General features: G+C 69.8%; 56 protein-coding genes, 1 tRNA gene and 1 other RNA gene (1 of these 58 cut by a window edge). 36 read left to right on the top strand and 22 right to left on the bottom strand.

Annotated features, from left to right (window positions below; all coding sequences use genetic code 11):
* The 3 genes from O7601_RS28320 to aceE all read right to left on the bottom strand — a co-directional run.
* On the bottom strand, positions 1-512 hold the 5' portion of the coding sequence (locus O7601_RS28320) for a hypothetical protein (RefSeq protein ID WP_281564090.1). It extends 415 nt beyond the left edge of the window; 512 of the gene's 927 nt are visible here — the first part of the coding sequence; the start codon lies at positions 510-512; the stop codon falls past the left edge of the window.
* Complete coding sequence (locus O7601_RS28315; RefSeq protein ID WP_281564089.1) at positions 509-1,798, bottom strand: choice-of-anchor B family protein; 1,290 nt, start codon at positions 1,796-1,798, stop codon at positions 509-511. The genes O7601_RS28320 and O7601_RS28315 overlap by 4 nt, the downstream gene beginning before the upstream one ends.
* A 353-nt stretch (positions 1,799-2,151) precedes the next feature.
* On the bottom strand, positions 2,152-4,896 hold the full coding sequence (aceE, locus tag O7601_RS28310; protein WP_348650223.1) for a pyruvate dehydrogenase (acetyl-transferring), homodimeric type: 2,745 nt from the start codon (positions 4,894-4,896) through the stop codon (positions 2,152-2,154).
* 197 nt (positions 4,897-5,093) lie between these two features.
* Between aceE and O7601_RS28305 the strand changes: the two genes are divergently transcribed.
* From O7601_RS28305 to O7601_RS28275, 7 genes are all read left to right on the top strand, one after another.
* The gene (locus O7601_RS28305; RefSeq protein WP_281564088.1) at positions 5,094-5,498 is read left to right on the top strand and encodes a secondary thiamine-phosphate synthase enzyme YjbQ; all 405 of its coding nucleotides are present in this window, start codon (positions 5,094-5,096) and stop codon (positions 5,496-5,498) included.
* A 125-nt stretch (positions 5,499-5,623) separates the two neighbouring features.
* Complete coding sequence (locus O7601_RS28300; protein ID WP_281564087.1) at positions 5,624-6,115, top strand: MarR family winged helix-turn-helix transcriptional regulator; 492 nt, start codon at positions 5,624-5,626, stop codon at positions 6,113-6,115.
* A gap of 139 nt (positions 6,116-6,254) precedes the next feature.
* Positions 6,255-8,927, top strand: a complete 2,673-nt coding sequence (locus tag O7601_RS28295; protein WP_348650278.1) for a transketolase C-terminal domain-containing protein — start codon at positions 6,255-6,257, stop codon at positions 8,925-8,927.
* Positions 8,928-9,036: 109 nt separating this feature from the next.
* Positions 9,037-9,474, top strand: coding sequence for a DUF3052 domain-containing protein (locus O7601_RS28290; protein ID WP_281564086.1), 438 nt, complete (start codon positions 9,037-9,039; stop codon positions 9,472-9,474).
* Positions 9,475-9,526: 52 nt separating this feature from the next.
* Positions 9,527-9,991 (top strand): peroxiredoxin, encoded by a 465-nt coding sequence (locus tag O7601_RS28285; RefSeq protein WP_281564085.1) that lies wholly within the window; start codon positions 9,527-9,529, stop codon positions 9,989-9,991.
* Between the two features lie 86 nt (positions 9,992-10,077).
* Positions 10,078-10,152 (top strand) — tRNA-Val (locus O7601_RS28280).
* 278 nt (positions 10,153-10,430) lie between these two features.
* Positions 10,431-11,228, top strand: a complete 798-nt coding sequence (locus O7601_RS28275) for an alpha/beta hydrolase (RefSeq protein ID WP_281564084.1) — start codon at positions 10,431-10,433, stop codon at positions 11,226-11,228.
* Here O7601_RS28275 and O7601_RS28270 read toward each other — a convergent pair.
* From O7601_RS28270 to O7601_RS28260, 3 genes are all read right to left on the bottom strand, one after another.
* On the bottom strand, positions 11,225-11,905 hold the full coding sequence (locus O7601_RS28270; RefSeq protein WP_281564083.1) for a hypothetical protein: 681 nt from the start codon (positions 11,903-11,905) through the stop codon (positions 11,225-11,227). The two genes, O7601_RS28275 and O7601_RS28270, sit on opposite strands and share 4 nt — an antisense overlap.
* Before the next feature lie 125 nt (positions 11,906-12,030).
* Positions 12,031-13,377 carry a glycosyltransferase gene (locus O7601_RS28265; protein ID WP_281564082.1) on the bottom strand — a complete coding sequence of 449 codons (1,347 nt, stop codon included), beginning with the start codon at positions 13,375-13,377 and terminating at the stop codon, positions 12,031-12,033.
* Positions 13,374-13,559: a hypothetical protein gene (locus O7601_RS28260; RefSeq protein ID WP_281564081.1), complete on the bottom strand. Its 186-nt coding sequence runs from the start codon at positions 13,557-13,559 to the stop codon at positions 13,374-13,376. The genes O7601_RS28265 and O7601_RS28260 overlap by 4 nt, the downstream gene beginning before the upstream one ends.
* A gap of 392 nt (positions 13,560-13,951) precedes the next feature.
* Here O7601_RS28260 and O7601_RS28255 point away from each other — a divergent pair, with 392 nt between their 5' ends.
* A complete protein-coding gene (locus O7601_RS28255; protein ID WP_281564080.1) occupies positions 13,952-15,097 on the top strand; it encodes a polysaccharide pyruvyl transferase family protein in 1,146 nt (381 codons plus the stop codon).
* 18 nt (positions 15,098-15,115) lie between these two features.
* Here the strand turns inward: O7601_RS28255 and O7601_RS28250 are convergent, their stop codons facing one another.
* Positions 15,116-15,322 (bottom strand): hypothetical protein, encoded by a 207-nt coding sequence (locus tag O7601_RS28250; protein WP_281564079.1) that lies wholly within the window; start codon positions 15,320-15,322, stop codon positions 15,116-15,118.
* Between the two features lie 132 nt (positions 15,323-15,454).
* Complete coding sequence (locus O7601_RS28245; RefSeq protein WP_281564078.1) at positions 15,455-16,324, bottom strand: carbohydrate kinase family protein; 870 nt, start codon at positions 16,322-16,324, stop codon at positions 15,455-15,457.
* 88 nt (positions 16,325-16,412) lie between these two features.
* Between O7601_RS28245 and O7601_RS28240 the strand changes: the two genes are divergently transcribed.
* On the top strand, positions 16,413-19,640 hold the full coding sequence (locus tag O7601_RS28240; RefSeq protein WP_281567077.1) for a DEAD/DEAH box helicase: 3,228 nt from the start codon (positions 16,413-16,415) through the stop codon (positions 19,638-19,640).
* Complete coding sequence (locus O7601_RS28235) at positions 19,637-20,674, top strand: SWIM zinc finger family protein (protein ID WP_281564077.1); 1,038 nt, start codon at positions 19,637-19,639, stop codon at positions 20,672-20,674. Before O7601_RS28240 ends, O7601_RS28235 begins: the two co-directional genes overlap by 4 nt.
* Before the next feature lie 19 nt (positions 20,675-20,693).
* Here the strand turns inward: O7601_RS28235 and O7601_RS28230 are convergent, their stop codons facing one another.
* On the bottom strand, positions 20,694-20,951 hold the full coding sequence (locus O7601_RS28230) for a DUF3040 domain-containing protein (RefSeq protein WP_093401288.1): 258 nt from the start codon (positions 20,949-20,951) through the stop codon (positions 20,694-20,696).
* A gap of 479 nt (positions 20,952-21,430) precedes the next feature.
* On the opposite strand from O7601_RS28230, the gene O7601_RS28225 reads away from it, so the two are divergent.
* Genes O7601_RS28225 through O7601_RS28215 form a run of 3 tightly spaced genes read left to right on the top strand, consistent with a single transcriptional unit; the run spans position 21,431 to position 24,171 of the window.
* Complete coding sequence (locus O7601_RS28225) at positions 21,431-22,834, top strand: ferredoxin reductase family protein (protein ID WP_281564076.1); 1,404 nt, start codon at positions 21,431-21,433, stop codon at positions 22,832-22,834.
* A gap of 12 nt (positions 22,835-22,846) precedes the next feature.
* Complete coding sequence (locus O7601_RS28220; RefSeq protein WP_281564075.1) at positions 22,847-23,401, top strand: FMN-binding protein; 555 nt, start codon at positions 22,847-22,849, stop codon at positions 23,399-23,401.
* Positions 23,402-23,448: 47 nt separating this feature from the next.
* Complete coding sequence (locus O7601_RS28215; RefSeq protein WP_281567076.1) at positions 23,449-24,171, top strand: FAD:protein FMN transferase; 723 nt, start codon at positions 23,449-23,451, stop codon at positions 24,169-24,171.
* 456 nt (positions 24,172-24,627) lie between these two features.
* On the opposite strand, the gene O7601_RS28210 is transcribed toward O7601_RS28215, so the two are convergent.
* Entirely contained in the window at positions 24,628-25,308 is a 681-nt protein-coding gene (locus O7601_RS28210; protein WP_281564074.1) for a bifunctional DNA primase/polymerase, read from the bottom strand.
* 240 nt (positions 25,309-25,548) lie between these two features.
* Between O7601_RS28210 and O7601_RS28205 the strand changes: the two genes are divergently transcribed.
* The 5 genes from O7601_RS28205 to O7601_RS28185 all read left to right on the top strand — a co-directional run bounded on the left by O7601_RS28205 (position 25,549) and on the right by O7601_RS28185 (position 30,348).
* Entirely contained in the window at positions 25,549-26,778 is a 1,230-nt protein-coding gene (locus O7601_RS28205; RefSeq protein WP_281564073.1) for a helix-turn-helix domain-containing protein, read from the top strand.
* Positions 26,779-26,791: 13 nt separating this feature from the next.
* On the top strand, positions 26,792-27,364 hold the full coding sequence (locus O7601_RS28200; RefSeq protein WP_281564072.1) for a flavoprotein: 573 nt from the start codon (positions 26,792-26,794) through the stop codon (positions 27,362-27,364).
* 142 nt (positions 27,365-27,506) lie between these two features.
* A complete protein-coding gene (locus tag O7601_RS28195) occupies positions 27,507-28,409 on the top strand; it encodes a Nif3-like dinuclear metal center hexameric protein (protein WP_281564071.1) in 903 nt (300 codons plus the stop codon).
* Positions 28,399-29,136: a C4-type zinc ribbon domain-containing protein gene (locus O7601_RS28190; RefSeq protein ID WP_281564070.1), complete on the top strand. Its 738-nt coding sequence runs from the start codon at positions 28,399-28,401 to the stop codon at positions 29,134-29,136. The genes O7601_RS28195 and O7601_RS28190 overlap by 11 nt, the downstream gene beginning before the upstream one ends.
* Before the next feature lie 3 nt (positions 29,137-29,139).
* Positions 29,140-30,348 (top strand): bifunctional RNase H/acid phosphatase, encoded by a 1,209-nt coding sequence (locus O7601_RS28185; RefSeq protein WP_281564069.1) that lies wholly within the window; start codon positions 29,140-29,142, stop codon positions 30,346-30,348.
* Between the two features lie 94 nt (positions 30,349-30,442).
* Here the strand turns inward: O7601_RS28185 and O7601_RS28180 are convergent, their stop codons facing one another.
* Both O7601_RS28180 and O7601_RS28175 read right to left on the bottom strand, forming a co-directional pair.
* Positions 30,443-31,204 (bottom strand): sulfite exporter TauE/SafE family protein, encoded by a 762-nt coding sequence (locus O7601_RS28180; protein WP_281564068.1) that lies wholly within the window; start codon positions 31,202-31,204, stop codon positions 30,443-30,445.
* Between the two features lie 47 nt (positions 31,205-31,251).
* Positions 31,252-31,758, bottom strand: coding sequence for a DinB family protein (locus tag O7601_RS28175; protein ID WP_281564067.1), 507 nt, complete (start codon positions 31,756-31,758; stop codon positions 31,252-31,254).
* A gap of 220 nt (positions 31,759-31,978) precedes the next feature.
* Between O7601_RS28175 and rnpB the strand changes: the two genes are divergently transcribed.
* Together rnpB and O7601_RS28165 are read left to right on the top strand one after the other, a co-directional pair.
* Positions 31,979-32,388, top strand: an RNA gene (gene rnpB / locus O7601_RS28170) — RNase P RNA component class A.
* A gap of 396 nt (positions 32,389-32,784) precedes the next feature.
* On the top strand, positions 32,785-33,018 hold the full coding sequence (locus O7601_RS28165; RefSeq protein WP_281564066.1) for a hypothetical protein: 234 nt from the start codon (positions 32,785-32,787) through the stop codon (positions 33,016-33,018).
* A 294-nt stretch (positions 33,019-33,312) separates the two neighbouring features.
* Here the strand turns inward: O7601_RS28165 and O7601_RS28160 are convergent, their stop codons facing one another.
* Both O7601_RS28160 and O7601_RS28155 read right to left on the bottom strand, forming a co-directional pair.
* Complete coding sequence (locus tag O7601_RS28160) at positions 33,313-34,920, bottom strand: DUF262 domain-containing protein (protein ID WP_281564065.1); 1,608 nt, start codon at positions 34,918-34,920, stop codon at positions 33,313-33,315.
* A 92-nt stretch (positions 34,921-35,012) separates the two neighbouring features.
* The gene (locus tag O7601_RS28155; protein ID WP_281564064.1) at positions 35,013-35,435 is read right to left on the bottom strand and encodes a GntR family transcriptional regulator; all 423 of its coding nucleotides are present in this window, start codon (positions 35,433-35,435) and stop codon (positions 35,013-35,015) included.
* Positions 35,436-35,982: 547 nt separating this feature from the next.
* Here O7601_RS28155 and O7601_RS28150 point away from each other — a divergent pair.
* The 4 genes from O7601_RS28150 to O7601_RS28135 all read left to right on the top strand — a co-directional run bounded on the left by O7601_RS28150 (position 35,983) and on the right by O7601_RS28135 (position 38,365).
* Positions 35,983-36,321, top strand: coding sequence for a hypothetical protein (locus O7601_RS28150; RefSeq protein WP_281564063.1), 339 nt, complete (start codon positions 35,983-35,985; stop codon positions 36,319-36,321).
* Entirely contained in the window at positions 36,308-36,652 is a 345-nt protein-coding gene (locus tag O7601_RS28145) for a hypothetical protein (RefSeq protein ID WP_281564062.1), read from the top strand. The genes O7601_RS28150 and O7601_RS28145 overlap by 14 nt, the downstream gene beginning before the upstream one ends.
* Before the next feature lie 127 nt (positions 36,653-36,779).
* Complete coding sequence (locus O7601_RS28140; RefSeq protein ID WP_281564061.1) at positions 36,780-37,601, top strand: GntR family transcriptional regulator; 822 nt, start codon at positions 36,780-36,782, stop codon at positions 37,599-37,601.
* Complete coding sequence (locus O7601_RS28135; protein ID WP_281564060.1) at positions 37,589-38,365, top strand: glycosyltransferase; 777 nt, start codon at positions 37,589-37,591, stop codon at positions 38,363-38,365. Before O7601_RS28140 ends, O7601_RS28135 begins: the two co-directional genes overlap by 13 nt.
* On the opposite strand, the gene O7601_RS28130 is transcribed toward O7601_RS28135, so the two are convergent.
* Positions 38,349-38,792 (bottom strand): hypothetical protein, encoded by a 444-nt coding sequence (locus O7601_RS28130; protein ID WP_281564059.1) that lies wholly within the window; start codon positions 38,790-38,792, stop codon positions 38,349-38,351. The two genes, O7601_RS28135 and O7601_RS28130, sit on opposite strands and share 17 nt — an antisense overlap.
* 68 nt (positions 38,793-38,860) lie before the next feature.
* Positions 38,861-40,828, bottom strand: a complete 1,968-nt coding sequence (locus O7601_RS28125; RefSeq protein WP_281564058.1) for a hypothetical protein — start codon at positions 40,826-40,828, stop codon at positions 38,861-38,863.
* Between the two features lie 1,411 nt (positions 40,829-42,239).
* Here O7601_RS28125 and O7601_RS28120 point away from each other — a divergent pair.
* The 5 genes from O7601_RS28120 to O7601_RS28100 all read left to right on the top strand — a co-directional run bounded on the left by O7601_RS28120 (position 42,240) and on the right by O7601_RS28100 (position 45,393).
* The gene (locus O7601_RS28120) at positions 42,240-42,635 is read left to right on the top strand and encodes a transcriptional regulator (RefSeq protein ID WP_126711252.1); all 396 of its coding nucleotides are present in this window, start codon (positions 42,240-42,242) and stop codon (positions 42,633-42,635) included.
* 183 nt (positions 42,636-42,818) lie between these two features.
* Positions 42,819-44,411, top strand: a complete 1,593-nt coding sequence (locus O7601_RS28115; protein ID WP_281567075.1) for an FtsK/SpoIIIE domain-containing protein — start codon at positions 42,819-42,821, stop codon at positions 44,409-44,411.
* The gene (locus O7601_RS28110; RefSeq protein WP_281564057.1) at positions 44,408-44,662 is read left to right on the top strand and encodes a hypothetical protein; all 255 of its coding nucleotides are present in this window, start codon (positions 44,408-44,410) and stop codon (positions 44,660-44,662) included. Before O7601_RS28115 ends, O7601_RS28110 begins: the two co-directional genes overlap by 4 nt.
* Before the next feature lie 3 nt (positions 44,663-44,665).
* The gene (locus O7601_RS28105) at positions 44,666-44,854 is read left to right on the top strand and encodes a hypothetical protein (RefSeq protein ID WP_281564056.1); all 189 of its coding nucleotides are present in this window, start codon (positions 44,666-44,668) and stop codon (positions 44,852-44,854) included.
* Positions 44,851-45,393, top strand: coding sequence for a DUF2637 domain-containing protein (locus tag O7601_RS28100; protein ID WP_281564055.1), 543 nt, complete (start codon positions 44,851-44,853; stop codon positions 45,391-45,393). Before O7601_RS28105 ends, O7601_RS28100 begins: the two co-directional genes overlap by 4 nt.
* Before the next feature lie 26 nt (positions 45,394-45,419).
* On the opposite strand, the gene O7601_RS28095 is transcribed toward O7601_RS28100, so the two are convergent.
* Positions 45,420-45,812 (bottom strand): hypothetical protein, encoded by a 393-nt coding sequence (locus O7601_RS28095; RefSeq protein ID WP_281564054.1) that lies wholly within the window; start codon positions 45,810-45,812, stop codon positions 45,420-45,422.
* Between the two features lie 47 nt (positions 45,813-45,859).
* Here O7601_RS28095 and O7601_RS28090 point away from each other — a divergent pair, with 47 nt between their 5' ends.
* The 6 genes from O7601_RS28090 to O7601_RS28065 all read left to right on the top strand — a co-directional run bounded on the left by O7601_RS28090 (position 45,860) and on the right by O7601_RS28065 (position 50,748).
* Positions 45,860-47,626: a replication initiator gene (locus O7601_RS28090; protein ID WP_281564053.1), complete on the top strand. Its 1,767-nt coding sequence runs from the start codon at positions 45,860-45,862 to the stop codon at positions 47,624-47,626.
* The gene (locus O7601_RS28085; protein ID WP_281564052.1) at positions 47,626-47,808 is read left to right on the top strand and encodes a helix-turn-helix domain-containing protein; all 183 of its coding nucleotides are present in this window, start codon (positions 47,626-47,628) and stop codon (positions 47,806-47,808) included. The genes O7601_RS28090 and O7601_RS28085 overlap by 1 nt, the downstream gene beginning before the upstream one ends.
* A complete protein-coding gene (locus O7601_RS28080; protein WP_281564051.1) occupies positions 47,808-49,001 on the top strand; it encodes a tyrosine-type recombinase/integrase in 1,194 nt (397 codons plus the stop codon). The genes O7601_RS28085 and O7601_RS28080 overlap by 1 nt, the downstream gene beginning before the upstream one ends.
* Before the next feature lie 149 nt (positions 49,002-49,150).
* Positions 49,151-49,408 carry a hypothetical protein gene (locus O7601_RS28075; protein ID WP_281564050.1) on the top strand — a complete coding sequence of 86 codons (258 nt, stop codon included), beginning with the start codon at positions 49,151-49,153 and terminating at the stop codon, positions 49,406-49,408.
* A gap of 301 nt (positions 49,409-49,709) precedes the next feature.
* On the top strand, positions 49,710-49,985 hold the full coding sequence (locus tag O7601_RS28070) for a hypothetical protein (protein ID WP_281564049.1): 276 nt from the start codon (positions 49,710-49,712) through the stop codon (positions 49,983-49,985).
* 277 nt (positions 49,986-50,262) lie between these two features.
* Positions 50,263-50,748 carry a DinB family protein gene (locus tag O7601_RS28065; protein WP_281567074.1) on the top strand — a complete coding sequence of 162 codons (486 nt, stop codon included), beginning with the start codon at positions 50,263-50,265 and terminating at the stop codon, positions 50,746-50,748.
* A gap of 7 nt (positions 50,749-50,755) precedes the next feature.
* On the opposite strand, the gene O7601_RS28060 is transcribed toward O7601_RS28065, so the two are convergent.
* From O7601_RS28060 to O7601_RS28040, 5 genes are all read right to left on the bottom strand, one after another.
* Positions 50,756-51,244, bottom strand: a complete 489-nt coding sequence (locus O7601_RS28060; protein WP_281564048.1) for a roadblock/LC7 domain-containing protein — start codon at positions 51,242-51,244, stop codon at positions 50,756-50,758.
* Positions 51,241-51,612 (bottom strand): hypothetical protein, encoded by a 372-nt coding sequence (locus tag O7601_RS28055; RefSeq protein WP_281564047.1) that lies wholly within the window; start codon positions 51,610-51,612, stop codon positions 51,241-51,243. The genes O7601_RS28060 and O7601_RS28055 overlap by 4 nt, the downstream gene beginning before the upstream one ends.
* A gap of 276 nt (positions 51,613-51,888) precedes the next feature.
* Positions 51,889-52,695, bottom strand: a complete 807-nt coding sequence (locus O7601_RS28050; RefSeq protein WP_281564046.1) for a nucleotidyltransferase domain-containing protein — start codon at positions 52,693-52,695, stop codon at positions 51,889-51,891.
* Positions 52,676-53,185, bottom strand: a complete 510-nt coding sequence (locus O7601_RS28045; RefSeq protein WP_281564045.1) for an NUDIX domain-containing protein — start codon at positions 53,183-53,185, stop codon at positions 52,676-52,678. The genes O7601_RS28050 and O7601_RS28045 overlap by 20 nt, the downstream gene beginning before the upstream one ends.
* A 190-nt stretch (positions 53,186-53,375) precedes the next feature.
* A complete protein-coding gene (locus tag O7601_RS28040) occupies positions 53,376-54,518 on the bottom strand; it encodes a hypothetical protein (protein WP_281564044.1) in 1,143 nt (380 codons plus the stop codon).
* 91 nt (positions 54,519-54,609) lie between these two features.
* On the opposite strand from O7601_RS28040, the gene O7601_RS28035 reads away from it, so the two are divergent.
* Complete coding sequence (locus tag O7601_RS28035; protein ID WP_281564043.1) at positions 54,610-56,043, top strand: RNB domain-containing ribonuclease; 1,434 nt, start codon at positions 54,610-54,612, stop codon at positions 56,041-56,043.
* Positions 56,044-56,045 lie beyond the last annotated feature (2 nt).

Here is a 56,045-nt window from a genome sequence, read left to right as displayed (position 1 = left end):
TCCGCGATGGCCCGCAGCGGGCCGGGCGCGGTCGGGGTGACCGTGACCCGCCAGGTGCCGTCGGCCGACATCTCCGGGTGTACGTGCTGGTAGCCGGAGAGGTCCCGACCGACCAGGATCAGGTGCATGCGGCGCTCGTGGTTCTCCTGAAAGGCAGTGAGCGCCGCGCTGGCCGCATCGGTGATCCGAAAGGCCAGCTCGCCCGGCCGGCCGGCGGTCAGGCTCGGCGTGTCCAGGGTCAGGGTCCAGCCGTCGCGGGACACCTCCAGCCCGCCCGGGCCGTGACCGAGGTGCGCGGTGGACGCTGTCTGCGGTGCCGGACCGGTGGCCGGCGCACCGGCGCGACCGGCGAAGAATCCGACGGCCAGAGTCAGGCTGAGCACCAGCGCGGCGGCGGCGTACCGCCACGCCGTGCCGCCCGGCGGCACCGGGTCGGGGCGGGGGCGCCCCGGCTGGGACGCCCCCTCGACCTGGCCGGCGGCCGTCGCCGGCCGATGGTCGGTGGTGGTCATGACAAGCGGGGCCGGAGCACGAACAGCCCCTGCTCGATGCCGCTGACCACCACGATGCCGCTCGGGTAGTACGGATAGGTGCTCCACGCCCCGTTCATCGAGGCGCTGTTGCTCGACGGGTAGATGTCGAAGAATCCCGCCTCGGTGGCCGAGCCGCTGGCTACGTTACGCAGGTCCAGGATGCGCAACCCGGCCCGGTAGTTGGCCTGGTAGCTGTAGCTGCCCTTGACGTACTGGTTGTGATCGGTGGCCTGCACCCCGGACGGGGCGCTGTAGGTGCCGATGTGCCGAGGTGCGTCCAGGTCGGCCAGGTCCCAGATGTAGGTCTGCGTCCGCACCCCCCGCCGGGTCTCGTCCAACTCGTCGTCGAGCAGGAAGTACCGCTGGTTGTCGGTGAACCAGCCCTGGTGGGTGTACGCCCGACCGGTGTAGCCGATGCGGGACAGCTGACGGGGCGCGGACTTGGTGGTCACGTCGACCACGGTCACCGTGTCCTCGTTGGAGCTGACGCAGATCTCCCGTCCGGTGTAGGTGGTGTCCGGACCCCGGTAGACCACGCACTGGGTGTCGTGGGTGTAGCCGTCGTTGCTGACGCAGCCGGCGTACACCGGTGACTTCGGGGTGCGGATGTCGACCATGTGCAGGCCGCCGCTGCAGGTGTTCGTGCCGACCGCGTACGCGTACCCGGTCTGCTCGTTGATGGCGATGTTGTGCGAGTTGCCGAACTGGCTGTAGTGCGTGTTGGCCGTCCAGGTCTGCGGCGTGGTGACGCCACGGAGCCGGGTCAGGTCGAACACCTGCATGCCGTGCCCGGAGACGTCCGCCACCACGTACGCGTGGTCCCGGTAGACCTTGATGTCCCGCCAGATCGCGGTGCGGTTCTGGTACGCGGGCAGGTTGCCCAGGTAGACCGGGGCGGTCGGGTTGGACACGTCCACGAACGAGGTGCCGTTGCGGCGACCGACCAGGGCGTACTCCTTGCCGGTCTGCGGGTCGGTCCAGCCCCAGATGTCGTTGGCCTGGCTGCCGCCGATGCTGGACAGTGGCATGAACGACAGCAGGTCCACGTTGCGGCAGGGGTAGCCCGCCGCCTGGCCGTTGGTGCAGGTCGCGGCAGCGGCCGCGACGAGTTGCTGAGTGGGTTCGCGCTGGGCCATGAACTCCTGGGCCGACGCGCGCCCGGCCGGGGTGGCCGGGTCGTGGGCCACCGAGGGTGAGCTCCCCGGGAGCATCGACACCACCAGGGCGCCGACGGCCAGGGCCAGACCGATCCGAACAGGTCGCATGTGCACTCCCTCCCGTCGCGCCGAAGCGTCGATAGCGTCCGGGCCGGCGGTGGGACGGCGCGACGGGATGGTCCACCGATTCGACCCAGTGCCCGCAAGGGCCGAACGCCTATCGACCATTCTGGATTAATACTGTTACAGGCGATAGCGCCATCCAATACCACCTGCGTCATACCACCCCCCACCCTGACCCCCACCCCAGCCCCTGTTGATCATGAGGTTGACGGTAGATGTTGATCTTCAAAGCGCCGCTAACCTCATGATCAACGAGGCTGGGGGGGAGGGGGTGGGAGGGGAAGGGAAGGGAAGGGCCCGGCGTGGGGTGCGCGCCGGGCCCTTCGGGATGGAACTGTTTAGCTGTCGCCGCCGGTCTCGCCGACCGGGGCGGCGTTGACGTCGTCGATCGCGTACTTCTTGGCCGCCTCGGCCGGCACGTGGGCCGGCACCGCCCCGCGCAGCGCGAGCTGCCGCAGCGTCGCGACCGCCACCGACTCGGCGTCGACGTGGAAGTGCCGCCGCAGCGCGTGCCGGGTGTCGGACAGCCCGAAGCCGTCGGTGCCCAGCGAGGTCCAGTCGCCCGGCACCCACCGGGAGATCAGGTCCGGCACCGCGCGCATCCAGTCGCTGACCGCGACCTTCGGGCCGTCGGCGTCGGCCAGCTTGCGCTGGATGTACGGCACCCGCTGTTCGGCGCCCGGGTGCAGGAGGTTGTACTCCTCGCACTCCACCGCGTCGCGGCGCAGCTCGGTCCACGAGGTGACCGACCAGACGTCGGCGGCCACCCCCCAGTCCTGCGCCAGCAACTGCTGCGCCTTGAGCGCCCACTGCATGCCGGTGCCGGAGGCCAGCAGGTTCGCCCGGGGGCCGTCCCCGTCCAGCGACGGGGCGGGGGAGTAGCGGTGGATGCCCTTGACGATGCCCTCGACGTCCACGCCGTCGGGTTCCGCCGGCTGGTGGATCGGCTCGTTGTAGACGGTGAGGTAGTAGAAGACGTTCTCCGGCTCCGCGCCGTACATCCGGTGCAGGCCGTTCTCCATGATGTGCGCGATCTCGAACGCGAACGCCGGATCGTACGCGACCACCGCCGGGTTGGTGGCGGCCAGCAGCAGGGAGTGCCCGTCCTCGTGTTGGAGCCCTTCACCGTTGAGCGTGGTGCGTCCGGCGGTGGCGCCGAGCACGAAGCCCCGGGCCATCTGGTCGGCGGCGGCCCAGAAGCCGTCACCGGTGCGCTGGAACCCGAACATCGAGTAGAAGATGTACATCGGGATCATCGGCTCGTCGTGGGTGGCGTACGACGTGCCGGCCGCGGTGAACGAGGCGACCGAGCCGGCCTCGTTGATCCCCTCGTGCAGAATCTGCCCGGCGGTCGACTCCTTGTACGACAGGAACAGCTCCCGGTCGACCGAGGTGTACCGCTGGCCGTGCGGCGAGTAGATCTTGGCGGTCGGGAAGATCGAGTCCAGGCCGAAGGTGCGTGCCTCGTCCGGGATGATCGGCACCCAGCGCCTGCCGAACTCCTTGTCCTTCATCAGGTCCTTGAGCAGGCGTACGAAGGCCATCGTGGTGGCCACCTTCTGCTTGCCCGAGCCGCGCTTGACGTCGGCGAAGCGTTCTGCGGCGGGAATGCCCAGCTTCTTGGTGCTGGTCCGCCGGGTGGGCAGGTAACCGCCGAGTTGCTTGCGCCGCTCGTGCAGGTACTGCATCTCGTCGGACTTGTCGTCTGGCCGCAGGTACGGCGGCAGGTAGGGGTTCTCCTCCAGCGCCGAGTCCGGGATGTCGAGATAGAGCCGGTCGCGGAAGGTCTTCAGGTCCTCCAGCGTCAGCTTCTTCATCTGGTGGGTGGCGTTGCGGCCCTCGAAGTGCGAGCCGAGCGTCCAGCCCTTGATCGTCTTGGCCAGGATCACGGTCGGCTGGCCGGTGTGCTCGGTCGCCGCCTTGTAGGCCGCGTAGAGCTTGCGGTAGTCGTGCCCGCCCCGTTTGAGGTTCCAGATCTCGTCGTCGGTCAGCCCCTCGACCATCTTGCGGGTGCGCGGGTCACGGCCGAAGAAGTGCTCCCGCACGTACGCCCCGGACTCCGCCTTGTAGGTCTGGTAGTCACCGTCGGGCGTGGTGTTCATCAGGTTGACCAGCGCGCCGTCGGTGTCGGCGGCGAGCAGCGGATCCCACTCCCGCCCCCAGACGACCTTGATCACGTTCCAGCCGGCGCCCCGGAAGAACGCCTCCAGCTCCTGCATGACCTTGCCGTTGCCGCGTACCGGCCCGTCCAGGCGTTGCAGGTTGCAGTTGATCACGAAGGTGAGGTTGTCCAGCTCCTCGCGGGCGGCCACCCCGATCGCGCCCAGGGTCTCCGGCTCGTCCATCTCGCCGTCGCCGAGGAAGGCCCAGACGTGCTGGTCGGAGGTGTCCTTGATGCCCCGGTGGTGCAGGTAGCGGTTGAACCGGGCCTGGTAGATGGCGTTCAGACCGCCCAGACCCATGGAGACCGTGGGGAACTCCCAGAAGTCCGGCATCAGCCGGGGGTGCGGGTACGAGGGCAGGCCGCCACCGGGGTGGGACAGCTCCTGCCGGAAGCCGTCCAGCTGGTTCTCGCTGAGCCGGCCCTCCAGGTACGCCCGCGCGTACATGCCGGGGGAGGCGTGCCCCTGGTAGAAGATGTGGTCGCCGCCACCCGGGTGGTCCTTGCCCCGGAAGAAGTGGTTGAAGCCGACCTCGTAGAGCGAGGCCGAGCTGGCGTAGGTCGAGATGTGGCCACCGACGCCGATCTCCGGTCGCTGCGCGCGGTGCACCAGCATCGCCGCGTTCCACCGCACGTACGCCCGGATCCGGCGCTCGACGTGCTCGTCGCCGGGGAACCACGGTTCGCGCTCCGGCGGAATGGTGTTGAGGTAGTCGGTGGTGGTCAGCGACGGCACGCCGACCTGACGCTCCCGGGCGCGCTCCAGCAGCCGCAGCATCACGTAGCGGGCTCGCTTGGTGCCACGGTCGTCGATGACACCGTCGAGCGACTCGACCCACTCGCTGGTTTCTTCGGGGTCGATGTCCGGAAGCTGGCTCGGCAGGCCGGCCGTGATCACCGGGCGCTTGCGTTCCGTAGCCACAGGCGTTCCCTCGGTTGTGTGTGGGATAGGTCTCTAGCGCCATCCTGCCCCGTCGTGGCACTCGGCGTCACGTCCACCCGGCCTAAGGGCGACGCTCGACACAGGTACCCACCAGTAACTTTGGCCGTCGACGGCGGTCCCGGCAGGCGCGCCGGTGGGTACCGGCGGGCCGCGGCCGGGTGAGGGAGAATGCGGGTGTGCGCAGTGAGCTGATCACCGTCCGGACCGGTTCCCGGCCGACCGTCCGGGACATCACGGCCGAGGCCGAACAGTTCGTCGCCGGCTCGGGCGACGGCCTGTTACACGTCTTCGTGCCGCACGCCACCGCCGGCCTGGCCATCATCGAGACCGGAGCGGGCTCGGACGACGACCTGCTCACCGCGTTGGATGCCGTGCTGCCCACCGACGGGCGCTGGCGACACCGGCACGGCTCACCGGGACACGGCCGCGATCACGTGCTGCCCGCCCTCGTCGCCCCGTACGCGACGCTGCCCGTGGTCGGTGGGCGGCTGGCCCTCGGCACCTGGCAGTCGATCTGCCTGGTCGACACCAACGGCGACAACCCCACCCGGCAGGTCCGGTTCTCCTTCCTGTCCGGCTGATCCCGTTCCCCTCGTCGCCGCACGATCGCCTCCCCAGGCGGAGCGGACCCGACGAACCTCTCCGCAGCTCGACACCCGTCCTCAGCTCGACGAGGTCACCGGGGCCCGCCACCTAGAATGTGACCATGTCACGGCCGATCATCGCCCCGGCCGGCCCCGAACCGGCCGACCGCGCCCGGCTGGCCGGCGACGCGGTACGCCGGATCATGCACGTCGCCGCCGCCCTGCGGCACCACCAGGATCTCGACATCGCCGCGCTGGGCCTGACCCCGGCCGTGGCCCGCGCGCTGTACCAGCTCGACCCGGACCGTCCGTTGCCCGCCCGCGAACTCGCCGACCAGCTGCGCTGCGACAGGTCCAACGTCACCGCTCTGGTCGACAAGCTGGAGCAGGCCGGGCTGGTCGAGCGCCGGGTCGACCCGACAGACCGGCGGCAGAAGACGTTGGTGGTGACCGACGCCGGCCGGCGGATGCGCCACCGGGTCCATCTCGTACTCTCCGACTCCCGGCTGCTGACCCCGCTCGACAACGAGGAACTCGCCGCCCTGCGTGATCTGGTGTGGAAGGTTTCCGACGGCGGCTGCCCGGAGGACTGCGTCGAAACCGGGCAGGCGTGAGAGACACTCGACTGTGCGAGGCGTGCCCCGGTCGGTAATGCTGTCGGACGTGACCACCCCGCAGGATCTCGACGACCGGTTCCGGGAGTCCCTGGCCGCCCTCGCCGCCCCGCCGCGCCGCGGCGACCCGACGCGGCCGGTGGCCCAGGACAGCACCCTGACCGGTGCCCAACTGCTGGACCTCTTCGACGCCCAGGTCACCAGCCGGCAACTCGATCTGGCCGGTCGCTGGCTGCGCAGCTTCGGCGAGGGCTACTACACGATCGGCTCCGCGGGGCACGAGGGCAATGCCGCGGTGGCGGCGGCCCTTCGGCCCACGGACCCCGCCCTGCTGCACTACCGCTCCGGCGCTTTCTACTGCGTCCGCGCCGCCCAGGCCGACCCGTCCACACCGACGCCGCCGCCGTCCGCGCCGCCTGTACCGTCCGCGCCGCCTGTGTCGGCTGTGCCGTCGTCCGCGCCGGCTGGGCCGTCGGGGCAGCCGTCCGCCCGGACCGCTGCGGAGGCGCGGGCCGGCCAGGCTACGGACGCCGCGGGTACCGGCGATTCCGCCGAGGCCGGCCCTGCCGACAGGTCCGGCGAGCCGCCCGCCTCGGACCTGCCGGCGACCGGCGGACGGGAAGCTGCCCCCGGAACGCCGGACGAGCCGGCGAGCGATCCGGTCGCGGGGGAGACCGATTCGTCGAGCGGGGCGGACCCGTCCGGCGGCGCGGGTCTGCCCACCGGCGCGGGCCCGTCCGGCGGTGGCTCCGACCCGACGGTGATCGACCAGAGCGACGGTGACCCCGCCGACCTGCTCCGGGCTGCCGACTCCGAGGGGATCCGGACGACGGGGGTCAAGCGGCCGGTGCCCCAGGTGTACGCCGAGGCGGCCCGGGACGTCCTGCGCGGCATGGTGGCCTCCAGCCAGGAGCCGATCGCCGGTGGCCGGCACAAGGTGTTCGGCCGCGCCGACCTCGCGGTGGTCCCGACGACCTCGACCATCGCCTCCCACCTGCCCCGCGCGGTCGGGATGGGTCTCGCTGTGGAACGGCTGCGTCGGCTGGACTCCCGAGGAGAAGCGAACCAACCCGGCGCGGAACCCGAGCCGACGCCCTGGGCGGCCGACGCCATCGTGGTCTGTTCCTTCGGAGACGCCTCAATCAACCACGCCAGCGCCACGGCCGCGTTCAACACCGCCGGCTGGTACGACCACACCGGCCTGCGCATCCCGGTGCTCTTCGTCTGCGAGGACAACGGGCTGGGCATCAGTGTCCGGTCGCCGCAGGGGTGGGTGGCGACGGCTCTGCGGTCCAAGCCCGGCATCCGGTACTTCGCCGCCGACGGCGTCGACCTGGTCGGCACCTACGAGGTGGCGGCCGAGGCGGCGGCCTGGGTACGCCGGCACCGACGTCCGGCCGTGCTGCATCTGACCACGGTCCGGCTGATGGGACACGCCGGTGCGGACGCCGAGAGCGCGTACCGCCCCGTATCGGAAATCACCGCCGACGTGGCCCGCGATCCGGTGGTGGCCACCGCCCGGCGGCTGGTAGATGCTGGCCTGGCCAGCGGGCCGGAACTGCTCGACCGCTACGACGAGATCGGCTGGCAGGTCCGCCGGATCGCCGAGGAGGTGCTCGACGAGCCGAAGCTGGCCGACGCCGCCGAGGTGATCGCGCCGCTGGCACCGCGCCGCCCGGTGCGGGTCGCCCTGGCGGTCGCCGACGCGGGCGCCCGCGCCGCCGGCCCCGACGCCGTACCCCGGGCGGAGGCGTTCGGCGGCAAGCCGCCGGAACTGGCCGGGCCGCTCACTCTCGCGCAGAGCATCAACGCGGCGCTCACCGACGGGCTGCTCAGCCATCCGCAGATGGCGGTTTTCGGTGAGGACGTCGCCGCCAAGGGCGGCGTCTACGGGGTGACCAAGGGACTGCGGGACCGGTTCGGTGTCGCCCGGGTGTTCGACACGCTGCTCGACGAGACCTCGATCCTCGGCCTCGGCCTCGGCGCGGGACTGGCCGGGATGCTGCCGGTGCCGGAGATCCAGTACCTGGCGTACCTGCACAACGCCGAGGACCAGCTGCGGGGCGAGGCGGCGACGATGCGCTTCTTCTCACGGGGAGCGCTGCGCAATCCGATGGTGGTGCGGGTGGCCGGGCTGGCGTACCAGGAGGGCTTCGGCGGACACTTCCACAACGACAACTCGGTGGCCGTACTGCGGGACGTGCCGGGCCTGGTGGTCGCCGTGCCGGCACGGCCGGACGACGCGGCGGCGATGCTGCGGACCTGCCTGGCGAGCGCGACCGTCGACGGCAGCGTCTGCGTTTTCCTGGAGCCGATCGCGCTCTACCACACCCGGGACCTCTACACCGACGGTGATGGTGAGTGGCTGGCCGATTACGCCGAGCCAGGGGCCTGGGCCGGCGGCCACGTGCCGGTGGGACGGGCGCGCGTGTACGGGGTCGGTTCGGCCGAGGACGTAACCATCATCACCTTCGGCAATGGCGTACGGATGTCGTTGCGGGCGGCGTCGGCGCTGGCCGACGAGGGGATCGGCGCCCGGGTCGTGGACCTGCGCTGGCTTGCGCCGCTGCCGGTGGCCGACCTCATCCGGGAGGCCGCCGCGACCGGCCGGGTGCTGGTGGTGGACGAGACACGCCGGTCCGGCGGGGTGGGTGAAGGGGTGATCGCTGCGCTGGTGGATGCCGGATATGTCGGGGCGGCACGCCGGGTGGCCGCGGTTGACTCTTTTGTGCCGCTGGGCCCGGCCGCCCGACAGGTGCTGGTATCCGAGGAGGCCATCACCCAGGGTGCCCGTACGCTGCTGGCACGGTAAATTTCGTTCCACCCGGTGCGCCACTTGCGCAGGAGGGCACAACTGTGTGGACTTTGCCTGACGGCGTCGAGTAGGCGCCGGCTCGGACGAGATGAGGAGGCACGCGACAGTGAGCGCGACCGCTGGTCAGGCTGCTGACGGGGTACGCAGCCTGGCGGACCGGTTCGGCATCGAGCCGGGGATGGTCGTCATGGAGATGGGCTACGACGAGGACGTCGACTCCGATCTCCGTGACGCCCTTACCGACCGTTGTGGAGATCTGGTCGACGAGGACACCGACGAGGTGGTCGACGCGGTGCTGGTCTGGTACCGGGACGGCGACGGTGATCTCTTCGAGCTACTCGTCGACGCCCTCGGCCCGCTGGCCGACAACGGGGTCGTGTGGCTGCTGACGCCCAAGGCCGGCCGCGACGGCCACGTCGAGCCGAGCGAGATCGCCGAGTCGGCACCCACCGCTGGTCTTCAGCAGACTTCCACGGTCAACGCCGGTAAGGACTGGAGCGGTGCCCGACTCGTGCTACGTCGCGGCGCCAAGGGCAAGAAGTAACCCGACCCACGGCGAGCGACCGAGGCCGTCCCGAACCGATCCGAGGAGTTCCATGCCCATCGAGGTTGGCGCCGAGGCGCCCGACTTCGAGTTGAAGGACCAGAACAACCAGCAGGTCCGACTCTCTGACTTCCGGGGCCGGCGTACCGTCCTGCTGGTTTTCTACCCACTGGCGTTCACCGTGGTGTGCCAGGGTGAGCTGACCGAGGTACAGGACAACCTCGACGAGTACGTCAACGACGAGGTCCAGGTGCTGACCGTCAGCGTCGACTCGGTGTACGCCCACAAGATCTGGGCGGAGCGGGAGGGCTACCAGTTCCCACTGCTGTCCGACTTCTGGCCGCACGGCGCCGTCGCCCAGGCGTACGGCGTCTTCAACGATGTCGCGGGCATCGCCAACCGGGGCACCTTCGTCATCGACCGGTCCGGCGTGGTCCGCTTCGCCGAGATGAACATGCCCGGTGAGGCCCGCGACCAGCAGGGCTGGCGCAAGGCCGTGGCGGAGGCCACGGCCTGACCCGGCCCACCGGGCGCGAGGCGTCCGCCCGGGCCGGCGGGTGGCAGGGTAAGCTTGCCAACCGCCGGCCCGCCGTACGGCGTTCCGGGCGCGTAGCTCAGCGGGAGAGCACTCGCCTTACAAGCGAGGGGTCGCAGGTTCGAAACCTGCCGCGCCCACCACGCACCATCTACTCGTTCCGTCCGTTCAGGTTGAACATCGCCGGCAGCAGGGTCAGCCCGAACAGGATCAGCAGCTCGCCGGATCCGAGTCGAGCACGCCGAGCAGGCTGCCATCAAGTTGTTGGGCAGGTCGACGACGACGGCCACCGCTCATCCGGGCGGGCACCTGGTGAGTACATCGAGACTCACCGGTCTTATCGGTGTCGGTCCTCCCGACACCGGTCGGCTCGGCCACCGACGGATCGGGGTCGGTCCCGCGTCGGGCACGGAAGGAGCGCATGAGCTACGCGCAGCTTGACGGTGTTCGATTCTGGTACGAGACAGAGGGCAAAGGTCGACCGCTGGTGCTGCTGCACGGCGGTTTCGGCACGACGGAGACCTTCGCCGCGATCCGGCCGGCGCTGGCGCGGCGTCGCCTGGTGGTCAGCGTCGATCTGCCGGGCCACGGCCGCACCGCCGACGTCGGTCGCCCCCTGCGGTACGAGTCGATGGCCGACGACGTGGCCGCGCTGATCGTTCACCTTGGTCTGGCCGAGGCCGAAGTGCTCGGCTTCTCCCTCGGCGGCGGGGTCGCCGTGCGGTTGGCTGTTCAACACCGGCAGCTGCTCCGCCGTCTCGTGGTGGTCTCCGCGCCGTGTCGACGGCAGGGCTGGTTTCCCGAGGTGCTCGCCGGCATGCCCGAGCCCGACGAGGCGGCCGCCGAGCGGATGCGCGGCACGCCGCCCGAGCAGCTCTACCGACGCGTGGCACCCCGCCCGCAGGACTGGCCACGGCTCTGGGCCAGGACCGGCGAGCTGCTGCGGCGTGACTACGACTGGTCGCCCGAGGTCGCGGCGATCACCACGCCGACGATGCTGGTCTTCGCCGACGCCGACTCGGTTCGCCCGGCGCACATGGTGGAGTTCTTCGGCCTGCTCGGCGGCGGCCATCGGGACGCCGGGTGGGACGGCACCGATCGTCCGGCCGCCCGGCTGGCCATCCTCCCTGGGCTCACCCACTACGACATCGTCGACTCACCCGCCCTGCCCACGGCGGTCCTTCCCTTCCTCACCCACCCGTCCACCCCACCCACCTAAAGCCCCTTCCCACCGCCCCCTGCCGCCCCCGCAACATCGGGTCTATCGCAGGGCCGTCGCCGCGAATTGCAGCAACATCGGGGATGTTGTGGGGTCGTCGCCGCTCGGAGGCGGCAGTTTCGGGGATGTTGCTGCCTGCCGGCGTCGGTGCCTGGCGGCGGGCGGCGGGTGCCTGGCGGCGGGTCATCCACGATTCGCCGCCAGCCGGCGAACTCATCGGCCAGCCGGTCGGCGATGGCCGGCACCTCCGTCAGCGGGCTGGGCGTGAGCGCCGTCGCCATTTGTTCCAGGGCGTCCAGCACCGCGTCGAGTTCCTCGCCGTGCCACGGGGTGACCGGGTGCCGCCCGTCGACGTCGGTGAACACCAGCGCCACCCAGTGGCCGTCGTCGTGACAGCCGAGCAACCGGGGCGTCGGGGCGTACGCGGGCAGTGCGGCGGTGATCCGCGCCTCGGTCCGGTGCATGTTCGGGGTGTCCGGGTTCTGGGCCGGGCTGGCCGCCTTGACGAAGGCGCGACGGCCGTTGGCGGTGCGTACCCGGTCGGCGGTGCCGGGAGAATACCCGCCCGGCTGCGACACCGCTTCGATCACCCGGTCGCCGAGGATCCGTTCCACGGCGGATCGGACATCGGGGGGCAACTGGGCCCACCGTAGCCGATTCCGCGTCTGCGCCCGCATGCCGTTCACGCTGCCCGGCGGGCACCCGGAGGGCAAGGCGTTTCCCGCCGTCGCGGGCACTTCCGCCCGGCGCGGGCGGCGGGTGGCAGCCTTGAGCTGCCACCCGCCGGCCCGCCGTGCCGGAGTCAGCGCGCCAGCACGACCTCCACCTGCTTTCGGGTGCCCCAACCGGTCCGCCAGCACGTCGCCGCCCCGTACCAGCGGATCACTCGCAACACCACCGCCGCGAACACCACCGCGACCGGTGCCAACAGCCATGTCCACACCCGGCGGCCGGTCGATTCGTCGGATCGGCAAACCGTCAGATAACGCAACGTCTGTGCCCAGCCCACGATGAACGTCACCGACAACAGCCACGGCAGTGCCGTGAGCGTCGGTTCGACCACCGGGGACACGAACACGACGGTCACGAACACCACGGTGGCGACCACCATCGACGCCCACCGCAGCAGATGTGCCCACCAGGCGTACGACCGCAGCGGCAGGTACCGCACCCGCCACCAGGAGCGGATGAAACTGCCCCGCATCCACCGCAGATACATGCGGCACAGGTGCCCGAACCGGTCCGGCATCAACGCGAACGCGAACGCGGTCGGCTGCTGAACCGTGCGCCCCCTGACCATCGCGAACAAGGTCAACAGTGAATCATCCGAGAAGGTCACCTCCCGGCCGAAGAACCTCTCTGCCAGGTAGCCGTCGAGGTTGTCCCGGACGACGGCTGCCCGATAGGCGGCGATCGGCCCGGAATTGACCCACACCGCCCCGAACACCGACAACGACGAGCGGTCGGTGAGCTGACCCGTGACAAACCACAGGTCGGTGATCCGCGCCAGAAACGACGACCCCACGTTCGCGGCCATCACCACCCCGGCCACCGACTGCACACGAGGATCAGCGAATGGCAGCAGCAGCTCCTCGAGCGCCTGCGGATCGGAAACCGTGTCCGAATCGACCGTCCAGTAGATGTCCGCGTCTCCGGTGGTCCGTACGGCCACGGCCTGGGCGTGCCGCTTGCCGGCGTTCTCCTGGACATGCCATGACACCGCGATCCCCATGGTAGGGGCAGTGGCGAGAAACCACCGCTTCACGGTCTCGTACCCGCCGACATCGGTCGAACCGTCATCCACGACGTAGATGACATCAGGAGTGCGGGTCTGCCTGACCATGGATTCGAGGCAGGCACGCAGCGCCGCCGGATCCTCGTTGTAGACGGGCACGATCGCCACCACCCGCAACCCGTTCAGGTACTCACGAGCCTGGCCGGTCGCCGTCGCCGGTCGCTCCAAATACGCGCCGCCGATCTGCCAGAACAGCAACAGGAACATGCCGGCGTACACGTAGGTGAAGCGGTGCCCGGCGCCGTCGAGGGCACCCGTGACCGCGAGCACGTGGTGTATCGCCCACACTGCCGCGCCGGCCAGCACGACCGCCGCCGCGAGCAGAACCCGCCGGGGTCCGATACGCGCGCTCATCCGTTAATCGGCCGTCCGCGTCGGAACGTCAACCGGATCATGCAGGCACCGATGATCACCATCAGCGCACCGACAGCAGCGATGACCAGCGGCAACGACAGTTGCACAACGCCGACCCCAGCGGTTCCGCCGATGGTGATCACATCGAATCCGGTGCGGGGCAGGGTGCTACCTGACGACATCGAGTTCTCCGCTCGGGGCTGCGGGGGCTGTGACGGCGGGCAGGGTGCAGCCCCAGTCGTGCCCCGGCCGCCGCGTGGATCAGCCGCTCGGGGTGCGGGATCCGGTCGACACCCTCGCAAAGCCGTCAACCAGGGTCAACCACGCTCTGTCACCCCATCGAGCTAATCTGTGACCGCCTGAGGCGCGTCGGAGTTGGCCGGTGCCGGGGGGAGTCGGCTTGTCGACAGCGGCCCCGCGTGGAATGCCGCAGTCTGTGCGGTCGGCCGCAGGTGCCGGCGACACCCCATCCGCCGGCTGCGCCGTCTGCCTCAACTCGCCGAGGAGGCCCCGAGGACTGTTCACCTGCGCAACGGGGAAACGGCGAGCGGACGCACCTGGGGAGGAGCGACGGATGACGCGTGCCGGACTGACCATCGGCGTGCTCGGCTCGTACGGCGGGCGCAACCTGGGCGACGAGGCGATCCTCACCGGCCTGCTGACCGATCTGCGCCAGCAGGAGCCGCACGCCCGGATCATCGTGTTCTCGCGGAATCCCGCACACACAGCGGTCGCCCATCCGGACGTGGAGGCGGTGCCGTGGGAGGGGGTCAGCCGGACCGACTCCGCCCTCGTACTGTCCCAACTCGACCTGCTCATTCTGGGCGGCGGAGGCATCCTCTACGACAAGGAGGCACGCCGCTATCTGCGGGTGGTCCGGGTGGCGCAGGAGCGGGGTCTGCCGCTGCTGACGTACGCCGTCGGCGTCGGGCCGCTCAACGAGATGGTGGACACCGGCATGGTCCGGGAGACGCTGGGCGGTGCGGTCCAGGTGACCGTACGCGACCAGGAGTCGCGGATGGTGCTGGAGGAGGCCGGTCTGCTCAATCCGATCACCGTCACCGGCGACCCGGCGTTCCTGCTGGAACCGGAGGACTTTCCCGCACAGTTCCTCCGCGAGGAGGGCGTGCCGGACGGCAAACGGCTGGTCGGGATGAGCGTGCGGGAGCCGGGCCGGGCGGCGGAACGGCTGGACGTCGACGGGTACCACCGGCTGCTGGCCCAGATCGGTGACTTCCTGGTGCACCGGATCGACGCGCACGTGCTGTTCGTGCCGATGGAACGCGACGACATCCGGCACTCGCACGGGGTGCTTTCACACATGATCGCCGCCGAGCGGGGGCGGATTCTGCACGGCACCTACTCACCGCAGCAGATCCTCGGGTTGATGCGTCACTTCGACCTGGCAGTCGGTATGCGCCTGCACTTCCTGATCTTCGCCGCGATGATGGGTACGCCGTTTCTGCCCCTGCCGTACGCCGGCAAGGTCTTCGACCTCGCGCAGCGACTCGGGGTGCCGGCGTTGCGCGGTGTGGAGCGTGAGGTGGAGGGCCCGCTGCTGGCCGAGGTGGACCAGTTGTGGGACGAGCGCGAGCAGCGGGCCGAGGTCACCGCCCAGCGGGTGGCGCGGGTGTGTGACGAGGCCAGGGGCACCTCCCAGGTCACCCGGGCGGTGCTGGAGAGCCTGCGCAACCGGTCGCTGGTCGAGGTCGGCGCCTGATCGGCGCGGCGGTCGGGCTCAGACCGCCGGCCCCCGCCAGCAGTAGCGCCACTGCTGGCGGTCGGTGTCGACGGACTCCAGCTCGTAGATCTCCGCTGCCGCCAGCCCTTGTGGCCCCAGGTGATGGTGGGTCAGTGGGGGCCGGCCGTTCGGGTCCAGTTCGACGGTGACGTGTTCACCGTTGGCCGTGCCGCCCACCAGTGGGATCTCAACCGTGGATGCCATGCGCCCATCCTGCCCCGGCTCCCGGTGACCCGCAGGGTGAAGCGAGATGATCCCCGGCGTTCTCCGTCTGACGCACAGCACGGGTCAGCGCGACTCGCGCGGCCCGACCCGGCGGCGGCGCGCCTCGGGTGGTCAATCGCGGGGGAGCAGCCCCGGCGGGTACTCCATGCCGTCGTGGGTGCAGGCCGCGGCGGCGACCCGGGACGCGTACCCGGCCGCCTCCCGCCAGGTCGCGCCGCGTGACCGGGCCGCGATGATCCCCGCCGCGAACGCGTCCCCGGCACCGTTGGTGTCGATCACCGGGCCGGGCGGAACGGCCGCCGGAACCCGGTGGACGTCCCGGCCCAGGTACAGGTCGGCGCCGTCCGCGCCCCGGGTCACCAACACCGGGCGCGGTGCCAGCGAGTCAGCCACGGCCGCCGCCCGGGCGTCGAGCGCCGCACCGCTGACCAGCACCAGCTCGGCCACCTCGGCGAAGCGGCGGTGGTACGGGTTGCGCCCGTCCCAGTCGTGCAGGTCGGTCGAGGTGCCGACCCCCTCGCCGAGCACGTCACCGAGGTCGGGCAGCAACTCCCGCACCCATCCCATGATCGACAGGTGCACGTGGGTGGCGTCCTGGATCAGCTCCGCCACCCGGGGTGCCGCGAACGGTGGCGGACCGTCGGAGGCCCGGGGGTCGTACAGCGACATCCGCCGCCCGCCGGGGTCGACCAGGTTCACCGACCGGCGGGTACCCGCCGGGTCGTCGGCCAGGACCGCGTGGACGCCGGTTCGGGCCAGCGCGGCCCGCACGACGGCGCCGGCCGGGTCCACGCCCACCGTGTCGACCACCGTCACCCGCAGCCCGAGCGCCTGCGCGGCGAGAACCACCCCGGCGCCGGTGTTGCCGACCCGCAACTCGATCGGGTCGACGGTGACCGAGTCGAGCACCGGCAGCGGCAGCCGGGGCACCCGCACCCGCACATCGACGCCGAGGCCGCCGATCACCAGGAGGTCGCACATGGCGGCGACGGTAGCCGGTCGACGCCGCCTATCCTGGCCCCGGGTCGCCGCCGACGTGGCGCGACCCGCCCGGTCCGAGGGGGAGTGCGTGCTGGTCGTCCATGGGGTGTGGCTGCCCGGCCGAGGGCTGGCGGTCTGGGGCGAGGACAGCACCCTGCCAGCCCAGGCCCCGCGCCGTCCCGGCCGGGCGCCGCGAGCCCGCCCTCACCCGTTCGCCGCCGGGCACGCCACACTGGCTGCACCGCTGGCCGACGTCGCCGACCCGGACGACCTGGGCACGGCGCTGCTGCGCCTGCCCACCCGCGCCGGCTCGCCGCTGGACTCGCCGGAACTGGTCCGCACCACCGTCGTGGAACCGGTCCGTGGTCCGGTCACCCTCGCCGGCTGGCAGGTCCCGGTGCTGGCGTACGCCCCGGACGCCGCACTTTCGTTGCTGCGTACCGTCGGGAGGCTGGCCGCCGCGCCCGGCGCGACGCTGCGGCACCTGGCCGAACTGGCCGACTTCGCCGCCGACCTGGCCACCCGCGGCCGGGTCCTGCCCAGCCTCGCCGGTCCGTCCTCGGCCGCCGAGGCGTCCGACGCCTGGGCGGTGTGGCGGCCGTTGCTGACCGGCACGGACGCCGCCTGGGCCCGGTCGCTGGTGCTGGCCCTGCCCCCCGCCGCCCGGGCCGTGGTCGAGGCGGAGCTGCCCGCGATGGCGCCCGACGACCGGACCGGACGTCGCGGGGCGGCCCCGCTGGCACCCGGCCGCCGTCGGGCGGCCTCGGCCCGGGTGGCTGCCGACGACTCCGGCCGGCGGTCCGTGACCCGGGCGTCGGGTCGATCCGACGGGTCGGCAGAGGTGCCCGGGCTGCTGGTCGCCGACGCGCTCGACGCGCTCACCGACGCCGCCGTGCGCGCCGCGCTGCCGCCGATGACGCTGGCCCGGGGAGCGCGACCGAACGGTGCCGTGGCGGCCTGGCTGGGCGCGTTGACCGGGCCGCAGCGCGGGTTCACCGCCGAGGCGGCGGCGCTGCGCACGCTCCGCTCCGAGCTGGACCAGTGGCAGCGCGACGCCGCCGGTGGCACGGTGCGGGCCAGCTTCCGGCTGGTCGAGCCGTCGGCCGACGAGCTGACCGGACCGGTGACGGTGGTGCCGGCCGATCCCGATGCCGTGGTCGCCACCACCGGCCGGTGGCGGGTCGAGTTCGGGCTGCGCGCCAACGACGAGCCGGGCCTGCACGTCGACGCCGGACAGGTGTGGCGCGGCGACGGCGTGTCCGTGGCCGGTGACCATCCGCAGGAGATCCTGCTGGCCGAACTCGGCCGGGCCAGCCGACTGTGGCCGGAACTGGACGCGGCCCTGCGTACCGCCCGGCCGGAGGCGCTGGAGCTGGACACCGAGGGCGCGCACCGGTTCCTGCGCGAGGGCGCACCGACGCTGCACGCGGCGGGCTTCACGGTGCTGCTGCCGTCGTGGTGGCGGCGGCCCGCCTCGCGGCTCGGCGCCCGGCTGCGGGCCAGCTCCCGCAGCGCGCCCGGCACGGTCACCGGCCCGGCCGACCGGGTGGGACTGGACGCCCTGGTCGACTACCGCTGGGAGCTGGCCCTCGGCGACGAGCCGTTGACCGCCGACGAGTTGACCCGTCTGGCGGAGCTGAAGACCCCGCTGGTACGGCTGCGGGGGCGCTGGGTCGAGCTGGATCCGAAGCGGCTCGCCGCCGGCCTGCGCCTGCTGCGGTCCTCCGGTGAGTTGACCGTGGCCGACCTGCTGCGGCTCGGCCTGTCCGACGTCGAGCAGCCGGACGCGTTGCCGGTGCTGGAGGTGAGCGCCGACGGTGCGCTCGGTGACCTGCTCGCCGGGGCGGTGGACCGGCGGCTCGCCCCGCTGGACGAGCCGCCGTCCTTCCACGGCACGCTACGGCCGTACCAGCGGCGAGGGTTGGCCTGGCTGGCGTTCCTCCAGTCGCTGGGGCTCGGTGGGGTGCTCGCCGACGACATGGGGCTGGGTAAGACGGTGCAGCTGCTGGCACTGCTGGCCGCCGACCCGCCGCAGGCCGGTCCGACCCTGCTGATCTGTCCGATGTCGCTGGTCGGCAACTGGCAGCGGGAGGCCGCCCGGTTCACCCCGGACAAGCGCGTACACGTGCATCACGGCGCGCAGCGGGCTCGCGGCGCGGAGTTCACCGCCACCGTGCACGCCGCGGACCTGGTCCTCAGCACGTACTCGGTGGCTGCCCGGGATGCCGCGGAGCTGGCCGGCGTCGACTGGCACCGGGTGGTGGTCGACGAGGCCCAGGCCATCAAGAACGCCGCCACCCGGCAGGCCGAGGCGGTACGCGCACTGCCCGCCCGGCACCGCATCGCGGTCACCGGCACGCCGGTGGAGAACCGGCTGGCGGACCTCTGGTCCATCATGCAGTTCGCCAATCCGGGCCTGCTCGGTCCGGCGGCGACGTTCCGCAAACGGTTCGCCGAACCGATCGAACGGCACGGGGACACCGAGGCCGCCGAACGGCTCCGCCGGATCACCGGCCCGTTCGTGCTGCGCCGGCTCAAGACCGACTCGTCGATCATCTCGGACCTGCCGGAGAAGCTGGAGATGGAGGTTTTCTGCAACCTCACCGCCGAGCAGGCGGCGCTGTACCGGGTGGTCGTCGACGACATGCTGGCCCGGATCGAATCCAGCGACGGCATCGAGCGGCGCGGACTGGTGCTGGCCACCATGACCCGGCTCAAGCAGGTCTGCAACCATCCCGCGCAGCTGCTGCGCGACGGCTCGCCCCTGACCGGACGGTCGGGCAAGCTGGCCCGACTGGAGGAGATCCTCGACGAGGTCCTCGCGGCCGGGGAGAAGGCCCTGCTGTTCACCCAGTACGCGGAGTTCGGCGGGATGCTGCGCGGGCACCTGTCCGCCCGGTTCGGCCGGGAGGTCCTGTTCCTGCACGGCGGGGTCGGTAAGGCCGACCGGGATGCGATGGTGACCCGCTTCCAGTCCGACGGCGGACCCGCGCTGTTCGTCCTCTCGCTCAAGGCCGGCGGCACCGGACTGACATTGACGGCCGCCAACCACGTGGTGCACGTCGACAGGTGGTGGAACCCGGCGGTGGAGGACCAGGCCACCGACCGGGCGTTCCGGATCGGACAGCGGCGCCGGGTGCAGGTCCGCAAGTTCGTCTGCGCCGGCACGGTGGAGGAGAAGGTGGCCGCGCTGATCGCCGACAAGCGTGGCCTGGCCGCCTCGGTGGTCGGCGCCGGCGAGCAGTGGGTCACCGAGCTGTCCACCGCTCAGCTACGGGAGTTGTTCGCGCTGGAGGCGGGGGCGGTGGCCGAGTGAGGGCCGACGACGGCGGCAGGTTCGCCGACTACGGCCCGCCACGCCGGGTCGACGGCGGTCTGCGGGCCCGCAGCACCCGGGGCGCGATCGGCGTCTCCTGGTGGTCCCGCCGGTTCCTGGAGGTGCTGGAGTCGTTCGCGCTCGGCACCCGGCTGACCCGGGGTCGGTCGTACGCCCGCGCCGGTCAGGTGCTCCGCCTCGACGTCGCGCCGGGCGTGGTGACCGCTGTGGTGCAGGGCTCCCGGGCCAGGCCGTATCAGGTCAGCGTCGCGCTGCCACCCTTTCCGGTCCGGCTGTGGACCCGGATCGAGGGGCAACTCGCCGCGCGGGCGTTCTTCAGTGCCCGGCTGCTCGCCGGCGATCTGCCGGCCGAGTTGGAGGAGCTGTTCGTCGCGGCCGACGCGCCGCTGTTTCCGGCGGCGATCAGCGATCTCGACCAGCGGTGTTCGTGCCCGGACGTCGCGGTGCCCTGCAAACACCTCGCGGCCACCTTCTACCTGCTCGCCGAGGCGTTCGACGCGGACCCGTTCACCCTGCTGCACTGGCGTGGGCGCAGCCGGGCGGACCTGCTCGCCCGGCTGCGGCAGCTGCGTGCCGACGCATCGGGCACCGAAGCCCCGCCGGGCCTACGGCCCGGTGGTCGCGAACCGGCGGGCCGGCGGCGCGGTGGCGGCGATCCGGCGGGCCGAGCCGACGGACCGGCGCAGCGGGACGTGACGGCGCCGACGAACCCGACCGGCCACAGTGCCTCGTCGGGCGCCGGGACGGCCGACACCGGCTGGCCCGGCGACCCCGAGCTGGACGTGCCCGCTGCCGGGTCCGTCCGGGCGCTGGCCGACCTGTCCGTCACGCCGCTGGCCGAGGCGGTCGACCGGTTCTGGTTGCCGCCCGTGCCGCTGCCGGACCGCCCACCGAGCCTGACCGCCCGACCGGACCTGTTGCTGCGGCAACTGGGCGCGCCCGCGCCGGCCATCGGTGGGCCGGGACTCGTCGAACGCCTGCGCCACGCCTACCGTCAGCTCGGCGAGCAGTGAGTCACCACGACCGTCCGGGTCACAGCCAACGTTGACGGAACCGCCACATCAGTGCCGCGTTGGTCAACAGCACCACCGCGAAGATCGCCCCGGCCAGCCGGCCGGCGAGTACGGTGGTCGCCGGCAGCGCCGCCCAGAGTACGACGGTCAACAACAGCAGCCAGCGGCCGTGTCGGCCCCGGGCCCGGTGGTCGAGCCGGGCGAAGAACGCCGGATCACTCTCCCGCAGGTGGCGGGTGATCTGCTCGAATCTGCGTTGATCCTCTTTGCTGAGCATGTGCCTTCCCCTCACGCGTTCAGCAACGGTGCGAGGGAGTACCCGCTGCGGAGAGGGCTCACGCGCTCTTCCTGTTGCTACTTTGGCGCCGACGGCTCGGTAGCACGGCCGGGCGACAGCTCACCAACCCCTTATCCGAGCCTTAAATTTTCCGGCACGACGAAGCGGCGCGGCGGGGGTAGCGGCTGTGGAATTGTGGCCCGCGGGGCAACGGTGACGGGCGAAGGCCCTGCTTGTGCCGTGCGTACCCGATTGGCCGGTAACCGCCCGCCGGCTACCCGTGATGAGCTCCGCCTTAAGTGTCCCGGCCTGGGGCGGGCGGCGGTCTTGTCGGGGCGGCGACCGGTGACTACCTTGCCGGGGCAAACCCTCAGCAGCAGGCGTCGCACCTCGGCAGACCGGTCACGTCCAGGGTCGACGCCCGGCAGGAATCGGAAACGGTGCATGGCCGATCAGCTCGACGAGTGCGGCGGCCGGTCGTGACGACCTACCCGCGCCCGTACGTCAGTCCCCGGCCGGCCGGGTCGGGGTCGCATGCGTCCGCCCCACCGCTGGCCGTGCCGCGGCGCGGCGCCAACGGCCGGCGGCTGCTGATCGTGCTGTTCCTGGGCGGCCTCGTGGCCAGCGTGCTGCCGTGGTGGTGGGACACCCCGGCCGGCTCGTTGACCGGTGCCACCGCGATGACCACGGCCGCCGGGCAGATCACCGGGCTGGTCGCCGGCTACCTGCTGCTGGTCCAGGTGCTGATGATGAGCCGCCTGCCGGTCCTCGAACGGTGGGCCGGTGGCGAGCGGATCGCCCGTTGGCACCGCGACGTCGCGGCCACACTGCTGGTCGCGGTGCTGGCCCACACGGCGTTGATCCTGGTCGGCTACGCCGGCCTGGAGGGTCGCTCGCCGCTCGGCCAGGCCGGCGTGATGCTCCGCGAATACCAGGACATGGCCTCCGCGTTCGCCGCTGCCGGCCTGCTGGTGCTGGTCGGGTTGGTCAGCGTACGGGCGGTACGCCGGGTGCTGCCGTACGAACTGTGGCACGCCACCCACCTGGCCGCGTACGCCGTGCTGCTGCTCGGCTTCGCCCACCAGTTCAGCAACGGCAGTCAGCTGTTCCGGCCCGGCCCGGCGCGTACCGGATGGATCGCCCTGTACGTGCTGGTGGTCGTCGCCTGGCTGTGGGGTCGGGTGATCATCCCGGTGCGGTTCAACCTGCGGCACCGGCTACGGGTCAGCGACGTGGTCACCGAAAGTCCCGACGCCGTCTCGCTCTACCTGACCGGGTCGGACCTCGGCCGGCTGGAGCTGTTGGGTGGGCAGTTCTTCCGCTGGCGCTTCCTGACCCGGGGCTGCTGGTGGCAGTCGCACCCGTTCTCGGTCTCCGCCGCCGCCAACGACCGGTGGCTGCGACTGACCGTCAAGGTGGTCGGTCGGCACACCCAGGACCTACGCAATCTCGACCCGGGCGTACGCGTCTGGGCGGTCGGCCCGTCGGGCACCTGCACGGCGGCCCACCGCACCCGCGAGCGCGCGTTGCTGATCGCCGCCGGCAGCGGCATCACCCCGCTGCGGGCCATGTTGGAGGAACTACCGCCCGGTGCCGCGCTGATCTACCGGGCCCGTACCCCCGCCGACGTGCTGTTGCAGGAGGAGTTGGACTGGCTGGCCCGCAACCGCGGTCTGCGGGCCTGGTACGTCGTCGGCTCCCGCAACGACCCGGGCCCACGGCAGGTGATGACCCCGGACGGGCTGCGCCAACTGGTGCCGGACGTTTCCCGTCGCGACGTCTACCTGTGTGGCCCACCCGGCCTGGTCGAGCAGTATCGCCGGGTGCTCCGCCAGGCCGGCGTCCGCCGTCGCCAGATCCACCTCGCCACCTTCGAACTCTGAGAGGGCCACCGAATGCGCCGCCCGCTCCTCGCGATCACCGGCCTGGCCGCCAGCACCGCCGCGCTGGTGGTGTTCAAGGCCGCCCCGGGCACCGGCCAACCCGTCCGGGAGGTGCCCGCCGCCGAGGGGGCGGCGCCAGCGGCCGGCTCGGACGAGACGACGCCGCAGGCCGACGCCGCGCCGGGACCGACGCGCAGCGCTGCCGGCCCGAGCCGGTCCGCTGCGAGCGGCACACCGAGTACCCCCGCCGCGTCCCGGGCCGGCCCGGCTGCCGCGACACCCACCGCCAGCACGCTCGTCGGTCCGGTGGTGAGCAACGAGTTCGGCGACGTACAGGTCCGCATCACGGTGGTCGGCGATCAGATCGTCAATGCGGCGGCGCAGCGGTTGCCGCGCGGGACGGCCCAGTCCGACCAGCGCAGCGACCAGGTCGACAGCCGGTACAGCGGTGCGGTGGGGATGGTGGTGGAACGGCAGAGCGCCGACCTGGACACCATCTCGGGCGCGACCGCGACCAGCGACTCCTACCGACGGTCCTTGCAGGCCGCGATCGACCAGACCCGATGAGCGCGGACACCTCGACCCGACCCGGGCTGCGTCGGGTCGAACACGTGATGGGCACCCCGGTCAGTCTCGACATCGCCGACGACCGGCCCACGACCGAGCTGGCCGCGCTGGCCGACGAGGTGTTCGCCTGGCTGCGCGAGGTGGACGCGAGGTTCAGCACGTACCGGCCGGACAGCGAGGTGTGTCGCTTCGACCGGGGCGAACTGCTGCTGTCCGAGGCGTCGGCCGACCTGCGCCGGGTGCTGGAACGGTGCGCCGACCTGTGGAGCGTCACCGACGGCTTCTTCGACGCGTACGCCACCGGGCGGTTGGATCCGTCCGGGTACGTCAAGGGCTGGGCGGTCCAGGTGGCCTCGGACCGGTTGCGCGCGACGGGCGTCGACAACCACTGCCTGAACGCCGGTGGTGACGTCCGGGTGCGGGGCCGCTCCTCGACCGGGCTGCCGTGGCGGATCGGTGTGCGGCACCCGTGGAACCCGGCGGCGGTATGCGTGGTGCTCACCGGGACAGACCTGGCGGTCGCCACGTCGGGTGTCTACGAACGTGGCCCGCACGTGCGGGATCCTCGTCGTGGCGCGCCCGCCCGGGGTCTGCGCTCGGTGACGGTGGTCGGGCACGACCTCGGGTTGGCCGACGCGTACGCCACCGCGGCGGTGGCCATGGGCCTGGCGGGGATCGGCTGGCTGGATCGGCTGCCCGGGCACCGGCACGTGGTGGTCACCGACGACGCGCGGTGCCTGCACTCCACCAACCTGCCACTGACCAACTAGGCCCCCGTCCCACGCCAGCAGACTGTGCCGGGGCAGTCATGGCTGTCGACGCGCCGGCCGGAGACCATCGCCGCTGCCACGGGTCCGGCGCTGCGGTGAGCTGGCTAATGATGTGGCGCCGTGCCGGAGGGGAACCGGGTCAGGGCCAGCGGGCTGGGCGGTGGGTGGTGGCTGGGCGGGATCCGGTTGGCCGGGGACGGCCGGGCCGGGCGCCCGGGGGACGGGTGGCCGCCCATCGGTGGCCGGGTCGGTGTCGCCGGGGCGGCTCTGCTCCGCCCGGGTGGTTTCTGGTGTCGCCGGTGGACATCGCATCCCCGCTCCCGGCGCGGGCGCGCCGTCGAAGGATTCAACGAGCGCCGGTAGGTTCGGGTCTCGCTGCCGGTGCGGCGGAGCGCGGCGAGGCAGGTGCCGGAGGCGGTCCGGCAGGGGCCGGCGACGGCCGAGCCCGGTGCCCGTTCAGCGGCCTCGGCGGGGCAGCGGAAGGTGCCCGGGGACCAGCGCCGACGTCAGCGTCACGCCAGTCGCACGCAGCGCCTCGACCAGCGTGTTCTGCACCAGGTAGGCGTCCGGTAGCTGCCACCGGGCCTGTTCCGGTGCCACCGCCCAGCGGACCTGGCCCTCGGGCAGCCGGGTGGGTGGCGCCGGAATCCACGAGCCACGACCGTGCAGCACCACGTCGAAACAGTGCTCCAGTTCCGGTCGCAGCGGGTCGCCCGGCCGGACCAGGAACATCCACCGCCCGGTCGGGGTGACCAGCACCGGTCCGCGTACCCCCGGGCCGACCGGGTGGACGCGCACCGCATCCAGAACCAGCCGGCCCAGGTGGGCGGGAACCTCCAGCACGTCGAAGGAGCGGCCGGTGGGCAGCAGTACGCCATGTGGCCGGGACCGCCACCAGGTGGCCACTCGCGCCGGGTCGGTGCTGGCCGCGTGCTCCCAGTCCTCCAGAGCAGGATGGCAGCCGACGGTCGGGCAGCCGGCCCGGCCGCAGACGAAGCGGTTCCGCGCCAGGCAGGCGCCCGGGGTGATGGCCCAGCCGTGCAAGGCGTACCGCACGGCGATCCGGCGCAGCCGTACCCGTTCCAACGGCGACAGACGCGCCACGTGCGGTGCGACATTCCCCCACATTGGTGCCATCTCCCCTCGCCGCGCCTGACCGGCGTCAGCTCGTACCTCGAGACCCGTCACTGCCGTAGCCCGCCATCGTTTTGTTTGACAAAGTGGCCGATGCAACTTGCACGAAAGTACGAGGCTCGGCCGGACGGCTGACGCACCTCCTGTGCGACCAGCGAAAACTTGAGATCCGGACGGATCGCCGCGCCCACGGAACGGCCCCCGGCCCTCGGCCAGGGCTCCAGCAGAGGGAGGACTGGGGAGATGGACGAGCTACCCATCGGGCGGCGGGTGGCGTACTGGCGCGGCCGGCGGAAAATGTCTCAGCAGGTCTTCGCCGACCGGTTGGGCAAGTCGAAGAGCTGGGTCGACAAGATCGAGCGGGGTGTGCGGCGGCTGGACAAGTTCTCCGTGCTCTACGAGATCGCCGACATCCTTCAGATGGACGTGCAGTTGCTGCTCGGCAAGGATCCGGAGCGGCGTACCGACGCGCTCAACTGCATCGACCAGTTCGAGGTCGAGGAGATCCGGGCCGCGCTGGAGCGGTACGACTCGATCAGCGCGTACTTCGACGCGGCACCGAGCCCACCGCCGCTGGCCGACATGAGCAAGGCGGTCACCCACGCCTGGCTCACCTACCAGTACGGGCGCTACGGGATGCTCACCCGGGCCCTGCCGAAGCTGCTCCGCGATGCCCAGGCGGCCGACGCGGCGTACGGGGGAGACCAGTCCCAGCGTGCCGCCCACCTGCTCGGGCAGGTCTACCAGCTCGCCTCCTCGGTGTTGCGCAAACTCGGCGAGTGCGATCTCGCCTGGCTCGCCGCCGACCGTTCCATCGCCGTCGCCCAGCGCGCCGACGACCAGCTGCTCGCCGGGGTGGCCGCCACCCGGGTCTGCAACGCGCTGGTGGCGATGGGTCGGCCCCGGCCGGCGCTTGAGCTGAACGTGCGGATCGCCAACCAACTGGCCCCGGGCGGCGGCAACGACAGTCGTCCCGAACGCCTCTCCGTCTACGGGATGCTGCTGCTCCAGGGTGCGATGGCCGCCTCACGCATCGGTGACAGCGCCACCGTCGAAGATCTGCTCGACGGAGCCCACGCGGCGGCGGTCGAGCTCGGCGGCGACCACAACCACTACTGGACCTCGTTCGGGCCGACGAATGTGGAGCTGCACCGGGCGGCGGCCGCCGTCGAGCTGGGCGACGGCGGCCGGGCCGTCGAGGTGCACCGCCAGAGAATCGAGCCCGCGCTGTTCGACGCCATGCTGCCCGAACGCCGGGCGCATCACCTGCTCGACCTGGCCCGGGGTTTCGCTCTGATCGGCGACGTGGCCAACGCCGGCGAGATGCTGCTGCGCGGTGACCGCCTGGCACCGTCCGAGATTCGCTGCCGCCCGATCGCCCATGAGGTGATGTCGGACGTCCTTCGTCGCACACGTGGTGCGCCGCCTTCTCCGATCGCGGAGTTGGCTGAGCACATGGGAGTAGGAGTATGACCTCGGAGCCGGCATGACCGGTTCGCACCGCCACGACGGGCACCGCCAGGTGCTCTACATCATCGCCTGTGGCTCACCACTGGCCCGAGACGTGGGCCGGCTCGTCGACCTTGCCCAGCAGGACGGCTGGGACGTCTGCGTGATCACCACGCCCGACGGTGCCAAGTTCGTCGATCGCACCGCCCTGGCCCGTCAGACCGGTCACCCGGTACGCACGCACTACAAAAACCCGGGCGACCCCGACGTGCTGCCCACCGCCGACGCCATGATCGTCTGTCCGGCCACGGTCAACACCGTCAACAAGTGGGTGGCCGGCATCGCGGACACCCTCGCCCTGGGGCTGCTGGTCGAGGCCCAGGGCCGGGGGATACCGCTGGTGGCCGTGCCGTACACCAACGCGGCGATGGCCGCCCACCCCGCCTTCCGGGCGGGCCTCGCGCGGCTCTCCGAATGGGGGGTGGGCGTGCTCTTCGGTGACGACGTCTACCCCCTGCATCCGCCCGGGACGGGTGAGCGACACCAGCACACCTTTCCGTGGGCGCTGCCGCTGACCGCCGTGCGTGACCACCTCTGCCGGACCGGTTGACCGGCATCCCACAGCTGATGCCGCCGGTCGGGCCCGGGCACAGCTCGGTACCGGCCGCCGCAGAGTTCACGGCCCGGCCGCGGCAAGGTCCGCGGCCGGGTGACGTCCGGTGGACGCGCTGACGCCGGTAAGCTCACCGGCCGTGAGCACAACCGCAGCCGTGCCGACCGTCGCCGACGTGGTGGCCGAGGTGGCGCGGCACTACCCGCCGGCCTGGGCCGAGGAGTGGGATCGGGTCGGCCTGGTGCTCGGTGAGCCGTCCGCCCCCGTCCGCCGGCTCCTCTGCGTCGTGGACGTGGTACCCGAGACGGTCGCGGAGGCGCTCGACGCGGGCGTCGACATGATCATCGCCCATCATCCGCTGCTGCTGCGCGGGGTCTCGTCGGTGGCGCCGACCACCTACAAGGGCCGCATCGTCCACCAGTTGATCAAGGCTGATGTTGCGCTGTACGTCGCGCACACCAACGCCGACGTGGCCGTACCGGGCGTGTCCGACGCCCTCGCCGCCCGGTTTGGCCTGCTCGACCTGCGCCCGCTGCGACCGGCCCGCCCCGGTACCCCCGCCGAAGGGGAGGGGCGCGGTGCCGGCCGGATCGGCCGGCTGCCCCAACCGCTGACCCTGGCTGACCTGGCCCGGCGGGCCGCCGCCGCACTACCGGCCACCGCCGCCGGGGTGCGCGCCGCAGGCGATCCGGCCCGCCTGGTGCGTACCCTGGCGGTCTGCGGTGGCGCCGGGGACAGTTTCCTGGCCGACGCCACCGCCGCCGGGGTGGACGCCTACCTCACCTCGGACCTGCGCCACCATCCGGCCGGCGAGCACCTCGCCACCGGAGGCCCAGCGTTGCTCGACGCCACCCACTGGGCCACCGAACGGCCGTGGCTGGACGACCTCGCGGCGCTGCTACGGGCCGCGCCCGGCGTCGAGACCCTGGTGTCCGACCTGGACACCGACCCGTGGACCGTGCACGCCGCCTCACCGCACCGGACGAACGCGCGCCCGGACGAACCCGCAGCGGACGACAAGGAGCCCGACCGTGAAGGCTGACCCCCAGGTCCAGCGCCGCCTGCTCGATCTCCAGGCGATCGACACCGCCCTCGCCCAGCTCGCCCACCGGCGTCGGTCGTTGCCCGAGCGGGCCGAACTGGAGGCCCTCGCCCGGGAGCTGTCCGCCCTGGAGGACGAGCGGGTCCGCGCCCAGGTCGCGGTCGACGACCTGGACCGCGACATCGCCCGGCTGGAGAAGGACGTGGACCAGGTCCGGGCGCGCAAGACCAAGGACGAGGATCGGCTGGCCGCCGGCACCGGCCCGGCCCGTGAGTTGGAGGCGCTCCAGCACGAGCTGGCCTCGCTCAACCGCCGGCAGAGCGACCTGGAGGACGCCGAGCTGGAGCTGATGGAGCAGCGGGAAACCGCCCAGTCGGTGCTGGACGGGGTGGAGCAGCGACTGGGCGAGGTGCGGGAACGGCGGGCCGCCACCGAGCAGCGGCGCGACGACAACCTCGCCGAGATCGGACGCGAGGAGGAGTTCAAGCGCTCCGCCCGCCAGCCCCTCGCCAACGACCTGCCCGCCGACCTGGTGCAGCTCTACGACCGGATCCGCACCGACACCGGACTCGGCGCCGCGCTGCTGACCGCTGGTCGCTGCGGCGGATGCCGACTGGAGCTCTCCGGCGCCGACCTGGCCCGGATCCGCAAGGCCGACCCCGACGATGTGGTCCGCTGCGAGGAGTGTCGCCGGATCATGGTCCGCACCAACGAGTCCGGACTGTAACCGGTGGCCACGCGCGCGGTCCTCGTCGAGGCCGACGGCGGATCCCGGGGCAACCCCGGGCCGGCCGGGTACGGGGCGGTGCTCCGCGACCCGGCCACCGGCGAGGTGCTGGCCGAGCGGAACGAGGCGATCGGCACCGCCACCAACAACGTCGCCGAGTACCGCGGACTGATCGCCGGCCTGGCCGCCGCCGCCGAACTCGGTGCCGACGAGGTCGAGGTGCGGATGGACTCCAAGCTGGTCGTCGAGCAGATGTGCGGTCGCTGGCAGATCAAGCACCCTGGTCTACGCCCGTTGGCCGCCGAGGCCGCCCAACTGGTCGGCCGGTTCACCGCCGTACGGTTCAGCTGGATCCCCCGGGATCGCAACACCCACGCCGACGCCCTGGCCAACGCCGCGATGGACGCCGCCGCCTCGTCCGGCGTCGCCGCGCCGGCCGTCGAGCCGCCCCGCGTGGTCGAGCCGCCGCGTCGCCTCGGTGGCCCGGAACCCGCCGGTGGCGGTGCCGCCGAGGTCGCCGCCCGGGCCGAATCACCGGGTGCCGACCTGACCAGCGCGCCGGTGTCCTGGGAGCCCCGACCCAGCTTCACCGCCACCCGGCTCGTCCTGGTCCGGCACGGCGAGACCGAGTACACCGAGCAGGGCCGGTACTCCGGTCGCGGTGACATCCCGCTCAGCGGCAAGGGCCAGGCCCAGGTGCGGGCCACGGCCGCGCGGGTGGCCGCGCTCGCGCCGGACGCCGTGGCCGTGGTCAGCTCACCGCTGTCCCGGTGCACGGCGACCGCCGAGGCGATCGCGGCCGCCGTCGGTGACCTGCCGGTACGCCGCGACGACGAACTCATCGAATGCGACTTCGGCGCCTGGGAGGGGCGCACCTTCGCCGAGGTACGCGAGGGCTGGGCCGGTGAACTCGACGCCTGGCTCGCCTCCACCCGGGTCGCCCCGCCGGACGGCGAGTCGTTCGCCGCCGTCGCCGAACGGTGCGACCGGGTGGTGCGACGGCTGCTCGACGCGTACCCCGGGCAGACCGTCGTGGTGGTCTCGCACGTCTCGCCGATCAAGCTGATGCTGCGCGACGCGCTCGCCGCCACCGACTCCTTCCTGCACCGGCTCTACCTCGACGCGGCGGGCGTCTCGGTGCTGGACCGCTGGCCCGACGGCGGCGTCGCCGTCCGCTCGGTAAACGAAACCGCCCACCTCGTCGACCTCTGACAGCCCAGCCCCGCCCTCGTCGATCTTGCACCTTTGGTCGGCGAAAAGTAACTGATGCCCGATTTGCGGGGTCAGGGAGTGCAAGATCGCGGGTTCAGGAGAGGACGCGCCAGAGGAGATAGGTGCCGATCACGGTGCCGAAGACGACGATGATGGTCTTCAGGACCACCGAGGGAAGCCGGCGGACCAGGCGGGCGCCGGCGTACCCGCCGACAAGCGTGGCGGGGGCGACCACCGCGACACCGGCCCAGTTGACCGGGCCGGCGATGGCGAAGACGACCACAGTGGTCAGGCCGATCACGGCGGACAGCAGATTCTTGATCGCGCTCACCCGGGCCAGTGTCGCGTCCAGCACCAGGGCCAACCCGGCGACCAGCATGACCCCGACGGCGGCGCCGAAGTAGCCGCCGTACACCGCGGCCAGCGCCACCACCACCTGAACGGTCACGGCCCGGCGGCGCGGCGTCAGGTCACGCGGGTGGCCGACCAGCCGGCGCAGCGGGTCCTGGAACGCCAGCAGCGCGGTCGCCCCCAGCACCAGGAACGGTACGACCAGCTCGAACGCCCGTGCCGGGGTGACCAGGAGCAGCCCCGCACCGACCAGCGCCCCGACCACGGTGGTGGGCACCAACGCGACCAGCAGCCGCGACCGGGGCAGATCCACCCGGCTGCCCGCCACTGCGGCCAGATACCCGGGAGCGACCGACAGCGAGTTGGTGACGTTCGCCGGCACCGGCGGCAACCCGATCGCGAGCAACGCCGGAAACGTGATCAGCGAACCACCGCCGGCCACCGCGTTGACCGTACCCGCGGCGAGTCCGGCGGCGAGCAGTAACGCGGCTTCGGCGAGTTCCACGATCCGCAGGCTAGCGGTCCGGCTCCTGCGCCGGTTGCCCTCCCCGGCTACTCGCCGACCGGGCCACCGGCCAACTCGGTCACGATGTCGAGGTGACCGAGGTGGCGCGCATACTCCTGCACCAGGTGGAACATCACCCGCTCCAACGACGCCGGATCCGCGCCCGCCCACCGCGGCCCCGGCGCTCCCCGTGCGGCCAGATCGGTGCCCTCGACCACCGCCCGGGTGTGAGCGCCCTGAGCCCGCAGCGCGGCCGCCAGCTCCGCGAAGCTCTCCTCCGGCGCGACGTACCACCGGTCGCCTCGGTGATCGCCCCACGGGTCCGCGACGTCGCGCCCCTGGAACCCCCACTCGATCCAGCGAAGCTCCACGTGGCGCAGGTGCTTGAGCAACTCCAGCGGGGTCCAACCGGACGGCAGCCGGCTGTCCCGCCGCTCCTCCTCGGTCAGCCCGGCCGCCCTCGCCAGTACGCCGTCCCGAAAATAATCGAGGTAGCGCAGGAACACCTCGGCCCGCCCGTCGGCCGGCGCAGTCGGTTCAGGAAACGGCGGCATCGTCACCACCCCATTATCCGTACACCCCTCCCTGAGCCGCGGCCACGCCCGAGCCCGCCTCAAACGCGATCGTGGCAGCGAAGCTGGCCGACATGCCGGCCAGGAACCACCTCCACTGCCACGATCGCCGGCTGCCCGCAAGGGGACCTGTGCGAGCCTTGCTGGCCTAGGCGCGGCAATAGTCGCGGACCCGGTGTCGTTAGGATGGGTGCGCGACGGACGAGTCGACCGGGCGGTCGCGTCGGCGGGCTGCGGTCCGCCGCCGAGGAACGTCCGGACTCCACAGGGCAGGGTGGTTGCTAACGGCAACCCGGGGCGACCCGCGGGACAGTGCCACAGAAAACAGACCGCCGGCCCCATCGGGGACGGTAAGGGTGAAACGGTGGGGTAAGAGCCCACCAGCATCCCGGGCGACCGGGATGGCTCGGTAAACCCCACCCGGAGCAAGGCCAAGAAAGGGCTGCCATCGCAGGATGACGCCCGCGCAGACGCTTGAGGGCGGCCCGCCCGATGTCTGCGGGTAGGCCGCAGGAGCCTGTCGGCAACGGCAGGCCGAGATGGATGGCCGCCGCCGGCACGCACCCAGGTGCGCGCCGCGCACAGAATCCGGCGTACAGGTCGACTCGTCCGTCGCCCACCAGCTCAGAGCCCCGATCAAGGCTCTGAGCTGTTCCTATGTCCGGGTGTCGATGGTCGTCGTTGGTCAACTTTGGCCGGTGTTTGACGCCCTGACGACGCCCTGACGCCCTGGAGAAGCCCTGAGCGCCGGCTCAGTCGGCCTCGTCTCAAGTCGGTCTAGCTGTGCCGCCGTGGGCCGTCTCCGGGCTCGTGCTCGACGGTTCCCAAGTGGGGCCGGCGGCTGTGGGGGAGAGTCGGGGACGTCCCGGCGGTGGAGCTGGTGCCGTGACCCGGTGATCCGGTGGCAAGCCAGTCCCGGGGTTGGACTGGCGCGGCAGCCGGAAGCCCCGACGCACGACCAGGCCGATCCGCTGGCTTCCGTGGCGGCCTCGGTGGTCCCATTCGTGGATGAGGTGGGATGAGTGCGTGCCGGAGCTGCTGGAGCACCTGGGGGAGATGGGTCTGGTCGGGCTGGTCAAGATTGACGGGGAGCGGGAGCGTAAGCCCTGGACTGTGGTGATCTCGGGTCAGCGGCTCGATGGTGCGTCGATCAGGGTGGACGGCCACAGCCTGGACTACTGCCTGCGGCATGCGGTCGCCGCGCTTCATGCGCGCTTCCCGGACGAACTCGCGCTGAGCTGAGCCCTGGCTGTGGGGCGGTGTCCCGGCGGCTGTCGGTGGCTTACCGCCCCGGCGCCGTAGGCGGCCGGGGCGGCTTGCCGCCGGCCGGGCTTGCCGCCGTGCACCGCGCGGAGCGCGGTGCCTTGATCCAAGACAGAGGAAATCGGCAACTGCTGGGTGAACTACTTACACGGATGTCAGCTTGTCTGCCAAAGCGTTGGAGAGTGCAACCGAGATGCGAGTGCTTCGTCAGACCTTTCGGCTAACCCCACAGCTCTCGGTACTGCCTCTACTCGACTTGGATATGATCGCGAATCAATGAAGGCCGGTGCAAAGAGATTCAATCGCTGCTTGCACTATCCCGACTCTTGCATCGATAAACGATTCCAGTGATGCGGTGCTGTAATCGAAATCCTGTGGCTTCGGCATAAGATTGGATTTGAATACTGGAGCGGCGTCAGTACCTAAATCGCTGATGACTTGTGGGAGGTACACCTGTGGGTCGGCGTCGCTGATCAGGTTATTCTCAGATGCTGCAAGCATGCAGAAGTTTAGGACGTAGTTACGCTCGACCTCGGGCTTGGTCTTTCTCAAAAAGGCTTCGGGAAAGATGTGATGGAACTGCTTCTTATTGTATATCGAGAGCGCGATGGCGGTGTCGATCGAGTTGCCATTCGTTAGGTTGCGAGGATTCTGTTTGGCTAGCGCCAAGCTGAACGCCCGTGATCGGGAATTGTTTTTGCGGAAGATCATTCCCTTTAAAGTTGCTGTGTCTGGCACTGCGCCGTACGCCTCTGCTGGTACGTCGCCTTCTAGAACAAATCTTTGAATCGCAGCTAGGTCGCGCGTGACGAAATCGTCGGGAGCTCCTCGGTATCGCTCCGAGAATGATGTCCGCCAGAACCATTGCCTCACACGCCTCAATTGCCCCGCGTTTAGGGTTGGATTATTTGCATAGATGTAAGTCAGGATTATAAGATGCGCCTCGTATGGCAAGAAGTCCATCGAGTAAAGCTTGAAGTCGGTGATGAGTTGATCGACGGCCCGCAAGATTGCGCGCTTTGTCTTTTCGACCAGCCCATCCATATCGGCGGGCTTCTCACGTAGTTGCCGTAGTGCCAAGATTCTTTCTCGGCTCGTGGAGTCGCTCCTTACGGCGGCCAGGCACTTAAGGACTCTGGTGCCACTAATCTCACCATAGTTCTTCGGCTTCAAGGCTTCAGCGATTTCTTCGACGGTTTCATTCAGGTCGAATCGCTTGGACCATGTTGCGGCAACCATGAGGTCGAAGATGGAGAGGGCGGTCCCAGAGCTGTTGATACGTTCGAAGATTGGGCACACTTCTTCGACAGTAAGGTCCTTCAGTGTGACAACTGGAATCTGATATCCAGTGAAAACCTCAACGAGGCCATCAAATCGTTCTTGTAATTTCGCTGCATTCGGGTGCGTCTGCAGAGCGGTGCGGAAGTTCAGGAGCTTGGTTGTCTGGTAGAGCCATCGCATCGGGAACATATGTAGACCGACGACTGCGGAACGCGTGGAAGTGAAGCGCTCCTTCTCTAGGTCGTACGACGCGGAGAATCCGGGAGCATCCGGGTCGGCTCCCACGGCCGAATATAGGACGGTGAGTCGCTGCTGGCCGTCAAGTACGTAGTCGGTGGGTGACATGTCGTCGGTCTGTGGTAAGACGAATTCCCCGATGTTTCGCTCTGTCGCGAGTTTATCGCTCGTGCGCCATAAGAGGAGACTCCCGAGAGGGTAGTTGTTGGCGACACTGTCGAGCAGTGCTATGGCTTGGTCATCACCCCAGACGAACGGGCGCTGGAACTGGGGTATCTTCATCTCTCCTTTCCGTATCTGAACGTTTAGATCCTTGATATAGGGTGTTGCGGTGGAAAGTCGCGTGCCTACATTCGCGCTCATGCGTCCCTCCAGGGCGGTCGTAACGTTGCTATCTTTATGCTCGCAAAGGAGTCGTTTCTCCGCAGGATCGGCGGAGAACAGGAGTCGGGTTTCTAGTGGTGGCTCCTGTGCAGCCGATACGTCCTGGCGACAACCTCAACCTCTCCGTTTCGTCGTGTGACGTTTTCATGCATGATCAGCACTTCTCCAGCCTCTACGCCGAACAAGGTCGCTAGCTCTTCGTCGGCGGCCACCTCACGTTTCCTGGTCTCAAGGTCGCCGGGCTTGCTGAGCTCGGGAGGCTGCGGGCGGACGTTGACGAAAGTTCCTCTGCCATGCGCTGTGCTGGTTAATCCGTCTTCGCGAAGAACGGCTATGGCTTGGCGGATCGTGCCGCGACTTGCCCGGAATTCAGCCGTGAGCACCCCCTCGGGCGGCAGAAGGGTGCCCGGCGGGATTGAGCCGCTCTCGATGCGCTGCCGCAGTTCGTCGGCGATGGCGCGGTAGCGGGGCTGTCCATAGTGCGGGGTGGGCACCTACTCACCGTACCTGGCACTTGTCTTACCAAGTGCCAACCAAGTGGCCGTTTCGACGTATGGACAAGTCGTCTACTTGTAGGTACGTTTCCGGGTGTGCGGCTGTGATGACGGCGTGTATCAGGGGTGGTGCTTCGTCGGTCTGGTCGTGCGGAGGCGCGGCGTCCTGGTGGGCCGGTTGCGGTAGTCGCGCGTACAAGGTGGCTCGGCGATACCCGATCCGTCCGGTGTCGGACGGTGCGCCGTGCCCTCTGTCGGGCCGGTGGCCGGCTGATTCCCCCTGGTCGGCCGCCGGCTCTCCTACACGTGGAGGTGCGATGCCTGGCTCTCATCGTCGACGTCCCTGGTTCTCGTTCTGGCGGTCCCGCCGACAGTCGGAGCAGTCCCGATCCGCAGCCTGTAGCCGTTCCGACGGTTCCGCTCCGGCTTGCAATTCCGGTCCGCTGCGCTGGGCCATGGAACGGACCCGTGAGCTGCCGGCGTTGCGTCATGCGCCGCTGCTGACCCGAGGGCAGATCTTCCGGGGCAATGGTGGGCGGTGGCCACGATGAGTCAGACGAGCAGGCGTCCCGCCGTGGCGAGCCATCCCGCGTGGTGCGCGCCGGATCGGTGCGGGCATCTGGTGCCGCCCGTGCTGGCGCACATGGCGCGACGCCATCGGGGTGTGCTGCTGCGGGTGGGTGAGGTCCGGTCGTCCGGGCTGGTCGTGTCGTACTTGATCGGCTCCGACGACGAACCGCCGGCGGTCGTGGTGCACGCCTCCTGCCGGGCCGGTGCCGGCTGGGCCGAACTCACCCTCCCGCAAACGAAGCACCTGGTCGACCAGCTCGGCTCGCTCCTGACGCAAGCGGCCGGTCCAGGGGAGGGCGAGCATGGGCGACAGTGACGACCCGACCAACGCCCAAACTCCCAACACGGAAGACGAGGCGTCGTGTCCTGACTGGTGCCGGGGCTGCGGGCCGAACGATCCGATGCACCGGGGGTTGCTGGCCACGATCGGTAGCGAGGGCGGCGGCTGGGTGAGTCTGCAACTGCTCCTGGATCGCTTTCGGCGGCGTGACCCGGTTGTGAAGGTCGACGCGACTCGCTCCGGGGCGACGCGCTCCGTGCTGCTGTCGCGGGTCCAGCTCGATCGGCTGATCTACGAACTGACCTACGCCCGGTGGCGGGTGATGACCAAGGGACAACCATTGGAGGGACACGATGACCGCCACTGACCGCAGCTCCCGCCGTACTCCGGTCGCTGCTCAGCGTTCGCGTCGGCCGCAGGTGGCAGTGGATGCGGTGCCGGAGCGGCCGGCGGGTGGGACCACCTGGCAGTCGTTGGAACGTCTAGGGGGTACGGTGACCGGTGTGCATGGCCGGGACTGGCGCCCTCGTTACCTGCAACTCGCCGAAGAGTTGCGGGTCAAGATCACGAGCGGGGAACTTGCCCCCGGCACGCTGATGCCGTCCGAGACGGAGTTGGCCGACACGTCGGGCCTGTCGCGCACGAGTGTCCGCAACGCCATCCGCCAGCTCCGCGAGTGGGGCCTGGTCCGCGCGGAGCAGGGGCGCGGCACCTACGTACGGGCACCCCGCCAGCGGGTACGGCGGCGTAACGCGGAGCGGTACCAGTGGGAGAAGGACCGGGTCCTACTCGACCAGGACGAGCGGCTCAAGACCGGCGCGACCGAGCATGACACCGGCCTGACCGTTGATGACCTGAAGTTCCACGCCGAATACACCCGCGTCGAGGCGGACGCGGACATGGCGGCGGCCTTGCACGTTGAGCCGGGTACGTCGCTGCTGCGGCGGGTGTACTGGACGTCGTCGCGGCATGAGAACGCGCCGCTGACGATGTCGTACTCGTACCTGCCCTATGACCTGGTGGCCGCGAACCCGGACCTGCTCGACGCCAGCAACGAGCCCTGGCCCGGCGGCTCACAGCACCAGCTCTACACGATCGGCGTCGAGCTGGACCGCATCGACGAAGAGGTCCGGGCACGTCCGCCGTCACCAGATGAGGCCGAACTGCTCGACATTGACCCCGGCGTCTCGGTGCTGACCGTGCGCAAGACCTCCATCGACACCGCCGGCCGGGTCGTCGAGGTGGCCGACGTGGTGATGCCGGGGGACCGGACGGAACTGGTTTACTCCCACAAACTGCAACGGTGGAAAACGTGACGCAGCTCGTCTCGGTCATCACCCCGGTCCACACGCCCAGCATCGAGTACCTGGCCGGCGCGTACGACTCGTTGGTCAAGCAGGACATGCCCGACGGGTGGGACTGGCAATGGCTCGTCCAGGAGGACGGGCAGACCGGAACACTGGCCCAGGTGCTGCCGGACGACCCCCGCATCAGCATCGGCGGCGGTCGTCCCGGCGGCCCCGGTGTCGCCCGCACCCTCGCGCTCTCCCGCGTCACCGGCGACCTAGTCAAGGTGCTCGACGCCGACGACCAACTCACGGCCGGCGCGCTCGCCCGGGACATTGCCGCCTTCGAGGCGCATCCGAGCATTGGTTGGACGACTTCCCGCGTCCTGGACCTGATGCCCGACGGCTCCACCATCGGATGGGACAAGGACCCGGACGGCGGACCCATCGGCCGTGGTGCCGTCCTCGCCTTCTGGCAAGCCAACGGCTACCGCGCCCAGGTCCACCCCGCCACCCTCTGCATCCGCCGGGATCTGCTCCTGGCCCTCGGCGGCTGGATGGCACTCCCGGCCTCCGAAGACACCGGCCTCCTCCTCGCGGCGAGCGCGGTCAGCGAGGGCTACTTCACCCGCGAACACGGCCTGCTCTACCGCAAATGGCCCGGCCAAGTCACCAGCCAAGCAGCCCACCGCGAACCCATCGAGTACGAGGGCCGCATGAAGATCATCGAGGCCAGAGCCATGGCCCTGGCCTCGATGCTCCCGAACGGGCTGCCGGTCACCCCTCCGGCGTAGCTTCATGTCCCGGCATCCCAGGGGTACGCCGACGCTCCTTCATCTCCGCCTCATAGATGTGCCGCCGACCACCGGCCAGCGTCTCCCGGGTGTACCGCTCAACCTCTTGGAACGCCGCGTAGTAGCCATCGTCGAACTCCTCCATGATCTGGAAGGTCCAACGGCCCGGTAGGACGTTCCGACCCAGCAACTCCCGCTCTACCCGGTCGGCCACCTCGTCGTGCCCCGCCTGCCGCAGCAGCTCGACCACACGATCAAGGGTCAGGTCCGCGCCGCCGACGAGCTGGTGAGCGGAGTACAGGTGACCGCGTACACGGTGGATCGTCTCCAACGCCGTACTTAACTCGCCCAGTGCCTCGATCGTCAGATTGCCTAGACCATTAGGGCGAGCGTGCGGTGCGTCAAGGGAGCTAACGTTATGCTGCATTTTGCAGTGGTACCCGCGGACGGCTAATGCAAACCTTTCGTCAGAAAAAAACGATGGACCGTCTGTGCTTATATGGTTTGCTGGTGGTGATAGAACCTATCGATCCTTGGCCTTAGGCGTAGTCGGAGAGCGATCGACAGCCCTGCTGAGAGAACTAGATAGCCTCCCACAATCAGGTTGACCGTCGCGGCAGCATATTCCGCTACATAATGTGAGTCGGAAAGGAGGGACGCGGCGGACGAGAGCAGGGTGATTCCTGCTACTGCAGCTGCGCGCACCAGCGCAGAACGGTACCTCAATAGCCCCGATTCCTTGCGGTTTCCTACGGTGGCCAAGTACGCAATAAAAGGTGACGTCGTTACTGAGGTCAGAGACACGATCAGTGAGAGAGTGGAGTAGTCGAAACTGGAGACTCCGCCGGTCGCCACAGTCAAGGATAGGGCTATGAGTGCGGCGGCGCACACGGTCACAAACGTGAAAAGGCTGAGATATGCTGCGGTCGACCATTGAACATAGGCGCGAATGCGGGACGGTCGAGTCAGTGCCGGAAGACTTGATGGTCGAGGGATCGAATCGAGTTCTAACACCTTTAGTGACCGCATGTCTGAGAGTGAAATCTTGACTGAGTAACTGTCGTCGCTACCGTTCCTAAATCCTTCTATCGGCACTATTCCTCTGGACGCGCCATTAAAAGGCCAAAGTTCGCGGCTGGTGGTGTGAGGGCCAAGCGGTTCCGTCCACTTGACCTCAACCATCGAGACGTCTACGTACTCTCGGCTGGTGCTAACGAATCGCCATGGCTCCCGAATTGAACGGTCGATGCGCGACCAATCGCTGGCAGAAATAACGATCCCGCCTGCGCCTGTGCCTATCGCGTGGTCGGTGACCTGAGCTAAAGCCGTAGCCATCTCGGCCCTGTACCTACTAATTATCGGACCACCTCCTGGGATCAGGCGGTCGCCGGCAAGCGATGTAACAGTTATCGGCAGGGCGTCGGCAATCGAGCTGGGAAGTGAGCCAAGGTATACAAATAAAACGTGGTCGCTCGCCGCCGTATCTGAAATCGCGATCGCCGCTTCGCGGTGTACTAGCTGTGAGTCGACATCAAGCTCTAGCCTCTCATTGACTTGACTTGGTCCTCGCTCGGCAATGACTAGCTGAAGGAGCTGTAATGTGCTTTCGCTCAAGGCGATTTCTGGGAGCCCAAAGATTGGGACCTGATAATCCCTGGGAGCCTCGCTCCACCCATTAGGTAGCGCTGGCCGTGCCAGCGGATTGCGCTGGTTTAAGACGTAGCCGGCAGTCTGTGGTTGTGTTACAAGAGTAGTAGTATTCCGGGCACCTGATCTCTTTGGACCCTGTTGGATGGCCAAGGGCACGAAACCGTCGGTCTCGGAAAATTTTGGCGTCCGCGGGGGTGAGAATCTGCGCTCGATTGGAAGGCGCTCGAAATTTATTAGGGCATTCAATGTAAAGTAGGTATATCCGGTCTTATTCCTCGGCGGCTCGAGCGCAGCAGCCCAACGCTGCGCCGCTGTGGCGTAAGATGTAAGAGCAAGGTTCGCTCTGTCTGTGCCGTGGTCACCACGACGTAAACCGTAGATGATGCCGTCGACCTCGTGAGGGGCGAATGCGGCTGCGGCTGCTACGGAAGCGCACGCAAGTGGATGCCAACGGTGGCGAATCATCCAGCTTATAAAATCCGTGCTGTCAAGCACTTCATGGCCAATTTGCCGAGTGATTAGCCTTTCAGCTAGCTCGGGCGCCGCCGAGGGGTAGACCCTGACCAAGGTGGCTAGTAGAAGGGGCTCTAGCTCGGGGCGCGCATAAAAGTCGCCGGATATCGGATCGCGTGCAAAAGCGATGCTCGCTAGGGATTCGTACACTTCGGGTGTGAACCGCCCATCTGAGTAAATGGACGCGTCCCCTTTGGAAAACCTTTCGATAAGCAATAACCTAGAGATCGGGGAGCCCAGCATTATGAGAAAATCTTCGACTGGGAAATCGTCGTTGACTATTCTTCCAGCTTTAGTCATGACTCAGCTGGCCCCTCTTGACTGTGCTTCGGCTCCAGCCTTTGACGATAAGGCTCATAATCTGTGTCCAAGCGGCGCCAGCAAATCCATCGGTCTGTGCATGCAGAAGCTCAGCATCGCTAAAGTCGATCTGCAGCCCTAGCTTCCCCGCCCAGTCGTGGAGCTTGTGAACTCCCAGAGCATCAACTTCAAAGACTGTGGGCTTGAGTGGGCCATGCGTCAGGGGAAAGCCAGTTCCGCTCGCAGCTGGGCGATTCGAGTGAACAGTCACGAGGTAAAGGCCTGTGGTCCGCACTATGCGTTCTCGAAAATGATCTGCCACGATGGTTAGTGGTTCGACTGCCTCGTCGAAGTGATCAATTGCCACCCATGTTGGCTGACCTATTTCCCCTATCTCTTCCAAGAGGGTGGGGAGTTTGCTCTGCGGAGTGGCGACGAGGGCGGGACGTCGTCCGAAAATCGAGAAGTTGGAAGGAAGCCTTACTCGAATTGACGATTTATAAAGGTTCGCATTCGCAATGGATATGTGGTTGGGTGTTCTCACCAAAGCGGATCGCGTATTCTTTAGTTCATCCTGAGAAACGCACGCAAGCGCTCGAAGCAGTAAAGCTTCCTCTTCTCGCTGGCGCCTGCCGTCGAAATGCAGGACTCGGCCGTTATTTCTGATAAGACTCGTTACGAGGTATTCTAATATCTTGGTTTTGCCGGATCCTGGAGCTCCGGCGATTGAGACGTAGGGTCGCTGATCCCAGTCGTGGTGATGGAACGACGAAAGAAGTGAGTCGAAGTTGTATAAGTCTGTTGGCTTCAACGGATATCGAACTTCGAGTCGTAGGAGTCAGTTTCATCGATATCAACTTTGGCGCCTCTATTTTTCACCTTGCTACGAAAGAAAAGGGACCGGCGGACTTTTAGTTGCCCACTCGGCGGCGCCTCGACGTTCAATTCATGTTCCGGTGAGCGCATTCGAAGCTTCCGGAGCCACCCGCCTGCCAGCGCAACTACCACTGCTACAGCGGCAACGATCGCCACGATCGCCCAGGTTTCCATTGCTCTCCAAATTTCCATCGCTGTAGAAGGTCGGCGCTGGCGCGGGACTGCTTTGCGGATTACTGGGAGGGGCCGAGGAATTTTACCCGAAGATTGCGGGCGGGCGCGGGTTGCTCCGGTTGACGTTATGGGGCGAAGGACCGAATTGTTGTGGTTATTCCTCACGGTCTGTCGAGTCCCGGCGGTATTTTTGTCAAGAATCTGTCGCTTGTGTGCTGTCCAGTATGTGCACCTTGTGATTGAGGGGCGCGACGTAGGTGCTGATGCCGGCCTCTCCGGGCCAACTTGTTGACTTGTCTGCCAAGTGCCGTCTACCTTGGACCGCAGCTTGGCAGACAAGTCAACAAGTTGGAGGTGGGCGATGGCTCTGCGTGGCGGTACGAGGTTCGCCGTGCGGTTCGAGGACGTGTTCCCGGCGGGGTGCGCGTTGGTGCCCGAGTCGCTGGGTGAGGTGGAGGACTACGACGAGAAGACGGGTCGGCGGTCCCCGGCGAAGGACAAGGTGACCGGTCAGCGGGTGTGGCAGGTCCGGGTGATGGACCTTGACCCTGAGCTGGGCAAGCGGTCCCGGGAGACGACGGTGAAGATCTCGGCTGACTATCAGCCGGTGCCGCCGTCGGGTGCGCCGTTCGAGGCGGTGGAGTTCGACGGGATGACGGTGACGCCGTACGTGGCGAACAACGGTCGGATGGCGTACTCGCTGCGGGCGACCGGGCTTCGGGCTCCGGTGGTCGGCGGCAAGAAGGCGGCGGCGTAGCCGCTGTTGGTGGGGGCGGGGCTGTCTGGTCTTGGCGGACGGCAACCCCGCCCCCTGGTGTCTCTTCCCCTGCTCTGTCGAGAGAGGTCGTGACGTGTCCAAGGGTATGCCCGCGTCTACGCGGGGGCTGGTAGCGGTCGTGCGGGGTGTTCGATGATTCGCCGGCCGCGTGGTGAGGTCGTGATGACCACGGCCGGGGATCTGATGGTGATCCGTCCTCGGCGGCTTGAGCTGCCGCTGTGGCTGATCGCGCTCGGGATGCTGCTGCGGTGGCTGTTCCGGGCTGTCGTCTGGTGTGTGCGGCATCCGGTGATCGTGGGCCTGGTCGTGGCCGGCGGGTGGCTCTACGCCGAGTTCGGCCGGGCCGGGCTGATCGTGCCGCTGGTTCTGGCCGGTCTGGTGTCGGCGGTGTGGCGGTGGAAGCACGAAACATCGTGGTGGGACTGGTGCGCGGGGCCGGTGCTGGGCTGGTTCCGTCAGGTGTTCGTCTACCGGCGGGCCTGGCGGGAAGCCATGACGCTGTGCGGGCTGACCCGCACGTATGACCATCGGCCGGTCATGCCGCAGTTGCTGCGGGTGCGCTCCGATCAGGCGCTGGACGTGCTGACGGTTCGCATGGTGCGTGGGCAGACGCCGGAGGAGTTCCAGAAGGTCACGGCCAATTTGGCGTACGCGTTCGGTCGCCGCCATGCCCGGGTCTACTCGGAGCGTCCCGGCGATCCGCCGCCCCGGACTGGCTATTGGGCGTTGGTGCTGGGCTGGGTGGATCGGCTGCGGTACCGGGATCGGCCGTCGCTGGTTTACCTGGTCGTGGTCCGTACCGATGCGCTGCGCACGGTGGTGAAGCCGTTCGACGTGCCTGTGGTGCCCGACCTCACCGCGCTGCCCCTGGCCCGGCGGGAAGACCTGCGGCACTGGTCCCTGCACCTGCTCGCCACCCACGTCCTGATCGGTGGCGCGACCCGCTCCGGTAAGGGCTCGGTGCTGTGGTCCCTCGTCCGCTCCCTCGCCGGTGGGATCAGCTCCGGGCTGGTGCGGCTGTGGGTGATCGACCCCAAGGGCGGCATGGAGTTCGCCATGGGCCGACCGCTGTTCGCCCGCTTCGCCGGCAAGTCCTTCGAGGCCATGGCCGACCTCCTCGACGAGGCCGTCACCGTGCTGCGCGAGCGGCAGACCCGCCTTGCCGGCACGGTCCGAGTACACACGCCGACCGAGGCTGACCCCCTGGTCGTGGTCGTCATCGACGAGATGGCCGCCCTCACCGCCTACCTGCAAGATGCTGAGCTGCGTAAGCGCATCGCTTCGTCGCTGGGGCTGCTGCTGTCCCAAGGGGCCGGCGTCGGCGTCCTGGTCGTGGCGGCGTTGCAGGACCCGCGCAAGGAAGTCCTGCCGTTCCGGGACCTGTTCCCGACCCGCATCGCGCTCGGCCTGACCGAGGCCGCTCAGGTCGACCTAATCCTCGGCGACGGTGCCCGCAACCGGGGCGCCCTGGCCGACCAGATGCCCCGATGGGCCAAGGGCGTCGGCTACGTGATCCTCGACGGCACCCCCGAACCCGCCCGGGTCCGCTTCTCCCACATCACCGACGACGACATCCGCCAGCTCGCCGCGACCCATCCGGCCCCGGCTGACGCGGCGGACATCCTCGCCCAGGTTGGCCGGGAAACCGCCCCCGAACCCACCCACCGCCCGCCGCTGCCCCGCCCACGCGGACCGCTGCTGCCGGACTCCCTGCTCAACATCCTCCGCGACACCGACGGGGGTGAGCCGCGGTGACCACCCCGACCTTCTACCGCCTCCGCGCACCGCACCCCGACGGGCAGACCAGCACCGCCGTGTCCGTCCGCGTCGACCCGCACCGGCCCGACCCGTACCCGGTCTATCTCGCCGTCGGCGGCGGCCGGCGCCGCATGCACCTCACCCCCGACGAGGCGTGGGCGCTGTGGCGCTGCCTCTCCGAAGCCGTCGCCTCCCTCGGCGAACCACCCGAGCACATCCGTACCCGCGTCGCCCCGGCCCGGAGGTAACCGATGTCCCTCAAACGCTTCTTCCTCGGCACCCACCGGATCAAGCCGCTGCACATCGAACTGGACGGCACCCCGGACCGGCTCGCCGCCGCCCTGCACGGCCTGGCGCACATGGTCAACCGCCGCCGCGACCTCGACGGCCAAAGCATCCGCATCAGCCTGACCGTCCGCGACACCGGGAGCCGCCGGTGACCCGCGACCGCATCGAATCCGCCGTACGCCTGCTCATCCTGCTCGCCATCGGCACCATGGCCGGCGCTGCCGCCTTCACCCACGTCCATGACCTCTCCGTCGCCCACGGCCAACCACACTGGATCGGCTGGGCCAACGCCGTAGCCGTCGAACTCATGGCCATCTACCTCGGCCTCGAAATCCGCGCCCGCCGCCGCAACGGCCGACCGGCCGGCTTCGTCGGCGTCCTCCTGGTCGCCTTCGCCCTGCTCTCCCTCGCCGCCCAGGTCGCCGAAGCCGAACCCTCCGTGTGGGGCTGGATCGTCGCCGCCGTCCCCTCGCTGGCCTTCCTCGCCCTGGTCAAAGTCGTCCTGTCCAGTGCACCCGCCACCGCGCCGGCACCGGAACCGGCCCAATCGCAGGCCGACCGGCACGACGAACCCGAGCAGGCCGAGCCTGTTCCGCCTGCTGACGTGATGCCGCCGGCATCAGTCTCCGTGCTGCCACCGCGCGGCGTCGTCCAGCCCGGCCGGCGTCAGGTGGTGGGGATCATCCGATGACGCCGCGATCTCTGCCTGAGGTGGCCTTACCGCATCGGCGCGACGCCGAACTTCTCGATCATGAAGCGCCAGAACAGTGGTACCGCGTCTGCACTGGGACGGGTGATCACGTCGTCCCTGCCGGACACGGTCCGATGTTCGATCAGCACCCCGTCGGGGCCAACTCGTCCGGACGAGGGCGATCGAACAACCACCACCTCGATCGGGGGTTCATCCGGCACGGGGCGCGCGGCCACAACGAGGTCATGCATGGAGGTAAGGGCGGCGAGTCGGGCGGCTCCGTCGCAGGTGATCACGCTTTCCACGATGTCAGCCATGTGCTGGAAATCGGGATAGCGCCGAACAAGATCACGGAAGCGGACTTCGATGTCCCGCCACGGAACCTCTTCGAAGCGGTACCGCCAGGCGCGGGGCTCCACGAGCGAATCATGCCACGTCTTCCTGCGCGGGCGGCTGGTGAGGCTGCATGACGGCGACCTCTACGACCGCCCCCACCCTGCCCGGCCTCGAACCCGCCCCGACCCCGGCTGCACCTCCTCGGCCGGGGTCGCGGGCGGCCCGCATGGCGCTACCCCGCTCGGTCGACGTGCTCAAGGAGATCGCGGCCGAGTACGGCGTCTGCGTCCGTCCCCTGGCGATGCGCCGCACCGACTTGAACACCGGCCTGACTGAGGTCATCGACCTGCCTTGCGGCGCGACCCGGGAGGACAAGTGCGGGCCGTGCGCGAAGAAGAACCGCCGGCTGCGGCAGGCCCAGATCCGGGAGGGCTGGCACCGCGATGACGAACCGCTACCGCCACCGGAGCCGGCGACCGAGGAACAGAAGGCGCTGATCCTGCTGCGCGGTCACCTGGAGTTCTCCCGCGACGAGGCGTCCCGAGCCAGCCAGTGGGACCAGGTAGAAGATCTCGACGAGGCAATCCGCGAAGTAGAAGAGGCAATCGCGGCCGAAGGGCTCCGGGGACGGGTCGCGCCGCCGCACTCGACCGGGGACGAGGACCAGGGCGACGAGGACAACGGTCGGCGGCGCAAGCGTTCTACCCGCCGTCGCCAGGATGCCCCGGACCTGCCTCGGCGTAAGGTCGAGCGCCGTACGGTCGGCAAGACCTACACCGCCCCCGACGGCACCACCTACCGGCCGTCGATGTGGCTCACGCTCACCCTCGACTCGTACGGCCCGGTCCGCCCCGACGGCACCCCGCTCAACCCCGACCGGTACGACTACCGCCGGGCGGCGTGGGACGCGGTGCACTTCCCTCGGCTGCTCGATCGGTTCTGGCAGAACCTGCGCCGCTGCGAGGGATGGAACGTCCAGTACGCCGGCTGCGTCGAGCCCCAACGCCGCCTCGCCCCACACGCACACTTCGCCATCCGAGGCACCATCCCGCGCGACGTGCTCCGGACCGTGGCGGCGGCTACCTATCACCAGGTGTGGTGGCCCAGCGTCGATGTTCAGCGGTACACCCTCGACCGGCTGCCCGTCTGGGACGAGCAGGCTTCCGTGTGGGTCGACCAGGACGCCCGCGCGCCGCTGACCACCTGGTCGGAAGCACTCGACGCCATCGACGACGACCTCGACGCGGAACCGGTGCACGTCGTGCGCTTCGGCTCCCAGGTCGACGCACGCGGCGTCATGCCCGGCACCGACGACGCCGAACGGACCATCCGCTACGTCACGAAATACATCACCAAGCACACGGGCGACGTCCACAAGGCGACGACTGACCGGCAACGCGCCCACCTCGACCGGCTGTGGCAGGAACTCCAGGTCACCCCGTGCACCGACCGCTGCGCGAACTGGCTGCTCTACGGCATCCAACCGCGCAAGGCGCACGCGAAGCTCAAGCCGGGCCGCTGCAAGGGCAAGGTCCACCAGCGGGACACCCTCGGTATCGGCGGCCGGCGCATCCTCATCTCCCGCGACTGGTCCGGCAAGACCCTCTCTGACCACAAGCACGATGTCCGGGCCTGGGTGCGGGCGCTGCTCGGGGTGAGTGTCGGCCTGGAGGGCGTCTACGACCAGGGTGCCACCGTCGAACCTGTCCGCCACGCCTGGGAACTCGCCCGACCCGACGATCCCGACGTCGGCCCCATGGCGCATCGGCTGCTGCGGGCGATCGGTGAACGTGCCCGCTGGCGCTCCGAACTCCTCGCTGCCAAGGACCGCGCCGCGCAGCTCCCCGACACGGCATCGACGACGGAAACGGACGGCACAACGGGGGAGGGGCTGTGATGTCGGCGAACGACGGGCTCTGGACGATCCGGGACGTGGCGGCGTACCTGCGGGTACCGCCCGAGACGCTGTACCGCTGGCGCAAAGTCAAGTACGGGCCGCCGGCGGCTCGGGTCGGCCGACACCTGCGGTACGAGCCGGAAGCGGTCCGGTCCTGGGTACGCGAGCAGGCGGCGGCCTGATGGGACACGTAGAGGATCGCTGGTACAAGACGCTGCGTCACCCCGGCGGGCAACGGGAGCGGGTCAAGACGGAACTGTTCGGCAAGGGCCTGCGCTACCGGGTGCGCTACATCGGCCCGGACGGCAAGGAACGCAAGAAGTCGTTTCCGGACCGGGCCAAGCGTGAGGCTGAGGCGTTCCTCGTCTCTACCGAGTCGGACAAGCTACGCGGCTCGTACGTCGACCCGGTCGCCGGTCGGATGACCTTCGCCGAGTACGCGGAGACGTGGCTACGGACGCGTTCGTTCGACGAGTCGACCCGGGAGAGCACGGAGTTCCGGGTACGCAAGCATCTGCTGCCGTCCTTCGGTTCCAAGAAGCTGGCCGAGATCAAGCCGGGACACATCCGGGCATGGGACGCGGACATGGTCGGCAAGCTTGCCCCGGCGACTCGGGCCGTGGTCTTCGCCCACCTGCGGACCATCCTCGGCGCGGCCGTCGATGACGAGCGGATCGCCAAGAATCCGTGTTCGGCAAAGTCGGTCAAGCCTCCGCGACCGGTGCAGCGGCGGGTGGTGCCGTGGCGGTTCGAACAGGTTTCGGCAATCCGCGGTGGCCTCGCCCAGCGGTACCGCCCGATGGTCGACCTGGGCGCCGGCTGCGGTCTGCGGCAGGGGGAGATCCTCGGCCTCGGGGTCGACGACATCGACCTTGACGCGGGCTGGGTGCACGTCTGCCGTCAGGTCAAGCTCGTCCGCTCCCGTCTCGTCTTCGGGCTGCCCAAGAATGACCGGGACCGCCGGATACCGCTGCCCGACTCCGTCGCTCAGGTGCTGAAGCAGCACGTCGACGACTTCGTCCCGGTGTCGCTCACCCTGCCGTGGGAGGACCCGGCCACCGACGAGCGGGTCACGGTGCCGCTGCTGTTCACCACCACCCGGCGCGGCGCGATCAATCGGCGGACCTTCGACAACAAGAGCTGGCGGCCCGCTGTCGTGGCGGCCGGCATCACGCCGACCCGTGCCACCGGGATGCACGCGTTACGGCACTTCTACGCCTCGTCGTTGCTCGACGCGGGGGAGAGCATCAAGGCCCTCGCCTCCTACCTCGGCCACGCCGATCCCGGCTTCACCCTCCGCGTCTACACGCACCTGATGCCGGCCAGCGAGGAACGCACCCGGCGCGCGATTGATGATCTGTTCGCGGCATCGTAGATATCGAACGCGCCGCGCCCGGGATACTTCGACAGGCAGGATTCGAGCAGATGGACCGACACGCCCCCCGACCTGGGGACCACGTCGAGCTTGCTTGCGAAGCGATCGAGTGGGTGGATCGGGCCGTCTTTCCAGCCGTGGTCCGGGTCGTGTTCACCGATGCGCAGGGCCGCGTATGGTCGCTCGTCGACAAGGCGCCGATCTTCGGTAGCGACCTCGATCCCGAGTCTGCGTTGCCGAGGCCGGCTGCGGTGCGGTGCATCGTCAAGGAGCTGCGCGGCATGTCCGACACCTCGTCGGTGCCGCTGGTCCTGGTCTCGACGGAGCCGGACGGCGTAGCCGCCGAGGACGGGACGGCCGTCTTCCTCGTGTCATCGGACCTCTTGCACCCGGCGGCGGCCAGATAGCGGCGATGCGATACCGCCGGCATGTGTCCGGGTGGCTTGCCATTGTCGAGGCTCTCTGAATTTCGCCAGACGCCCTGGCGACGCCCTGAGCGGGTGACTGGCGAACAGAACGCCTGCTCAGGGCATGTTTCAAGTTCATAATCCGGCGTACAGGTCGACTCGTCCGTCGCCCACCAGGTCGCAGTATCGATCGCGAGGCTGGGACCTGGTTCTGTATCGGCCATCGATTGGCGTTCCGCTTCACAGAGGGCTGTGCGACCGGCGACCGTGCTGCCTGGGGCAACGCCCTAGGCTGGCAGCCATGTCGGCGGAGCGCGGTTCGGACGTCTCGGGTGTTCTGCGGATGGACGGGCAACTGGCAGTGACCAACGCTGGCCAGGCGCCGATCACGGTTCGCGCGGCGACCGGGCAGGGACCGGGTGCCCAGGTCCGCGACGCCGGCGAGTCTGAGTTGCTGGGCCCCGGTGACACCGGCCTGATCGGTGTCGAGCTGCGCTTCGAATGCGAGACCGCGTTCGAGAGCGGACACTTGCCGATGCGATTCTCGGTGTGGCCCCGGGCGTGGTGCTCGTCTTGATCTGGGCCGCCTGGATGACCATGCCCAGCAGAAAGGTGATCGCGGCGGCGACGGCCGGGACGGGAACGCGTCGTCGACCCCGATCCATCATCGGCACAGGGTAGGTGTGTGCTGCTCGGGTCGACCAGGTGTGCTCGAAGGGTCGAGCGGGTCGTCGCGGCGCAGGTGAAGGTCGCGGACGGGGCACTGGTGACGGTTCGCGGGGCAGCGGGGGCGGGTGGACTGTCGCTAGGGTCCGGTCATGACGGAGAGCCCTGCCGATCACGTGGTCACCGCGATGATGGCGAGCACCGGCGACGAACGCGTCGTGCTCGACGCGTTTCTCGATTTCCATCGCGCGGTGCTGCTGGGGAAGGTGCGGGGGATCTCCGGCGCCGAGGCCGCCCGGCGACTGGTGCCGTCGGCGACCACCCTCGCCGGCCTGGTGAAGCACCTGACGTTGGTGGAGCGGAACTGGTTCCGCTGTCTGCTCGCGCCCGGCCCGGGGGACGTCTATCTCACCTCCGAGGAGGACGCGACGGCCAGCTTCGCGTTGGCCGAGGGTGACACCGTCGAGCGGTTGGCGGCGGCGTACGAGGCGGAGTGTGCCCGGTCGCGAGAGGTGGCGGCCCGCTTCGACCTCGACCATGTGGTGCCCCACCCGCAGCTCGGGCAGGTTTCGTTGCGCTGGATCCTGGTGCACCTGATCGAGGAGACGGCCCGGCACGCCGGCCATGCCGATATTCTCCGCGAACTGACCGACGGCTCGACGGGCGCCACCTGACCGAGGTTCACCGCTGTTCGTGGATCAGGGCGGGGGTGAGAAGTTTGGCGAGGCGTTCGGCTACCGGCGGGGCGTGCAGGTGCAGTCGGGCCACGTTTATCGCATCGGCGCCGACCACCGAGAGTAGTGCGTGCGGGCCGACGGCGTACACCGAGAAGTAGCCGGCCTCGTTGCGCACGGTGGACTGGCGGAACTCACCCTGGCCGAGGCGGAGGCTGACCTGCCGGCCGAGGCCGAAGGTCGCCGCCGCCATCGCGGCCAGGTCGTCCGGGTCCAGAGCGTCGGGCACGTCGTGGGCGATGAGCAGGCCGTCGACTCCGCCGAGGACGCTTCCCTGCACCCCGGGGATGTTCAAGCGCAGCTCGTGCAGTTCGGTGCCGATCGCCGGGTACGGCAACGACGGGTCACCGGCCAGCGACGGTGGGAGCCGCACCGGTGGCGGAAGGTTCGGCTGCTGCGCGGTACGACGGGGCAGGAGGCTGTCGCCGGTGCTCACAGTTCCAGATGCTCCTCGATGGTGCGCAGCTGGTGCCGGGCGAGCGCCAGGTTGGACCGGGTCTTGCTGAGCATCAGGTAGAGGAACAGCCCTTTGCCGTTGGGGCCGTTCAGCGGCCGGATGATGTGGTACTGGCCGCCCAGGGTGATGAGCATGTCCTCGATGTCGTCGTTCAGCCTGAGCATCTCGATGGTGCGCATCTTGGCGCGTACCACGTCGGTGTTGCCGGCGGCGGCGATGGCGAGGTCGATTTCCGGAGTGCCACCGGCGACGCCGAGGGTCATCCCGCTGGTGTAGTCGACGAGCGCGGCGCCGATGGCGCCGTCGATCGCCATGGCGTCCTTCAGGGCGGTGTCGAGGTTTGCCACGTGCCTCTCCAGGTTCTGCTGACGAGCGGTAGGTGCGCACCGGTACGCGGTCGGGTCGTGCCGGTGGAGAGAATCTCGGATGAGACTGGCACATGCAACCTCCCATCCGCATCTTGTGCAGCGCGATCGAGCTGAGCGGGCCACGTTGGGTGACCGCCGGGACGGTCGAGAATGGCCGCAGCGGCGGATGCCGGGGCAACAAGCCCGTCTGCTACCTGGGCGGATGCGGATGCCAACCCGATCCGACTGAACTGCCGGGCGGCCCGCTGGGGGAGATCAGGCCGGTGCGGCGGTCAGGTCGGCGAGCACACGCCGCTGAAAGGCGCGAGCCGCCGCCCCGCTTGGTGGCACGCCGCCGTCGCGGGCGGCCACCGATCGCTCCACCAGCTCGGTGGTGTCGGCGTCGACCAGCGGCCCGGCCTGGTCCAACAGCCGCCGGCCGGCGGCCACCTTGGGCAGCCACACGCCGGTGCGCAGGCGTACCCAGGAACGGCAGGCACCGAGCACGGCGTCGTCGGCTCCGGGCACGGGCACCTCCTCGGCGGGCGCCGGCCGCGCCCACCACCAGCGCAGCGCGTCCAGCACCAGTCGGCGCAGATCCTCGGGGGTCAGGTCGGCGAAGGCGTCGGCGGCGGGCGGACCGAGCAGGGCCCACCCGCTCTGGTGCAGGATGCTGCGGTCCAGGCCGTACCAGAACAGGCCGTCCGCGCTCGGGCGCTGCGCCGGCTCGTAGGACACCCGGAAGTCCATCCGTGCGCCGGTGTTCAGCTCGACCTCGAAACCCGGTTCCGGGGTGCCGGACCGCGCCACTTCCTGCTGGTACACGACCAGTTCCAGGCCGCGCGCCGGGCAGGGCAGCGCCTCGTGCCGCAGCCGAGTCACCAACACCTCGGCGAGCCCGTGGTCCAGCGGGCCGGCGCAGATCAGCGCCACGTCCACGTCGCTGCGTCCGGGTTGGTACGCGGCCAGACCCACCGAGCCCGCCGCGTACGCACCGCACAGCTCGGCGCCGAGCACCTCACCGGCTACCGCGACCAGGTCGCTGAGATACCGGCGCAGCGGTTCAGGCGTACTCCAGCTCACCGGGCTCGCCCCACTGGGTGCCGGCGGGCAGGAAGAACGCCAAGGTCTCCCCGCCGAGAGCGTGCCGGATGACCAGCCGGGCGTGCTCGTCGAGGTCGGGCAGCCGGCCCGGCGGGAACCACCGCACGTCCAGCGACTCGTCGTCGTTGACGCGTGCCTCGCCGCCCAGCAACCGGCAGTGGAAACCGAGGTTCAGGTACTCGCAACGGTCGCCGTTCGGATACGTGTGCGGATGCGACACGGCGCTGCTGAGCCGCAGCGGTTCGACCGCCAGCCCGGTCTCCTCCAGCACCTCGCGGACGACCGCGGTGGCGGGCTGCTCACCCGGCTCGACGAAGCCGCTCACCACCGACCAGCGACCGTCGTCGGCCCGTTCAGCGAGCAGTAGCTCACCCGCGTCGTTGCGGACGATCGCGCTTACGCTGGGTAGCCAGAGTAGGTCGTGGCCGACGTGCTTGCGCATCCGCAGGATGTAGTCCGGTACGCCCATCCGGTGACCTTAGCCAATCCGCTGATCTACGCCCGCACCCGGGCCGGTGGCGACGATTTTCGCAGTTCAGGCCCGTAGGCCAGGGACCACGTCTACTGTGGAAGGGCCTGGTGACTTGCCGTGTTCCGGTGGCGGTCGGTCGGTTCCCGGTGCACAGTGATGCCATGAGCGACAGCGGACGTGGACGTTACTACTGGTGTACGCGACACCACCGGGTCGAATCCGGTGCCGACGTGTGCCCCGCGCGGCACGTCCTCGGCCCGTACGACTCGGCCGCCGACGCGGAGAACGCCCTGCAACAGGTGCGGGAACGCAACGAGGCGTGGGAGGCCGAGGATGCTCGTTGGACCGGGGAGGACAGGTAGACGGCGCGGGACGCCTCCCGTGCCGAGGCACTGCGTGCGTCGCGAGGGCGGCAGCACGTCCCCATGAAGGGAACCGAGATGGCCGAAGCACAACAGGCCACCCGCCCGGCTGCGAAGCGTACGCCCGCGAGGAAGACCGCCGCGACGGAACGCACTGCGGGCCTCGCCCGTACCCCGTCGACCCGCCGCGCAGCCGGCACCGCGCCGGCTGCCCGTGAGGCGACCGGTGGCGCGGCCCCGGCCAGCCGGTCGGCCACCCTGGCGCGGAAGACCGCTGCGGCCAAGAAGGCGGCCCCCGCGAAGAAGACGGTCTCGGCGAAGACCGCGCCGACCAAGGCACCCGCCGCGAGGACCAGTTCGGCGTCGGCGCGAACCGCCACCGGCTCGCGCACCACCACGTCCGCGGCGAAGAAGGCCCCCGGGAAGAAGGCGGCGTCCGCGAGGAAGGCGGCCCCGGCCCGCAAGACGGCGCCCGCGAAGAAGGCGACGTCCGCGCGGGGCGCGGCGGCGAAGGCCCCCGCGAAGAAGGCGGCGTCCGCGAGGAAGGCGGCCCCGGCCCGCAAGACGGCCCCCGCGAAGAAGGCGGCGTCCGCGAGGAAGGCGGCCCCGGCCCGCAAGACCGCCCCCGCGAAGAAGGCGACGGGTACGCGGAGCACGTCGGCCGCGCGCAAGGCACCGGCGAAGACCGCGACGTCGACGGTGAGGAAGACGGCGACGCGCAAGAGCACGTCGACGGCGGCGAAGAAGGCCCCCGCGAAGAAGGCCCCCGCGAAGACCGTGGCCGCCAGGAAGGCACCGGCTCGGAAGAACACCACGGTGGCCACCCGCACCGCGGCGAAGAAGTCGGCCGTATCGAAAGCGCCTGCGAAGAAGGCATCCACGTCGAGGACGCCTGCGAAGAAGGCGCCGGCGAAGACTGCCGCCGCCCGGAGCGCCGGGCGTGCCGCGTCCGGCGGACGGACCGGCACCACGCGCAGGACGGCCGGCTGACCCGGCGTACGCCGACGACCCGTCGCTCGGCGGAGAGCGCGCTGCGTCCGGCGCTGTCAGGATGGGCGCATGGTCATCCGACGTGTGCTGGCACCGCGCATCGACTTCGGGGCACTGCGCCGAGAACTGGGTCTGCCCGAGACCTATCCGGCGGCGGCGCAGCGGGAGGCCGACGAGGCAGCCGCCGCACCGCCCCGGCCGGCCGTCGACTGCACGGACGTCCCGCTGGTCACGATCGACCCGCCCGGTTCGCGGGACCTGGACCAGGCGATGCACCTCAGCCGTCGCGCCGGCGGCGGCTACCGGGTGCGGTACGCGATAGCCGACGTCGCCGCCCACGTGCGTCCCGGCGGTGTGCTGGAGGACGAGACCTGGCGTCGAGGGCAGACGGTCTACCTGCCCGACGGCAACGTGCCGCTGCATCCGTACTCGCTCGGCGAAGGCGCGGCGAGCCTGTTGCCGGATGTCGACCGGGCAGCCGTGCTGTGGACCATCGACCTGGACACCGACGGTGGCACCAGCGCGGTGGTGGTGCAGCGCGCCCTGGTCCGCAGCCGAGCCCAACTGGCGTACCCGCAGGTGCAGGCCGACGCAGACGCGGGCCGGCTGCCCGAGCCGATCGCCCTGCTGCCCGAGATCGGTGCGCTGCTCACCACGCGAGGGCTGCGCCGCGGCGCGGTCAACCTGCCGATTCCCGAACAGGACGTGGAGGCCGACGGCGACGGGTGGCGACTGGTGCTGCGGGCACCGGTGCCGATGGAGGAACACAACGCGCAGATTTCCCTGCTCACCGGGATGGCCGCCGCCGATCTGATGCTGGCCGGTCGGATCGGCCTGCTGCGGACGATGCCCGCGCCGAAGCCCGAGGCGGTGCAGCGGCTGCGGGCCGCCGCCGCTCCGCTGGGCGTGCACTGGCCGGACGACGTCGGCGTGGGTGAACTGCTGCTCCGGCTGGATCCGGCTCAGCCTCGGGCCGCCGCGTTCATCGACCAGGCGGCGGAGTTGATGCGTGCGGCCGCGTACACCCCGTTCGACGGCGAGCCGCCCGAGCAGCCGGCGCACGGCGGGGTCGCGGCCGCGTACGCCCATGTCACGGCGCCGCTGCGACGACTCGCCGATCGGTACGCCACGGAGATCTGCCTGGCTCTGCACGACGGCCGTGAGGTGCCCGACTGGGCTCGCACGGCGCTGCCCCGGCTGCCGGCGGTGATGGCGGCCACGGACCGCACCGCGTCCGCGGCGAGCCGAGGCGCGATCGACCTGGCCGAGGCGGTGCTGCTGGCCAACCGGGTCGGCGAGACCTTCGACGCCGCCGTACTCGACGTGGATGCGCCGTCGAACGGCAAGGGCCGTGCGGGGCGTCCACCCGGCGGCACGGTAGCCCTGGACGACCCGCCGGTACGCGCGCGCTGTCTCGGCGAGCTGCCACTGGGCACCCGGGTCCGGGTCCGGCTGGTCGCCGCGGATCCGGCCACCCGTTCGGTCGCCTTCGAACTCGCCTGACA

The organism is Verrucosispora sp. WMMD573 (assembly GCF_027497175.1).
In the GTDB taxonomy this organism is placed as follows: domain Bacteria; phylum Actinomycetota; class Actinomycetes; order Mycobacteriales; family Micromonosporaceae; genus Micromonospora.
Note: the sequence above shows the minus strand (reverse complement) of the source record. Positions and strands in the feature narration are given on the sequence as shown.

Coding starts and splice junctions, on each gene's coding strand:
- O7601_RS28315 (WP_281564089.1), bottom strand. CDS start 1,798: ATGCGACCTGTTCGGATCGGTCTGGCCCTGGCCGTCGGCGCCCTGGTG.
- O7601_RS28300 (WP_281564087.1), top strand. CDS start 5,624: ATGTCACGGCCGATCATCGCCCCGGCCGGCCCCGAACCGGCCGACCGC.
- O7601_RS28285 (WP_281564085.1), top strand. CDS start 9,527: ATGCCCATCGAGGTTGGCGCCGAGGCGCCCGACTTCGAGTTGAAGGAC.
- O7601_RS28275 (WP_281564084.1), top strand. CDS start 10,431: ATGAGCTACGCGCAGCTTGACGGTGTTCGATTCTGGTACGAGACAGAG.
- O7601_RS28270 (WP_281564083.1), bottom strand. CDS start 11,905: ATGCGGGCGCAGACGCGGAATCGGCTACGGTGGGCCCAGTTGCCCCCC.
- O7601_RS28265 (WP_281564082.1), bottom strand. CDS start 13,377: ATGAGCGCGCGTATCGGACCCCGGCGGGTTCTGCTCGCGGCGGCGGTC.
- O7601_RS28260 (WP_281564081.1), bottom strand. CDS start 13,559: ATGTCGTCAGGTAGCACCCTGCCCCGCACCGGATTCGATGTGATCACC.
- O7601_RS28255 (WP_281564080.1), top strand. CDS start 13,952: ATGACGCGTGCCGGACTGACCATCGGCGTGCTCGGCTCGTACGGCGGG.
- O7601_RS28250 (WP_281564079.1), bottom strand. CDS start 15,322: ATGGCATCCACGGTTGAGATCCCACTGGTGGGCGGCACGGCCAACGGT.
- O7601_RS28245 (WP_281564078.1), bottom strand. CDS start 16,324: ATGTGCGACCTCCTGGTGATCGGCGGCCTCGGCGTCGATGTGCGGGTG.
- O7601_RS28230 (WP_093401288.1), bottom strand. CDS start 20,951: ATGCTCAGCAAAGAGGATCAACGCAGATTCGAGCAGATCACCCGCCAC.
- O7601_RS28220 (WP_281564075.1), top strand. CDS start 22,847: ATGCGCCGCCCGCTCCTCGCGATCACCGGCCTGGCCGCCAGCACCGCC.
- O7601_RS28215 (WP_281567076.1), top strand. CDS start 23,449: ATGGGCACCCCGGTCAGTCTCGACATCGCCGACGACCGGCCCACGACC.
- O7601_RS28210 (WP_281564074.1), bottom strand. CDS start 25,308: ATGGCACCAATGTGGGGGAATGTCGCACCGCACGTGGCGCGTCTGTCG.
- O7601_RS28205 (WP_281564073.1), top strand. CDS start 25,549: ATGGACGAGCTACCCATCGGGCGGCGGGTGGCGTACTGGCGCGGCCGG.
- O7601_RS28200 (WP_281564072.1), top strand. CDS start 26,792: ATGACCGGTTCGCACCGCCACGACGGGCACCGCCAGGTGCTCTACATC.
- O7601_RS28175 (WP_281564067.1), bottom strand. CDS start 31,758: ATGCCGCCGTTTCCTGAACCGACTGCGCCGGCCGACGGGCGGGCCGAG.
- O7601_RS28165 (WP_281564066.1), top strand. CDS start 32,785: ATGAGGTGGGATGAGTGCGTGCCGGAGCTGCTGGAGCACCTGGGGGAG.
- O7601_RS28160 (WP_281564065.1), bottom strand. CDS start 34,920: ATGAGCGCGAATGTAGGCACGCGACTTTCCACCGCAACACCCTATATC.
- O7601_RS28150 (WP_281564063.1), top strand. CDS start 35,983: ATGAGTCAGACGAGCAGGCGTCCCGCCGTGGCGAGCCATCCCGCGTGG.
- O7601_RS28145 (WP_281564062.1), top strand. CDS start 36,308: ATGGGCGACAGTGACGACCCGACCAACGCCCAAACTCCCAACACGGAA.
- O7601_RS28130 (WP_281564059.1), bottom strand. CDS start 38,792: ATGCAGCATAACGTTAGCTCCCTTGACGCACCGCACGCTCGCCCTAAT.
- O7601_RS28125 (WP_281564058.1), bottom strand. CDS start 40,828: ATGACTAAAGCTGGAAGAATAGTCAACGACGATTTCCCAGTCGAAGAT.
- O7601_RS28120 (WP_126711252.1), top strand. CDS start 42,240: ATGGCTCTGCGTGGCGGTACGAGGTTCGCCGTGCGGTTCGAGGACGTG.
- O7601_RS28115 (WP_281567075.1), top strand. CDS start 42,819: ATGACCACGGCCGGGGATCTGATGGTGATCCGTCCTCGGCGGCTTGAG.
- O7601_RS28105 (WP_281564056.1), top strand. CDS start 44,666: ATGTCCCTCAAACGCTTCTTCCTCGGCACCCACCGGATCAAGCCGCTG.
- O7601_RS28090 (WP_281564053.1), top strand. CDS start 45,860: ATGACGGCGACCTCTACGACCGCCCCCACCCTGCCCGGCCTCGAACCC.
- O7601_RS28085 (WP_281564052.1), top strand. CDS start 47,626: ATGTCGGCGAACGACGGGCTCTGGACGATCCGGGACGTGGCGGCGTAC.
- O7601_RS28080 (WP_281564051.1), top strand. CDS start 47,808: ATGGGACACGTAGAGGATCGCTGGTACAAGACGCTGCGTCACCCCGGC.
- O7601_RS28070 (WP_281564049.1), top strand. CDS start 49,710: ATGTCGGCGGAGCGCGGTTCGGACGTCTCGGGTGTTCTGCGGATGGAC.
- O7601_RS28065 (WP_281567074.1), top strand. CDS start 50,263: ATGATGGCGAGCACCGGCGACGAACGCGTCGTGCTCGACGCGTTTCTC.
- O7601_RS28045 (WP_281564045.1), bottom strand. CDS start 53,185: ATGGGCGTACCGGACTACATCCTGCGGATGCGCAAGCACGTCGGCCAC.
- O7601_RS28035 (WP_281564043.1), top strand. CDS start 54,610: ATGGTCATCCGACGTGTGCTGGCACCGCGCATCGACTTCGGGGCACTG.